57 protein-coding genes and 2 pseudogenes (1 of these 59 cut by a window edge) are annotated in these 56557 nt (G+C 64.6%); 28 read left to right on the plus strand and 31 right to left on the minus strand.

Features of this window, described 5'->3' with window-relative positions:
• Window positions 1–86: 86 nt before the first annotated feature.
• On the plus strand, window positions 87–404 hold the full coding sequence (locus LWC34_RS43150) for a hypothetical protein (protein WP_233731098.1): 318 nt from the start codon (window positions 87–89) through the stop codon (window positions 402–404).
• A gap of 347 nt (window positions 405–751) precedes the next feature.
• Window positions 752–2551: a recombinase family protein gene (locus tag LWC34_RS43155; protein WP_284051880.1), complete on the plus strand. Its 1800-nt coding sequence runs from the start codon at window positions 752–754 to the stop codon at window positions 2549–2551.
• A gap of 246 nt (window positions 2552–2797) precedes the next feature.
• On the opposite strand, the gene LWC34_RS43160 is transcribed toward LWC34_RS43155, so the two are convergent.
• Together LWC34_RS43160 and LWC34_RS57425 are read right to left on the minus strand one after the other, a co-directional pair.
• Window positions 2798–3529 (minus strand): DUF7873 family protein, encoded by a 732-nt coding sequence (locus tag LWC34_RS43160; RefSeq protein ID WP_233731100.1) that lies wholly within the window; start codon window positions 3527–3529, stop codon window positions 2798–2800.
• A gap of 48 nt (window positions 3530–3577) precedes the next feature.
• Complete coding sequence (locus LWC34_RS57425; RefSeq protein ID WP_284051881.1) at window positions 3578–3709, minus strand: hypothetical protein; 132 nt, start codon at window positions 3707–3709, stop codon at window positions 3578–3580.
• Between the two features lie 148 nt (window positions 3710–3857).
• Here LWC34_RS57425 and LWC34_RS43165 point away from each other — a divergent pair, with 148 nt between their 5' ends.
• The gene (locus LWC34_RS43165) at window positions 3858–4685 is read left to right on the plus strand and encodes an urea carboxylase-associated family protein (protein ID WP_233731101.1); all 828 of its coding nucleotides are present in this window, start codon (window positions 3858–3860) and stop codon (window positions 4683–4685) included.
• On the opposite strand, the gene LWC34_RS43170 is transcribed toward LWC34_RS43165, so the two are convergent.
• Window positions 4662–5255 carry a TetR/AcrR family transcriptional regulator gene (locus tag LWC34_RS43170; protein ID WP_233731102.1) on the minus strand — a complete coding sequence of 198 codons (594 nt, stop codon included), beginning with the start codon at window positions 5253–5255 and terminating at the stop codon, window positions 4662–4664. The two genes, LWC34_RS43165 and LWC34_RS43170, sit on opposite strands and share 24 nt — an antisense overlap.
• 185 nt (window positions 5256–5440) lie before the next feature.
• Between LWC34_RS43170 and LWC34_RS43175 the strand changes: the two genes are divergently transcribed.
• Window positions 5441–6202, plus strand: coding sequence for an MBL fold metallo-hydrolase (locus LWC34_RS43175; protein WP_233731103.1), 762 nt, complete (start codon window positions 5441–5443; stop codon window positions 6200–6202).
• Between the two features lie 263 nt (window positions 6203–6465).
• Complete coding sequence (locus LWC34_RS43180) at window positions 6466–6672, plus strand: hypothetical protein (protein ID WP_233731104.1); 207 nt, start codon at window positions 6466–6468, stop codon at window positions 6670–6672.
• Window positions 6673–6715: 43 nt separating this feature from the next.
• On the opposite strand, the gene LWC34_RS43185 is transcribed toward LWC34_RS43180, so the two are convergent.
• A complete protein-coding gene (locus LWC34_RS43185; protein WP_233731105.1) occupies window positions 6716–7474 on the minus strand; it encodes a TetR/AcrR family transcriptional regulator in 759 nt (252 codons plus the stop codon).
• A 125-nt stretch (window positions 7475–7599) separates the two neighbouring features.
• Between LWC34_RS43185 and LWC34_RS43190 the strand changes: the two genes are divergently transcribed.
• On the plus strand, window positions 7600–8019 hold the full coding sequence (locus LWC34_RS43190) for a YciI family protein (protein WP_233731106.1): 420 nt from the start codon (window positions 7600–7602) through the stop codon (window positions 8017–8019).
• Window positions 8020–8289: 270 nt separating this feature from the next.
• Here LWC34_RS43190 and LWC34_RS43195 read toward each other — a convergent pair whose 3' ends face one another.
• Entirely contained in the window at window positions 8290–8535 is a 246-nt protein-coding gene (locus LWC34_RS43195) for a DUF2630 family protein (RefSeq protein WP_233731107.1), read from the minus strand.
• Between the two features lie 88 nt (window positions 8536–8623).
• Between LWC34_RS43195 and LWC34_RS43200 the strand changes: the two genes are divergently transcribed.
• The 4 genes from LWC34_RS43200 (at window position 8624) to LWC34_RS43215 (ending at window position 13688) form a co-directional block, all read left to right on the plus strand.
• Complete coding sequence (locus LWC34_RS43200) at window positions 8624–9871, plus strand: cytochrome P450 (protein ID WP_233731108.1); 1248 nt, start codon at window positions 8624–8626, stop codon at window positions 9869–9871.
• Window positions 9872–10238: 367 nt separating this feature from the next.
• A complete protein-coding gene (locus LWC34_RS43205; RefSeq protein WP_233731109.1) occupies window positions 10239–11909 on the plus strand; it encodes an SdrD B-like domain-containing protein in 1671 nt (556 codons plus the stop codon).
• A 68-nt stretch (window positions 11910–11977) separates the two neighbouring features.
• Window positions 11978–12658, plus strand: coding sequence for a SanA/YdcF family protein (locus LWC34_RS43210; protein WP_233731110.1), 681 nt, complete (start codon window positions 11978–11980; stop codon window positions 12656–12658).
• A 34-nt stretch (window positions 12659–12692) separates the two neighbouring features.
• Window positions 12693–13688 (plus strand): neutral zinc metallopeptidase, encoded by a 996-nt coding sequence (locus tag LWC34_RS43215; RefSeq protein WP_233731111.1) that lies wholly within the window; start codon window positions 12693–12695, stop codon window positions 13686–13688.
• On the opposite strand, the gene LWC34_RS43220 is transcribed toward LWC34_RS43215, so the two are convergent.
• A complete protein-coding gene (locus LWC34_RS43220; protein ID WP_233731112.1) occupies window positions 13681–15696 on the minus strand; it encodes a prolyl oligopeptidase family serine peptidase in 2016 nt (671 codons plus the stop codon). The genes LWC34_RS43215 and LWC34_RS43220 overlap by 8 nt on opposite strands.
• A gap of 12 nt (window positions 15697–15708) precedes the next feature.
• The gene (locus tag LWC34_RS43225) at window positions 15709–16761 is read right to left on the minus strand and encodes a DUF2293 domain-containing protein (RefSeq protein WP_233731113.1); all 1053 of its coding nucleotides are present in this window, start codon (window positions 16759–16761) and stop codon (window positions 15709–15711) included.
• 49 nt (window positions 16762–16810) lie between these two features.
• On the opposite strand from LWC34_RS43225, the gene LWC34_RS43230 reads away from it, so the two are divergent.
• Together LWC34_RS43230 and LWC34_RS43235 are read left to right on the plus strand one after the other, a co-directional pair.
• Window positions 16811–17287: a GNAT family N-acetyltransferase gene (locus tag LWC34_RS43230; protein WP_233731114.1), complete on the plus strand. Its 477-nt coding sequence runs from the start codon at window positions 16811–16813 to the stop codon at window positions 17285–17287.
• 92 nt (window positions 17288–17379) lie between these two features.
• A complete protein-coding gene (locus LWC34_RS43235; RefSeq protein ID WP_233731115.1) occupies window positions 17380–17811 on the plus strand; it encodes a CBS domain-containing protein in 432 nt (143 codons plus the stop codon).
• Here the strand turns inward: LWC34_RS43235 and LWC34_RS43240 are convergent.
• The gene (locus LWC34_RS43240; protein ID WP_233731116.1) at window positions 17808–18599 is read right to left on the minus strand and encodes an arylamine N-acetyltransferase family protein; all 792 of its coding nucleotides are present in this window, start codon (window positions 18597–18599) and stop codon (window positions 17808–17810) included. The genes LWC34_RS43235 and LWC34_RS43240 overlap by 4 nt on opposite strands.
• Window positions 18596–20113, minus strand: a complete 1518-nt coding sequence (locus LWC34_RS43245) for a mucoidy inhibitor MuiA family protein (protein WP_233731117.1) — start codon at window positions 20111–20113, stop codon at window positions 18596–18598. The genes LWC34_RS43240 and LWC34_RS43245 overlap by 4 nt, the downstream gene beginning before the upstream one ends.
• A gap of 80 nt (window positions 20114–20193) precedes the next feature.
• Here LWC34_RS43245 and LWC34_RS43250 point away from each other — a divergent pair, with 80 nt between their 5' ends.
• From LWC34_RS43250 to LWC34_RS43265, 4 genes are all read left to right on the plus strand, one after another.
• The gene (locus LWC34_RS43250; protein WP_233731118.1) at window positions 20194–21186 is read left to right on the plus strand and encodes a GGDEF domain-containing protein; all 993 of its coding nucleotides are present in this window, start codon (window positions 20194–20196) and stop codon (window positions 21184–21186) included.
• Window positions 21187–21336: 150 nt separating this feature from the next.
• A complete protein-coding gene (locus LWC34_RS43255) occupies window positions 21337–21747 on the plus strand; it encodes a TrmH family RNA methyltransferase (RefSeq protein ID WP_284051912.1) in 411 nt (136 codons plus the stop codon).
• 13 nt (window positions 21748–21760) lie between these two features.
• Window positions 21761–22180, plus strand: coding sequence for a hypothetical protein (locus tag LWC34_RS43260; protein WP_233731120.1), 420 nt, complete (start codon window positions 21761–21763; stop codon window positions 22178–22180).
• Between the two features lie 9 nt (window positions 22181–22189).
• Entirely contained in the window at window positions 22190–22795 is a 606-nt protein-coding gene (locus LWC34_RS43265) for a hypothetical protein (RefSeq protein WP_233731121.1), read from the plus strand.
• On the opposite strand, the gene LWC34_RS43270 is transcribed toward LWC34_RS43265, so the two are convergent.
• Window positions 22781–23269 carry a DUF4279 domain-containing protein gene (locus tag LWC34_RS43270; protein WP_233731122.1) on the minus strand — a complete coding sequence of 163 codons (489 nt, stop codon included), beginning with the start codon at window positions 23267–23269 and terminating at the stop codon, window positions 22781–22783. The two genes, LWC34_RS43265 and LWC34_RS43270, sit on opposite strands and share 15 nt — an antisense overlap.
• Before the next feature lie 185 nt (window positions 23270–23454).
• On the opposite strand from LWC34_RS43270, the gene LWC34_RS43275 reads away from it, so the two are divergent.
• Window positions 23455–23871, plus strand: a complete 417-nt coding sequence (locus LWC34_RS43275) for an SMI1/KNR4 family protein (RefSeq protein ID WP_233731123.1) — start codon at window positions 23455–23457, stop codon at window positions 23869–23871.
• Window positions 23872–23878: 7 nt separating this feature from the next.
• A complete protein-coding gene (locus tag LWC34_RS43280; protein WP_233731124.1) occupies window positions 23879–24280 on the plus strand; it encodes a hypothetical protein in 402 nt (133 codons plus the stop codon).
• Here LWC34_RS43280 and LWC34_RS43285 read toward each other — a convergent pair.
• Window positions 24277–24952 (minus strand): annotated as a pseudogene (locus LWC34_RS43285) (lysophospholipid acyltransferase family protein). The gene LWC34_RS43280 and the pseudogene LWC34_RS43285 sit on opposite strands and share 4 nt — an antisense overlap.
• A 161-nt stretch (window positions 24953–25113) precedes the next feature.
• Between LWC34_RS43285 and LWC34_RS43290 the strand changes: the two are divergent.
• Window positions 25114–25209: a DUF4259 domain-containing protein gene (locus tag LWC34_RS43290; protein WP_233731125.1), complete on the plus strand. Its 96-nt coding sequence runs from the start codon at window positions 25114–25116 to the stop codon at window positions 25207–25209.
• 148 nt (window positions 25210–25357) lie between these two features.
• Here the strand turns inward: LWC34_RS43290 and LWC34_RS43295 are convergent, their stop codons facing one another.
• The 9 genes from LWC34_RS43295 to add form a co-directional block, all read right to left on the minus strand.
• On the minus strand, window positions 25358–25666 hold the full coding sequence (locus LWC34_RS43295; RefSeq protein WP_233731126.1) for a hypothetical protein: 309 nt from the start codon (window positions 25664–25666) through the stop codon (window positions 25358–25360).
• 75 nt (window positions 25667–25741) lie between these two features.
• Window positions 25742–26374: an FHA domain-containing protein gene (locus LWC34_RS43300; protein ID WP_233731127.1), complete on the minus strand. Its 633-nt coding sequence runs from the start codon at window positions 26372–26374 to the stop codon at window positions 25742–25744.
• Window positions 26374–27669, minus strand: a complete 1296-nt coding sequence (locus LWC34_RS43305) for a vWA domain-containing protein (RefSeq protein ID WP_233731128.1) — start codon at window positions 27667–27669, stop codon at window positions 26374–26376. Before LWC34_RS43305 ends, LWC34_RS43300 begins: the two co-directional genes overlap by 1 nt.
• On the minus strand, window positions 27666–28646 hold the full coding sequence (locus tag LWC34_RS43310) for a PP2C family protein-serine/threonine phosphatase (protein ID WP_233731129.1): 981 nt from the start codon (window positions 28644–28646) through the stop codon (window positions 27666–27668). The genes LWC34_RS43305 and LWC34_RS43310 overlap by 4 nt, the downstream gene beginning before the upstream one ends.
• Window positions 28647–28661: 15 nt before the next feature.
• Window positions 28662–30875, minus strand: a complete 2214-nt coding sequence (locus LWC34_RS43315) for a serine/threonine-protein kinase (RefSeq protein WP_233731130.1) — start codon at window positions 30873–30875, stop codon at window positions 28662–28664.
• On the minus strand, window positions 30872–32086 hold the full coding sequence (locus LWC34_RS43320; protein WP_233731131.1) for a hypothetical protein: 1215 nt from the start codon (window positions 32084–32086) through the stop codon (window positions 30872–30874). Before LWC34_RS43320 ends, LWC34_RS43315 begins: the two co-directional genes overlap by 4 nt.
• Window positions 32087–32092: 6 nt before the next feature.
• Complete coding sequence (locus LWC34_RS43325; RefSeq protein WP_233731132.1) at window positions 32093–33064, minus strand: glutamate ABC transporter substrate-binding protein; 972 nt, start codon at window positions 33062–33064, stop codon at window positions 32093–32095.
• On the minus strand, window positions 33061–34371 hold the full coding sequence (locus LWC34_RS43330) for a GlnX family signal transduction membrane protein (protein WP_233731133.1): 1311 nt from the start codon (window positions 34369–34371) through the stop codon (window positions 33061–33063). Before LWC34_RS43330 ends, LWC34_RS43325 begins: the two co-directional genes overlap by 4 nt.
• A gap of 144 nt (window positions 34372–34515) precedes the next feature.
• Window positions 34516–35517, minus strand: a complete 1002-nt coding sequence (gene add / locus LWC34_RS43335) for an adenosine deaminase (RefSeq protein WP_233731134.1) — start codon at window positions 35515–35517, stop codon at window positions 34516–34518.
• Between the two features lie 165 nt (window positions 35518–35682).
• On the opposite strand from add, the gene LWC34_RS43340 reads away from it, so the two are divergent.
• From LWC34_RS43340 to LWC34_RS43350, 3 genes are all read left to right on the plus strand, one after another.
• Complete coding sequence (locus LWC34_RS43340; RefSeq protein ID WP_233731135.1) at window positions 35683–37041, plus strand: MFS transporter; 1359 nt, start codon at window positions 35683–35685, stop codon at window positions 37039–37041.
• 29 nt (window positions 37042–37070) lie between these two features.
• Entirely contained in the window at window positions 37071–38876 is a 1806-nt protein-coding gene (locus LWC34_RS43345; RefSeq protein WP_233731136.1) for a Xaa-Pro dipeptidyl-peptidase, read from the plus strand.
• A gap of 110 nt (window positions 38877–38986) precedes the next feature.
• Complete coding sequence (locus LWC34_RS43350) at window positions 38987–39676, plus strand: PP2C family protein-serine/threonine phosphatase (protein WP_233731137.1); 690 nt, start codon at window positions 38987–38989, stop codon at window positions 39674–39676.
• Between the two features lie 47 nt (window positions 39677–39723).
• Here the strand turns inward: LWC34_RS43350 and LWC34_RS43355 are convergent, their stop codons facing one another.
• The 4 genes from LWC34_RS43355 to LWC34_RS43370 form a co-directional block, all read right to left on the minus strand.
• The gene (locus LWC34_RS43355; RefSeq protein WP_233731138.1) at window positions 39724–40527 is read right to left on the minus strand and encodes an alpha/beta fold hydrolase; all 804 of its coding nucleotides are present in this window, start codon (window positions 40525–40527) and stop codon (window positions 39724–39726) included.
• A 122-nt stretch (window positions 40528–40649) separates the two neighbouring features.
• Window positions 40650–42026, minus strand: a complete 1377-nt coding sequence (locus LWC34_RS43360) for a glycoside hydrolase family 27 protein (RefSeq protein ID WP_233731139.1) — start codon at window positions 42024–42026, stop codon at window positions 40650–40652.
• An 11-nt stretch (window positions 42027–42037) separates the two neighbouring features.
• Window positions 42038–44212, minus strand: a complete 2175-nt coding sequence (locus LWC34_RS43365; protein ID WP_233731140.1) for an alpha-galactosidase — start codon at window positions 44210–44212, stop codon at window positions 42038–42040.
• A 19-nt stretch (window positions 44213–44231) separates the two neighbouring features.
• Window positions 44232–45395, minus strand: a complete 1164-nt coding sequence (locus LWC34_RS43370) for an ROK family transcriptional regulator (RefSeq protein WP_233731141.1) — start codon at window positions 45393–45395, stop codon at window positions 44232–44234.
• Window positions 45396–45475: 80 nt separating this feature from the next.
• Between LWC34_RS43370 and LWC34_RS43375 the strand changes: the two genes are divergently transcribed.
• The 4 genes from LWC34_RS43375 to LWC34_RS43390 all read left to right on the plus strand — a co-directional run bounded on the left by LWC34_RS43375 (window position 45476) and on the right by LWC34_RS43390 (window position 50344).
• The gene (locus LWC34_RS43375) at window positions 45476–47545 is read left to right on the plus strand and encodes an alpha-galactosidase (protein ID WP_233731142.1); all 2070 of its coding nucleotides are present in this window, start codon (window positions 45476–45478) and stop codon (window positions 47543–47545) included.
• Between the two features lie 516 nt (window positions 47546–48061).
• Window positions 48062–49129: a DUF4192 domain-containing protein gene (locus LWC34_RS43380; RefSeq protein WP_233731143.1), complete on the plus strand. Its 1068-nt coding sequence runs from the start codon at window positions 48062–48064 to the stop codon at window positions 49127–49129.
• A gap of 297 nt (window positions 49130–49426) precedes the next feature.
• Window positions 49427–49813, plus strand: coding sequence for a hypothetical protein (locus LWC34_RS43385; protein ID WP_233731144.1), 387 nt, complete (start codon window positions 49427–49429; stop codon window positions 49811–49813).
• A 72-nt stretch (window positions 49814–49885) separates the two neighbouring features.
• Entirely contained in the window at window positions 49886–50344 is a 459-nt protein-coding gene (locus LWC34_RS43390) for a nuclear transport factor 2 family protein (protein ID WP_233731145.1), read from the plus strand.
• Window positions 50345–50426: 82 nt separating this feature from the next.
• Here the strand turns inward: LWC34_RS43390 and LWC34_RS59130 are convergent.
• The 5 genes and pseudogenes from LWC34_RS59130 to LWC34_RS43410 form a co-directional block, all read right to left on the minus strand.
• Window positions 50427–50552, minus strand: a pseudogene (locus LWC34_RS59130) (hypothetical protein); the annotation flags it as partial.
• Window positions 50553–50781: 229 nt separating this feature from the next.
• On the minus strand, window positions 50782–51309 hold the full coding sequence (locus LWC34_RS43395; protein WP_233731146.1) for a hypothetical protein: 528 nt from the start codon (window positions 51307–51309) through the stop codon (window positions 50782–50784).
• 156 nt (window positions 51310–51465) lie between these two features.
• Window positions 51466–52422 (minus strand): UDP-glucose 4-epimerase GalE, encoded by a 957-nt coding sequence (gene galE / locus LWC34_RS43400; protein ID WP_233731147.1) that lies wholly within the window; start codon window positions 52420–52422, stop codon window positions 51466–51468.
• 18 nt (window positions 52423–52440) lie between these two features.
• Window positions 52441–53598 (minus strand): galactokinase, encoded by a 1158-nt coding sequence (gene galK, locus LWC34_RS43405; RefSeq protein ID WP_233731148.1) that lies wholly within the window; start codon window positions 53596–53598, stop codon window positions 52441–52443.
• Window positions 53595–54290: an iron-dependent transcriptional repressor DtxR gene (locus tag LWC34_RS43410; protein WP_233731149.1), complete on the minus strand. Its 696-nt coding sequence runs from the start codon at window positions 54288–54290 to the stop codon at window positions 53595–53597. The genes galK and LWC34_RS43410 overlap by 4 nt, the downstream gene beginning before the upstream one ends.
• A gap of 100 nt (window positions 54291–54390) precedes the next feature.
• Between LWC34_RS43410 and LWC34_RS43415 the strand changes: the two genes are divergently transcribed.
• Window positions 54391–54930, plus strand: a complete 540-nt coding sequence (locus LWC34_RS43415) for a sulfurtransferase (protein ID WP_308200219.1) — start codon at window positions 54391–54393, stop codon at window positions 54928–54930.
• On the opposite strand, the gene LWC34_RS43420 is transcribed toward LWC34_RS43415, so the two are convergent.
• Window positions 54911–55788 (minus strand): IS5 family transposase gene (locus LWC34_RS43420; protein WP_233723324.1). Its coding sequence is split into 2 segments (ribosomal slippage): window positions 54911–55447 and window positions 55450–55788, totalling 876 coding nucleotides; the frame shifts between segments, so codons are not numbered across the junction. The two genes, LWC34_RS43415 and LWC34_RS43420, sit on opposite strands and share 20 nt — an antisense overlap.
• Window positions 55789–55790: 2 nt before the next feature.
• On the opposite strand from LWC34_RS43420, the gene LWC34_RS43425 reads away from it, so the two are divergent.
• On the plus strand, window positions 55791–56171 hold the full coding sequence (locus tag LWC34_RS43425) for a sulfurtransferase (protein ID WP_372496827.1): 381 nt from the start codon (window positions 55791–55793) through the stop codon (window positions 56169–56171).
• 172 nt (window positions 56172–56343) lie between these two features.
• Here the strand turns inward: LWC34_RS43425 and LWC34_RS43430 are convergent, their stop codons facing one another.
• Window positions 56344–56557, minus strand: the 3' portion of a protein-coding gene (locus LWC34_RS43430) for a hypothetical protein (protein ID WP_233731150.1). Its footprint extends 398 nt past the window's final position; only the last 214 of its 612 coding nucleotides appear in the window; its start codon lies beyond the right edge, outside the window; the stop codon is at window positions 56344–56346.

Consider the following 56557-nt stretch of genomic DNA (forward strand, 5'->3'; position numbering starts at 1 on the left):
GTCCTCGGTGGCCTGTGGCTGCTCACCTCTGATCCGCACAACGCGGACATGGGCAGCCACACCACACCGAGGAAGGGGTTTCCGTCATGACGGAGCCACGCAACGGTGGCGTGAAGACGCTGGGCATCAAGTTGCCCGACGCACTCCACGCCCAGTTCACGCTCGTCGCCCAGCTCGACGGCATCAACCTGGGAGATGCCGCCCTGCGAGCGGTCGAGCACTACGTCCAAGCCAAGCGAAGCGAACCCGACTTCGCCGAGCGTGCCCGCAAGGCACTGGAGGACATCGAGCGCGAGGCCGCCGCCAGGCGAGGCGCTATCGAGGGACTGTTCGGCGGTGGCGAGATCGCCACACCGAGCAAGCCCACCAGTACCCGCAGCCGCAAGGCCAGTGCTGAGGGATAGCACCCACCTGGCAGCACTCCACCTCGAAGGGCGACGGGTAGCACTCATTTCTGCTACCCGTCGCCACATTCCCCAAGCTCAAGAGCTGCAAAAACCACAGCACGAGCGCAACAGAGTAAGGCCATCCTGTATTCGCCGAGGACAGGCTTTCCTTTCTTGTCGCAAAAGAATGTCACTGCAAGAATAACAGGAGGAAAAATGAATGCCGTCATCAAAACCCGAATGGGAGGTGCGCGTCCATGGGCAACAGCTTGCCAACGTCGATGTTGACCTAATGGCACAAATCGTCGTCATACTAGGGCGCGAAATGATGACAAACGCAAACAAAACTGAGGAAGGAGAAAACGATGAACCAGACAACCCTTAATTCTGCCTTAGCTACGACGGTGCGAGGACCGCGCAAGCGGGCGGTGCTCTACCTCCGCGTGTCCACTATGGGGCAAGTGCTGACCGACTACGACCCTGAGGGCAACTCGATCCCTGCTCAGCGGACGGCAGGCAGGCGCAAGGCCGACTCGCTCGGCGCGGATGTCGTCCGCGAGTTCGTTGAGCCGGGGCGCTCGGCTACCAACATCGAGAAGCGTCCAAAGTTTCAAGAGATGATCGCCTGGGTTAAGACTCAGAAGGACATCGACTATGTAATCGTCTACCACTTCAATCGGGTCTTCCGAAATAGCGTCGATGCGGGGATGACAAAACGCGACCTCAAGAAGGTCGGCACACGGGTCGTCTCCACCATCCTCGACATGGGCGAAAGCCCTGAGAGTGCGATGGTCGAAGCCATCATCCACGCAGTAGACCAGTACCAGTCGGAGGCAAGCGGCGCAGACATTAAGTACAAGATGAGTCAGAAGGCAAAGAACGGCGGCACAATCGGTCCGACCCCGCTTGGCTACCTCAATGTCCGTGAACCCAAGCCCGAAGGTGGCGAGATTCGCACGGTCGCCATCGACCCGGAGCGCGGTCCGCTCATCCTCAAGGGCATCGACCTCTTTGCTACTGGCCAGTACACCGCAGAGGAAGCCTTAGAGCGGATCAACACCGCAGGGCTGCGCACGCGGCCGACCCGACGCACCCCCGCCAAGCCGTTGTCGCTCAGCCAGTTCTACGAAATCCTGACCGACCGCTACTACTGCGGCTTCGTCGAGTATGAGGGCGACGAGTACGCTGGCCGGCACCAGGCGCTCATCACCGAGGAAACCTACGACCGTGTTCAGCGCGTGCTTGCGCTGCGTGGCGGCGGAGGCACCCGCCAGCGCCGACACCACCATTGGCTGAAAGGCCTCCTCTGGTGTCACCGCTGCGGCGCGCGACTCGTGCTCATCCCCGGCAAGGGCAATGGCGGCACTTACTTCTACTTCCTGTGTCGAGGGCGCCAGAAGCACCTGTGTGACCTGCCGTACCTCGCCGTCGCCAAGATCGAGGCTGCTGTAGATACGCACCTCGGCACGGTGCGGCTGCGCGACGACTTCCAGGCCGCGGTACGCCGCCAGCTCGATGACGCCCTCCTCTTGGAGCAAGGCCACCTCAGCAGCCTCAAGAAGCGCATGAACGCCCGGCTGGACGAGCTGGAGACCAAGGAAGACGGCTTGCTCGACCTGCTGGACGACCCCGAGTGGCCCAGGGAGAAGATCAAGAAGAAGCTTGCCGACCTCGAACGCGAGCGGAACGAGATCCAGGGCCAGCTCGCCGACACCGCCAGCAAGCTGGACGAAGGGCAACAGTTCTTCTCGGCCGCCCTCGCGCTACTGGCCGACCCGCAAGCCTTCTTCCGACGAGGCAGCGACGCTGTGAAGCGAGCTATGACCAAAGTCATCTTTTCTAAGCTTCACATCGACGCCGAGAAGGTCGCTGGGCACGACCTCACCGAGGGCATCAAGGGCCTAGTCGAGGCGGGAGCAGTGACCCGAGGGGGCGATCTGACCAGCGCAAACGACGAAAGCGGCTCCACCCTCAGTGAGGATGGAGCCGCTTTCGATCTTGCTACCGACGCTGACCTACTTGCCGTGGTTCTTGCGGACCACGGTTCAAGTAAGACCGCGATGGTGGGCCAGGCTGGAGTTGAACCAGCAACTCAGGTGCACTCGTCCGTTCCTGGTCGATCTGGCGATCGACGGCAGAATACTGAAACTGGAGCGATAGTTTGAGTTTCGTGGCGAGCGTCCGGCGCCTCTACCAGTTGGGCTACCGGCCCGTCTTCGGGGGTTTGGGGGTCGTCCCCCCAACATCATGACGGACGACCCGGCGAAGGTGCGAAGCACTGAGCAGGGTCCTCCTGAGGACGTAGGCCGGGGAGGATTCGAACCTCCACCTCCGGATCTCTGATCAAACTGACTTTTCAGCCTCAGCTTGCGCTCCTGGCGCGGCACCGACTCTAGCGGATCACCCGTGGCTCACGCGAACAGATATCCGAAGACCTTCTCGCCGGTCTTCTGCTGCGTGATCTCCGTGTTGTTCGCCTCTTCGCGCGCGAACTTCACCGCCTGCTGCAATTTTTCCACTCGCTCGACCAGTTCGTTGATTCGTTTCGCGGGCATGGCGCCGGAGAACTTCACGGTCTTCCAGTAGCCGACGGTCACGTCCTCGTAGTACACCTCGACCTGCGCCGGGTGCTTCTCGGTCGCCTCCGCCTTCACGTGGTTGCGCGGAATCTTCTTGGTACGCACGGTTTGTACCGGCTCGGTCGCCCAGCAGTCGGCGGACGCGTCGTAGTCCCACGACTCGGCGGCGTCGAGGGTCGGCAGCTTGCGAATGAACGTCAGCAGGTCGACAAGCTGCTTCTCCAAGAAGAGCAGATAGCTGACCGGGACGCCGGTGAGCAGCGTCTCGCCGTCGATTTTCACGTCGGCTTTGGCCGTGCAGTTCGACCAGTCCTTTGTCGCGGTCACGTCGAACAACCGGGTGAGGATCTCGCCAGTCTTGCGCAGCGTCTCCTCGGCTTTGACCTGAACCTTGGTTGATTCCGGCGGCAGCTGCTCGCCTTCCTCGTCCTTCGGCCGGTAGGTCCGCGAAATACCGGACAGCAGCCCGGCCTTCTGCAGTGCGTGGTGCGCGTCGGTCAGTTCCTGGAAGGAACGGGTCTTGATGCCCTTTTCGACCGCGACGATCTGATTGAGCTTGGTCACTGTGAAAACCTTGTCATGATTGGGAAAGCTGAAATTACGGCAAGGCTATCAACGCTCGGCAACCAGTTTTGGCGCGCTGGGATCGTTGTTGTCGACGACGATGTCGGCGTAGGCGATCGGGTCGGCGATTGCGCGATAGTGCGCCTGCCACGCTCGCCCGGACGACCTTCCTGCCGACACGCGCCGATCTCAGCGGCCATGGTTGTTTTCCGGCCGCGTCGGGGCCGTCTATCGCGACCCTGATGACTTCGGGGGAGGTGATCCGTTGAATGATCCGGTCGAATACAGGCATCCTGCCAGAGCCTAGTCCCTTGACGATGGAGCGCACATGGGTTTTCCACCTGCCGCTTACCAACCGAAGCCTGGCAGTGTCATCGACGTCGATCGTGCTTTCTACGACCGGCTCGCGACCGGGCCGCGGGATCTGGTCGACGAGTTCGTGATCCCGATCCGTTCGGGGCGTGCGTGGGAAGTGCCAGCGGGCCTGCTGTGCCGATTGATCATCACGCCCGCTGGGCCGCAGGTCGGCGATCTGAACGTATGGAACAGGCACAATCCGCGTGAACGGCTGTGGGCGGCGCGGTCGCGTCAGCTGCAGAGCGCCCATGTGTCCACATACGACCGGCTTTGGTCGACGTTGCCTTATCTGCGGCCATTGCTGACGATTACGAAGGACACGCTCGAATCCTATGGTGTGGACGAGGAAGGCGGGCGGGTGCACGACTTGCTCGGGTCACGTTGTGATCCGTACGTCAACCGGATCCTGACTGACGAGGATTTCGATTTCCACTGCCATTCCAACCTTGTCCGCGCGGTCCTGCCGTTTGGGCTGACCGAGTTCGATGTGCACGATGTGCTGAATGTCTTTCAGTGCACCGGGTTGAACGACGAGGACGAGTACTTCATGAAGGCTTCGCCCGCGAAGCCTGGGGATTTCTTCGAGTTCTTCGCTGAGCAGGATCTTTTGTGCGCGCTGTCCACATGTCCGGCCGGTGATCTTTCGGTTCCTTTGTGGGGGCCGGACGCGCGGGATGCGCTCGAGGTCTGTCGTCCGATCGCGGTTGAGGTTTATCGGCCCGATCCCGGACTCACGGAGGATTGGCGGCCGCCGGTCAGCTCTAAATATCAAGGGCTACACGGAATCCGGCTGCCCTAGCGTCCTGCGGACCGCGCGCCTAGCGTGGGTGATGGCTGCTTGATCGCCGTGCAGCTGCAGCGCCTGGTTGAGGCCCGGTCCAAATGAGACGATCTCGAACACGGCTTGGTCCGCGTCGATGTCCAGCTGCGCGCGGTGGATTTCCGCGCGCAGAAAGGACCGCCAGTCGCGCCAGGATTTCAGCACCGCGTCATGTACTTCGCCTTCGCGGCCATCGAACTCTGTTGCCGCGGCCGTGAGCAGGCAGCCGCCGGGTAGTCCGGTGTCCGCCAGGTAGTCGAACCAGTTGTCGCACAACGCAAGCAGTCGTTCCAGGCCAGCTGGGTGACGCATCGCTGGTTCGATCACTCGTTCCTGGAACTCGGCGATCACGTGGTGCACGGCGGCGAGTTGAAGCGTTTGCTTGGTGCTGAAGTGGTTGAGCACACCGGATTTGCTCATCGCCAACTCGGTGGCGAGCCTGCCGATGGTCACGCCTTCGAGGCCGTCGAGCGAGGCGATGTCCATCGCGGTGGACAGGATCGAGTCCTTGGTGTGCTGGGCTTCGGCGGCTGAGCGGCGGGGCGACATGCCGCCGACTCTACTTTAGCGATCGACAGGTCGCTATAAAGTGTTATAGAGTCCGATCGATCGGTCTCTAAAAGGCGAGAAATTTTTGGAGTGGGTGCAAGGAGCTTGCGGACCGACTTGGTGCAGGGAAGTTGGGAACTGGACTGGCAGCGGCAAGTTTCGAGACGGACCAGGCAGGTGGAAAGTTGAGAGTACGCAGACTCGGCTGGGCGGGACTTGAAGTCGAATCCGGCGGATCGACCTTGGTGATCGACTTTGTCACCGGAGCTGAACCGGTGCGGTCGGCGCTACCGGAAGGCGCGCTCTTGCCTGCACGGGCAGGAGCTCTCGCGGCCTTGTGCACGCATCTGCACAGCGATCACGCGGATCCGGCCGCGATCGAGGAAGTCCTGGCCGATGGGGGAGTCGTCTTACGGCCTCGTGAAGTCGACAGCGCGTGGACCGTGCAGGCGGAGATGTACTTCGCCGCGCGTTCGCTCACCGTTCGAGTCATGCGGGACTGGGAATGTGTGACGGTCGGACCGTTCGACATCACCGCGGTGCCGTCGGTGGATGGACTCGGTGACCCTCAGGTGAACTGGGTGGTCGCGGCGGGCGGGAAGCGGGTTTTTCACGGCGGCGACACCGTTTTTCATGGGTACTGGTGGGAGATCGCCGAACGCTGTGGCCCGCTGGATGCCGCTTTCCTGCCGATCAACGGTGCCGCGGTGAATTTTCCGCACAGGCAGCCTGCGAGCCCGTTGCCTGCGGTGCTCACGCCGGGGCAAGCCGTCGTGGCTGGGATGATTCTCGGTGCGCGGCAAGTGGTTCCGATTCACTACGGCATCGAGGGGCAGCCTGCGTACGTGGAGGTCGATGATCCGATTGGGAACCTCCATATGGCCGCCAAGCGGTATGGCGTCGACGTCTTGGTAGTCGAGCCAGGCGTTCCGGTTCAGCTCGGTTGAGTGTGAACCCCTTATAGAGCAATGGAATTGAGGAACCTTGCGAGGGTGGTGCGTGGGAACTGCCTTTGTGGCCGCAAGAAAAGCGCAAGCGAGGCTACCTATGTTGTGAAGGCTCAACGGGAGTCGAGAGGGGATGGGCAACCAATGCGTTCAGGTATCAGGGGGAGGGCTCTGACTGTCGCTTCGTCGGTGGCATTGGCCGTCGGGGTGCTGTCCGTGGGCACGCCTGCTTCGCGGCCGCCTCGGGATGCAGCACCGGTACGATGATCACGCCGCCATCGGTGCGGCACAACACCGGCATGGCGAAGTGCCGGGTGCTCACTGGGGGATCGCAGGTTCGGGCCGTCGTCCACTGCGGTAGTACCGCGTTTCCGCCGCACTACGGCCCATGGGTTTCGGCGGCCAACACGTGGTCCAAGTACAACTGCGGCGGCAGCGATGCCGTGCGCGTTGGCTATCAGACCCGATAGTAACCAAGCCTTCTGGCCAGGTGAGTACCTGGCCAGAAGGCGGTCAGGCGGGCCTTCGGTCTGCCTCCGGATGTACACCCGCGGAAGCGCGCTGGTTGATCAGTGCTTCGAGGCCGTCGAGATAACGGCGCACACCGAACTCGCGGCCGTTGTCGCGTGACGCGCCGGTCACGCTCGATGTCGCCGCTGTCAACGCGGGGAAGCGATCGCCGTAGCGATACAGCAATTCCTGCATCAACGGCGTGACCTTCTTGTCCGAGTCCCAGGGTTGAGTGCCTGCCGTTGACATCGACTGCGTGTTTCGGATCAGGCCGAAGAGGATGAACACCGCGTCGAGCTGTTCTGTACCGGTCAGGCCCGTGTCGGACAACGCGCTCACTGCCGACTCGATCCAGCCGAGCTCGCGTGGGCCGATCGGGCGGTCACCGAGTGTGGCCCATGGCAACCATGGGTGCTGGTGCCACACGACCGCGAGCTGACGGGTGAACTCGTTGAGCCTTCCGCGCCAGCCGCCTGACACTTCGTACAGGTCGGGTGGGTCGCCGACAGCCAGTTCGATCATGACCGCGAGCAGATCGGACTTGCCGGACACGTATCGGTAGAGCGCCATCTTGGTGAACTCGAGCTCGCTCGCCACCCGCTGCATCGAGACTGCGGCGAGGCCTTCGCTGTCCGCGATACCCATCGCGACCCGTGCGATGCGTTCGACGCTCAATGTGGGCTTCGGGCCGCGACTCGGCGGCTCTTTCAGGCCCCACAGCAATTCGACGACGCCGGTCTGGTCACCGAAGACGTGTTCCACGCCACCCGCTTTCCTAGGACATAGTGGGGCTTGTCGACACTTTGAAACTGTGTCTAGCATACGCAGCGTCCAGTGGACACAGTTTACGCCTGGTCAACATTTTAACTGGTGGGAGCGGTCACGCGATGAAGTTCATGGTCATGATCAGGGCGACAGAGGACATGGAGAACGGGGTCATGCCGAGCGCGCAGGCGCTCACCGAGATGACCGACTTCAACGAGAAGCTGGTCAAGGCCGGGATCATGATCGGCGGCGACGGCCTGCACCCGAGCTCCAACGGCGCCAGGGTGACCTTCGACGGCACGAAGACCACCGTCATCGACGGCCCGTTCGCCGAGGCGAAGGAGCTCATCGCGGGCTACTGGATCTGGGAGGTCGGCTCGCTGCAAGAGGCCATCGAGTGGGTCAAGCAGGTGCCCAACACCGACGGCGGGCACGGCGAGATCGAGATCCGGCAGATCTTCGAGGCTGAGGACTTCGGCGACGAGTTCACTCCGGAAGCCCGCGCGAAGGACGCAGCGCTGCGAGCACGCGCCGGAGAGTAGGCCCGCGCGACGGATGCTGCGCTCCGGGCGCTGCGGTGAGGCAAGGCCGCGGATGTGGCACTGTGGGCATGCACCGGAAGATCACGGATGCGGGCCAGCGTTGGCGGCTATGGCCGCGTCAATGGCGGGTTACCGCAGGCGGGCGGGTAAGGACCGAAAAGCCTCGTGAGTTGGTTATCAAGCCGCAAACCCGGATAACCGGCCGGGCGAAATTTTCATGGCCCCTGGATGGCGCTGTCCAGGGACCACCGTCCACTCATGGGGTTTTTCTCACTGCAGGTAGCCCTCGACTTGCTGGGTCGGGCGGGCTTGGGCGTCGTCTGGGTTCTCGCCTGCTCCGCTGCGCGCGCGGCGCTGGCGTAGCAGGTCCCAGCACTGGTCAAGGGATTCTTCCAGCGCCTTCAGCTTGGCGTGCTCCTCGTCGGAGTCGATCTCGCCTGCCACGCTGCGGGTGCGCAGTTCGTGTTCTTGATCAACCAGGGTACGGATCTGGCTGAGGATTTCGCGTTCGTTCACAACTTGAGATTAACCAGGTCACCCGGCTCCCGCTTCTCAGCAAGGTTGTCCTAGCCTCATTGCTGTGGGGAGTCTCCGCTCGCGCGTCATGACGTGGTTCGCACGCATCTACCTGAGCCGTGCCCGGAAAAAGGGGTTCGACCTCGGCAAGATGCCCATTCCTGAGCCCGCGTTGATGCCGTTGAAGCGCAACGGCCTCGATCCGGTGCCCGATCTCGGGCAGATGCGCAAGGACACCCCGATCGGCAAAGTGCCCATGCCTTTCGGAGTGAACTTGTGGTTGGTCAGCGGTTACGAAGAAGCAAAGGCCGTACTGAGCAACACCAAGGCATTCAGCAATGACTACGCCCACCTGATGGGCACCGGCGCGACCAGCGTCCAGCAGAGCCCCGGCGGCCTCGGCTTCGCTGACCCGCCCGTGCACACGCGGTTGCGCAAGCTGCTCACGCCGGAATTCACCATGCGCCGCCTTGCCCGGCTCACCCCGGGAATCAAGGCGATCATCGAGGGCTGCCTCGACAACATGGACAAGGCCGCCGGGCCGGTCGACCTCGTCGCCGAGTTCGCGCTGCCGATCCCGTCGCTGGTGATCTGCGAGCTGTTGGGCGTGCCGTACGACGACCGCGACGACTTCCAGCGCCTCGCGATGACCCGCTTCGACTTGTTCAGCGGCGCGGACGCGTCACTCGGCGCGATCTCCGAGTCGCTGGAGTACCTCCTCGGAGTGGTTCGCAAGCAGCGCGAAGACCCGGGCGACGGCCTGCTCGGCATGATCATCAAAGAGCACGGCGACGAGATCGACGACCTGGAACTGGCCGGGCTGGCCGACGGCGTGCTCACCGGCGGGTTCGAGACCACAGCGAGCATGCTCGCTCTCGGCGCGCTGGTGTTGTTGCAGGATGAGGAAACCTTCAAGCTCGTCCACGACAACGACGACGCCATCAACAAGTTCGTCGAGGAGATCCTGCGGTACCTGACGGTCGTGCAGGTCGCGTTCCCGCGCTTCGCCCGCGAGGAGATCGAAGTCGCCGGTGTGACCATCGGCAAGGGCGACGTGGTCATCGCTTCGTTGAGCGGTGCCAACCGGGATGACGCGCTCGGTGACGGCTTGGAAACCGTGAATCCGCACCGGGATCCGACTTCGCACCTCGCCTTCGGCTACGGCGTGCACCGGTGCATTGGCGCGGAGCTGGCGAAGATGGAGCTGCGGGCCGCGTATCCCGCGCTGGTGCGCCGATTCCCGAAGATGCGGCTGGCCAAGTCCGCTGACGAACTGGAGTTCCGCAAGGTTTCGATCGTTTACGGCGTCGACGCGCTTCCGGTGTTGCTCAAATAGCGCAGCGTCGTGTGGCCTCGCTCCCTTTCGCCTTGCTGGGAGATCAAATTGTTCCTGACGGTGACGCCGGAACGCTACGAAGACTGGTTGTCTTTGGGCGTTTCGGTCGGTGCCGTCAGGGACGATTTGAGCCCCAGCAAGGCCAAGGGAGCGGGGTCACACGACGCTAAGTAACATTTTTGCCGCAAAGGGTGCAGGCGGTTGCGTGGCCCGATAGGTTTTGGGTCAGCAGCTTCTCATGCATTTTTCACCAAGGTGTCACACCCGGGTTGGTTCGCACGGACGTCGGGGGGCGTTGAGCGCCCCGGGGTGACCCCGACAACGGGGGTGTTCCTTGTACACGCGTCGACTCAGACACACAGCCGCGGTGGCTGTCACTGGGTTGCTCATTCTCGGCTCTCCACCGGCCTTCGCCGACCCGACGGACGAACCGTCAGGTTCGGTGTCGCCTTCCGCGAGTCCGACGTCGCCGGAGGCGGGACAGCCGAAGGACACGAAGTCAGACGAGCCGACGGCGAAACCGGCGGAGCCTGCCGAAGCACCGGACCTTGAGCTGGCGGAGCTGAAGCTGAAGGAGCCGACCGTCAAGTACCCCGTCGGCGCCGAGTTCGTCCTCACAGGCAAGATCAACAACCGCGGTAAGGCCGAAGCCACCGAGGTGAAGGGCGAGCTCGCGGCGACGGGCGACGCGAAGATCGAGGTCACCAAGCGGACGGGCCTCGACCCCGGTCTGAAGCTGGCCCCGCAGTCGACGAAGGACTTCGAACTCACGGTCAAGTTCACGCAAGCGATCAAAGCCACTGAAAAGCTGACGCTCACCCTGTCGGCGCTGGGCGACACCAATACCGCCAACGACAAGCGAACTGTCGATGTCGTGGTGTCACATGAGACAGGCACGCTCACCGGGCGCTTCTTCTTGGACCAGGACGGCAACGGGAAGTACGACGCTGGAGACGAAGGCGTCTCCGGCGTGGTTTTGAAGCTGGGCGGCCCACAGAACAACTCGGTTGAGGTGACAACCGGCCCTGGCGGTGCGTTCAGCCGCGATGACCTGCCTGTTGGCAAGTACACAGTGGCAGCGCCGCCGTTGGCTGACGGATGGGTGACCGCGCCCAAACAAGTCGACCTCACCAAGACCGGCGCCGATGTCCAACTTTTCGCGACTCGGCCGTTGAGTGAAGTGCTCAAGGTGACCGCGAAGTTCAACGAGGGGCCATACCAGGCGCGCGACAAGGCCAATTTGACGATCACCCTGGTCAACGGTAAGAACGACTCGCTTCGGGTCGTCGCGAACTGTGAGGACACCAGCGCCCCGGGCGTAGACCCCGACGAGCCTTCGGTCACCGACTCGCACCTCGAGGGCTCGAGGGATCCCAAACGCTGGGGCAAGCTGGTGCGTTCAGAGGGTGGTGTCGAGGTCAAGGCGGGAGAGACCAAGACAGTCTCGGTCGAGGGAAGCGTGCCGCTCAGGTCATACGACCGAGGTGTCGTGCACATCTACTGTGCGTTCGAGGCGATCGGCCAGTTCGAGGAAGGCGCCCCCAAGGTCTTGACGCTGGCCAAGGTGGCCGCGCTGAAAGGCTACGGCAGCGGTTACGTCTTCGAGGACCGCGACGGCGACGGCAAGCCCCAAGGTGAGGGCATCAAGGGACTCGGCGTCTCGTTGGTCGATCCGTTCAACGGCAATGTCGTCGCGACGACGACAACCAAGGACGATGGCAGCTACAAGGTCGAGAACGTCGAATCCGGCTGGTACATCCCGGTCTTCAAAGGCCCGTGGAAGTCCAACGTGTTCCTCGTCGTGGCCGCTGATGGGTTTGGCGAACGCACCCTGATTCCAGTGGTGCCGGGGCCCGCGCCTGGGGACGGCAACGAGCCCGCACCGATGCCCAAGGCTCCGCCTGGCAACAACAACTCGGGCACGACGCCGCTGGCCAAGACTGGCGCCAATGTCATCGGATTGACGATCGGCGGCCTTGCCGTGCTTCTCGTTGGGATCGGCGCGGTGGTGTTCACGAGGAAACGGCGCCGTAGCTGAGGTAGCTTTTTCGCCCGTCTGGCAAGGCCTTTCGGCGCTTGCCAGACGGGTTCTGGTTACATGGGGTCATGGACAAGCGGCGCTGGCGGCGCCATGCTCTCCGGTTCGGGCTGATCACCGTGGGCGTGCTCGCTGTGGCCATCGGTGGCAGCCTGATCTGGTCTTATTCCGCTTCGGCCAGCCATCGGTTCGATGTGGTGGATGCGCCGAGTGCTCCGGTTGCGATCGTGCTCGGGGCCAGGATCCGGGATGAGCGTCCGTTGCCGTTCCTGGCTGGGCGGCTGGATGCGACCGTTGATCTGGTCAAGGCTGGCAAGGTCAAAGCTGTACTCGTGTCCGGTGCGGCTGGGGGCACGTCTGGCGACGAGACCAAGGCGATGGCCGCGTACCTTGCCGCGCGGGGTGTGGACCCCAGGATGATCGTGGTCGATCCATTTGGCCTTGATACGTACGACACATGCGCTCGTGCGATTCAGGTCTACGGCATTGATCGCGCGTTGGTGGTCACGCAGTCCTATCATCTGCCGCGGACCGTCGCGTTGTGTCGCTCGCTGGGGATGCAGGCCGACGGCGTCGCTGCTACCTGCGACTGTTCTGTTTTCAGCCTCGTTCCCAACGGGGCCCGGGAGTGGCTGGCGACGGTCGCTGCCGTTCCTGAGGCGATCTGGCATCGCGCTCCGGCCGTACTGTCCACTCCGGACGCGACGGTGCGTGACCTGGTCGGGGCACAGTCATCGGGCACCAGGTAGTGGCATGATTACTCAGGACAACTGAGGGGGAGAGATGACTGAGGACGAGCGTCCGCCGCCCGCGGACGCGAAACCGCCTGAGTCAATGTGGGAACCGTTGCCGCGGCCGGAGACCATCCAGGGTGTCGGCCAGCGACGCAACTCGCCGCTGGCTTTGATCGCTGTGCTCGGTCTCGTACTCATGGTGGTGCTGGCGATTGGCGCGCCCGGCAGGCTCAAGTTCACCACCGAGGTCGCCGGAACCCCGTTACCCGGTCCGACCGTGGGCAACAAACCGAACGCGGCGCAGGCGCCCACCACCAGCGCGCCGACGACCAGCAAGTCGAACAAGCCGCGCTGGCAGGAACTCACCGAGGCCAACACGCTGCTGGCCCCCGGCATGCAACTGCCGCAGGTCACGTGCAAGCTGCCTGCGTTCGGGCGCTCGGCCGACCAGTTGCGGGCCTACTACCAGGCCATGATCGGCTGCCTCGACGAGGCGTGGAAGCCATTGCTGACCCAGTCCGATCACGTCTTCGAGTCGCCGAAGCTCAACGTCGACGAGGAGCCGAAGAGCACCTGCGGCACCCCGACCAGGCAGGAGGCCGTCGCCTTCTATTGCCCGAGGGACAAGGGAATCTTCATGCCCCGCAACCGGGTCACCGAGTCCATGGGCAGCAACCAGGGCGGCCACATCATGGTCCTCGCGCACGAGTATGGCCACCACGTGCAGGCCATGAGCGGCATCAACCACGGGATGGGCCTGAAAATGATCGGCCTTGCCGAGGACTCGCCGGAGTACTTGGAACTGACCCGCAGGATGGAGCTGCAGGCCGACTGCTTCTCCGGGATGTTCATCGGCGCCGCCGGTGGGCGTGGCTCGATCACCAAGGCGCTGAGCAACTCCGCGTCCTCGGCGTTCCGCAGTTCGGTCGCGGACAAGACGCACGGCAGCGTCAAACATCAGATCCAGTGGGGCACAGCCGGTGTGAAGAACAACAACACCGCGTCCTGCAACACCTGGCTGGCCCCGTCCGGCGAAGTCAGCTGAGTTTCTCCCAGAGGAACTCGAACACCAGTCCCCACTTGAAAGCCAGCTGCTCGTTGTCGGCGGCCGCGCCGTGGCCGCCTTCGATGTTCTCGTAATAGCGCACGTCGTGGCCGTGTTCGCGCATGCGAGCGACCATCTTGCGGGCGTGCCCCGGATGCACCCGATCGTCCCTTGTGGACGTCGCGAACAGCACCGGCGGGTACTTCGCGTCCGCCTTGACGTTCTGGTACGGCGAGTACGGCTCGATGTAGGCCCATTCCTCGGGCTTACGCGGATCGCCGTACTCCGCCATCCAGGAGGCGCCGGCCAGCAGCTCGTGGTACCGCTTCATGTCCAGCAACGGAACCTGGCACACGATCGCGCCGAACAGCTGCGGGTAGCGGGTCAGCATGACGCCCATCAGCAGACCGCCGTTGCTGCCGCCCTGAATGCCAAGCCGGTCCGGCGTTGTGATGCCGCGGTCGATCAGATCCTGCGCCACCGCGGCGAAATCCTCGTACACCAGGTGCCGGTTCTCTTTCACCGCCTGGAAATGCCAGTCCGGGCCGTACTCGCCGCCGCCGCGAAGGTTGGCCACGACATACGTTCCGCCGCGCGCCAACCACGCCCGGCCAACGTGCCCGAGGTAGCTGGGCGTCAACGAGACCTCGAACCCGCCGTACCCGGACAGCAGGGTCGGCCGCGCGGCCGGATCGTCCTTGCCCACCACGAAATACGGGATCTTGGTGCCGTCAGCCGAGGTCGCGAAGTGCTGGCGGACCTCGATCCCGGACGCGTCGAACCGGGCAGGCGCCTGCTTGAGGATCTCTGGCTCCCCGTCGACCGTGCCACGCCGCAGCGTCGCGGGTTCGGTGTAGCCACTGGAGTTCATGAAGTACTCGTCGCTGACGTCCGGATCGGTGTCGGTGATCTCGGACAGCGCACCCGCGGGCACACCGGCCAAAGGCGCGCGCTGCCAGCCGTCCGGGCCGGGCGTGAGCACCTCGATACGGCTCTGCACGTCGTGCAGGGTGTTGATGATGACGTGGTTCTTCGTCCACGTGTGGTAGGTCAGCGAAGTGTGCGCGTCCGGCTCGAACAGCACGTCGAATTCCCGTGCACCGGCAAGGAAATCATCGAACTTGGTGGCCAGCAGGGTGCCCGCGGGATAGGCCGCGTCGCCGACGGTCCACGCTGAGCGCAGCGTGATCAGCAGCCACTCGCGCTCGACGCCCATCTCGGCGTCGTCCGGGATCTCGATGCGGATCAGGTCACCGGATTCGCCGCGCAGAAAGCGTTCCGAGCGGTAGAAGTCGATGTTGCGGCCGACGAAATCGCGTTCGTAGCCGGGAGTCGGGTCGTGTGTGGCGTAGACCGACACGTCCTCGGGCTTGCCCTCGAACACCGTGACGGCTTCGGACAACGGCGTGCCGCGGCGCCATTCCTTGACAATGCGGGGATATCCGGACGAGGTCATCGAGTCGGGGCCGAAGTCCGTGCCCACGTACACCCGGTCGGCGTCGATCCAGCGCAGGAAGCTCTTGGCCTCCGGCAGTTCGAAACCGCCAGGCACGAACTCGCGCGTCGCCAGGTCGAACTCACGGACCACGGCGGCATCCGCGCCACCACGGGACAAGTTCACCAGCGCGAGGCGATACTCCGGACGCAGTACGGCGGCGCCGTCCCACACCCAGTTCTCGCTTTCGCTTTCGCCCAACGCATCAACGTCGAGCAATAGTTCCCAGTCGGGTTCGGCGAGCCGGTACTGATCGAGCGTGGTCCGGCGCCACAACCCACGCGGGTTCTCGGGCGTCTGCCAGAAGTTGTAGAGGTACTCACCGCGGCGGCGGATGTACGGGATCCGGTCGTCGGCGTCGAACACCGCGCGGATCTCGTCGCGCAGCTCGGCGAACCGGGCGCTGCCGGTCAGCTCGGCGACCGTCTCCGCGTTGCGCTCGCGGACCCACGCCATCGCGTCGTCCGCGGTCACCTCTTCCAGCCAGAGGTAGGGGTCGTCGTGCTCGCTCATGAACCCAGTGTGTCAGTCACCCCGCCAGGATGCGAGGACCGAATCGATCTTGGACCGGATAGTGTCCCTGGCCGCGTCACGGTCCACTCCGGACATCAGCAATTCGTCGTACTCGGTGTCCTCGTGGCGAATCGATGCCACCACCGCCCGCGTCATCGCTTCCTCGTCCAACGCCCGCCCGGCCGCCGAGCGCCCGACACGCCCGCTGCCACGTAGCCCGGTGTGCCGCGCGATCGCCTCGGCGCGGTCCGGCGGGCAATGCGGAAACAGTGTGCCGATCAACTCGGCCATTTTCGCGATCAGCACGACGTCTTCGTTCGCCCGGCGTTCCCGGTCGCGTTCACGTCGGCGCAGGCGGACCTCCTCGTCCGCCAGGCACGACTGTTCTGCCTGTTCCAGCGCGGATTCCTCGACCAGGATGCCGCGTCGCTGGTATCGCTTGCGGCGCGAGTCGAACTCGACGACCACCGCGGACAGGCCGCTGGCCTTCTTCGCGCGGCGGGTGATCGTGGCGTTGCCGGACGGCACCAGGATCAGGTGATCCATGTCCGCGCACGTCAGGCAGAGCGGGCCGGTGTTGTCCATGATCAGGTACGGGCCGGTGTCCTTGCAGCCGACGCAGGTCCAGTCCTTCTGCGGGATGACCACGACCAGATCGGGCGCGGTGTTCTGCTTGCGTGTCAGGGTTTCCCGCCGTTTGTCGGATAGCTCCGGCGATGTCCAGTGCATCCGGTACGCCCGTTCGGCCGATTCGTCCTGCCGCTGCGTGAATCGCAGCGGCCTGCGCCCGCGATTGGTTGACACGTAAGTGCTTTCGCCGACCGTCAGGCCCTTCGCGGTGGCCCAGCGCTCAAGGATCTCCCGTGCGTCGGTGAGTTTGTCCGGGCCGACGGCCGCGATCGCTTCGAGCGTGTCGACCTGTTCACGTTCCCAGCGCTCGATCTTGTGCAGCCAGCCGAGCCGGTGGAACACCGCGATCGGCGTGACGATCTTCGACTCGGCCAGTTGCTGCTCGGCCGCGGCGGCGACGCGGCGCTCCAGCTTCGAACGCGGCTCAAAATCCATCGTGTGCGGCTCCATAACGGCGGTAGCGTGCCGTCCCATGGTCCCAGCCGTGCGCACCGCGTCAGCCGCCGACTTGCCTACGCTCGGCGACATCGAACGCGCCGCCGACCGGGTTTTCGAAGCGGTCGGGATCGTGTTCCCGCCGGGCGGAACGGTCGTCGACACGGTGACTGATCCAGCGGACGTGCTGGTCGCAGGCGATCCGCCGGTGGCCTTCGCGTACGTCGGGCCGCTTGACGGGCATCTGCACCTGCATCAGATCGCCGTTGACCCGGCATACGCGCGGCAAGGCCTGGGAACCGCGCTCATGCAGGCCGTCATCGCTCGCGCGGGCGCTCGTGGCGTCACGCTGACCACATTCGCCGATGTGCCCTGGAACGGTCCGTGGTATGCCAAGCTTGGCTTCACTGTTCTCGCCGAACCCGGCCCTGAGCTGGCAGAACTCGTCCACGAGGAGCGGCTTGGCGGCCTCAACGCGCTGGGCGAGCGTTGGGTGATGTACCGGCCATCACGCATTCGAACATAACGGACACATTCCGTGATCTGTTGCTGATCACGTCCGACCGCCTAACCTGCTTGTTAGCAGGGTCACACCGGTGGTTGGGATGGAGGCACCTGATGCGGATCGCGGACCTGTTGCGTAGCAAAGGTTCTACCGTGGCGACGGCCGAACCGGGCACGCCGGTCAGAGAGCTGCTCGCGGCGCTAGCCGAGCACAATATCGGTGCGATGGTCGTCCTCGCCGCTGACGAGAGCGTGGCAGGCATCGTCTCGGAACGTGACGTCGTGCGCCGGTTGAACGACCGGGGCGCCGAACTCCTCGACGCGGCGGTCGTGGAAATCATGAGTACCGAGGTGTTCACGTGCGCACCCGACGACTCGGTCGACAGCCTCAGTGTGCTGATGACCGAGCGCCGGATCCGGCACGTGCCTGTGGTGCGCGACGGCAGGCTTGTCGGCATCGTCAGCATCGGTGACGTGGTCAAGAGCCGGATCAAGAAGCTGGAAGAAGACCAGCAGCAGCTCGAGGCCTACATCACCCAGGGTTAGATTTTTTTGATCACCTGGTCACGTTCGGCATCGGTCAGCTCGATGCCGAACGTGGCAGGCAATTCGCCGAGGATCTCGGCCGCGGTCAGCGTGCGCTTCTCGGTCTCACCGCTCGGCCGCGCCTTGACAAGCTCGTTCCCGACCAGAGCCGTGCGGAACTCCGGGCCGGTGCGCTGCGCGATGAGGCGCGCGGTCCAGTGCGAACCTGGCGCCCGCGCGGAGTAGAAATTGCTCATCTCGTAGTCGGCGAGGTACTGCCGCTCGGTGGTGAAGCCGTAGTAGCTGACCCATTCGCCCGCAGTCAACGACTGCAGCACCCACTGTTCCTCGATGCGCGTCAGCCGGAACGTCCACGCGCCCTGCCGCATCGTGCCTTCCTCGAACGGCATCGGTTCGAGCAGACCCCCGCCACCCCAGCCGACGTCGGTCAGCCACTGCCGCCCGTCCACCTCGGCCACCGCCATCATGTGCGTGCGGCCCCGCATCGGCCCGCCGCGCTGGCTGAGCCGTGGCCGGGCAAGCAGCCGCTGCACGGGAATGCCTAGCCGGTCAAGGGCTGCCGTGTAGAGCAGGTTGTGCTCGAAGCAGTAGCCACCGCGCTCGCGGCCGACGAGTTTCGCCTGCAGGCTCGGGATGTCCAGCTTGGGCACGTCACCGAGGAACACCTCGATGTTCTCGAACGGGATGCTGGCCACGTGGCCGGCGTGCACGGATTTCAGGGTCGGCTCGGCCACGCCGATCCGGCTCAGGTACGCATCGAGGTCGAGCTCTTCGGTTCCCCAGGTCATTCGCGCCATCCCTGTAGTTCCACGCCGCGCGTCACCTCGACCCGGAAGGCGACGCGGATGTCGGCGGTCTTACCGGGTTCCAGGGCCAGCTCCCAGGTCAGCTCACCGAGGTCGGTGCGCTTACCGGGTTCCGGCTTGCAGCTGACGTCCTTCACCGTGATCCCGTCGTCCCGCGACACCGGGATTTGGTCAAGAACAGTGACTTTTGTCGGACGCTTACTGTAATTGCCGACGGTGATCAGGTATTCCGCGTCCCTGCGCTTGGTGCGGCCGGTCACAGCCTTGCTGGCGCTCTGCTGGACGAGCTTGCGTTCGACCCGGATCTGGTCGTCGATGCCCAGGTTGAGCTCGATCTCCTCGCCGGTCGACCAGAAATCCAGCGTGGTCGTGCCGACGAACTGGCCCTCGTGGAAGATCGACACAGCGCCTGGCAGCAGCGTGTGCTCCGAGGTGTTCACGGCGGTGGCGCGGATGTAGGCCTCCAAGGTCTGGCTCGGCGCCGTGATGTGGTCGATTCGGGCATTGACGGCCTCGGCGTGGACCGTCGCGCGGTGGGAGGTGCCGTCCGATGGCACGGCCACAGGCCTCGTCGGGCGGTAGATCGCCGCGGTTGTGGTGTGTTCGACGGCCATCACGGCGTCCACCGCGCCCGGTGCGCCGTAGACCGCTTGTTCAGCCGCCATCATCATCGGTACAGGTGCTGCGGGCGGCCTCACGCGGTCCAAGTACCACGGTTCAAGCTCGGGGATGTCCACGGAGACCGCGGGCCGCGCGGTCGACAGCGCGAGCTCGCACTGGGGCCAGTCCTCGCCGCTGAACTGAGTGATTTCGGCGTACCAGGAGATCCAGAGGGACTCGCCGTCGAGCCTGATGTCGTAGCTGGACGTCCAGGATGCCTCGTTGACCACGTAGGACAGTTCAATGTCGACAGTCGTATTGTCGGCTGCTTCCAGTTCGACGCGCGCGGCCTGCTGGTCGGGCGTCTGATGTGTCCGCAGCGCGGCGAGTTCCCGGCTGACCGCGTCCAACTCCTCTTGGATGCTGACCCGTTGCTGGGCCAGTTCCCGTTTGCGGGCAAGCACGTCGGCGAGCTGGTTGCCGATGGAGTCGGTAAGGTCGGCGATCCGATCCGGCTGGATTTCGCCTTTGGCCAGGGCTTTCGCGAACGTGCCACCGGCCCGTCGGCGCAGCCCGGTCAGCAGTTCGATCCGGCTGTCCTCGACGGCGACCGTGTCGGTCAGTTCCTGCAGCCCGTTGGTCAGTCCGCGGAGTTTTCCCTCTAGTTCAACGACTTTGGCATCGTCTGACCGCGGTTTGTGTGCTGTGGTGAGCGAAACTCCGACGACCCTGGCTTCGCCGTGGCAGCGAACGCGGACGGAGTCCCGTTGCATGCTGAGCGGCAACCCGTTGATCTCGATCGGCTCGTTGTTGGCGAGTGTGACCGTGGCTCGCCGCGTCACCCGCGCCTGCCCGGGGTACACGGTCACTGCCACGATCGGTGCTTGCACGGTCACCCTCGCGAGATTACCGCCATTCATGTACGTAATCGCGTTTCGAGGCGCCTGATCGGGGGTGAGCCATTAAGCTCGCGACGATGTCAGACACCCCGTACTCGCAGACGAGCGCGGCCCGGATAGGTGGCCTGCTGCTGGTCATCGGTGGTGGGCTGGCGCTGGTGTTGTGTGTCGGGGTTCCTGGGTTCGTGCACGGCTACACGACGCCAACGGCATTCGTGGCTTGTATCGCTGTGGTGATCGGATTGTTCTGCGTGCTGAACCCGCGGCGGATCCCGCATTGGTTCGTGTGCGGCCTAGGGCCGTTGGGCACGGTGCTCATAGCGATGTCGTCGATCCTCACCCGCACGACCACCGACGGCAGTGAGCTGCTTTACCTGTGGCCCGTGCTGTTCAGTGCCTACTTCCTGTCGTGGCGCAATGCGCTGTTCAACGTGGTGTTGATTGCGGTCAGCTACCCGCCCATCGCGATCTCGATCTTGGGTGTCGCGGGCATAACGCCGTCCGTGTACATGGTCGGCACGGCCGTTGTGACGCTTGTGGTGACTGCGAGCCTGCGTCGCCAGGTGAACCGGTTGGTTTCATCGATCGCGCTGGAGGCGCGTACGGACAAGCTCACGGATCTTCCCAATCGGCGATCGTGGGATGACCGGTTCGCGGATCATGTCTCGCGTGCGGCGCCCATGTGTTTGTTGATGATCGACCTTGACTTCTTCAAGCGGCTGAATGACACGCAGGGGCATGCGGCGGGGGACTCGGCGCTCGCGTTTGTCGCTGGCGTGTTGCGAGCACAGACCCGACCAACGGATGTGCTTGCCCGCATCGGCGGCGAGGAATTCGGCGCGGCACTGAGAGATTGCGCCCTCGCCGACGGTTTGCGACGCGCGGAACAGATCCGCAGTGCTGTGGAGAGCGAGTCCACGCTGACAGTCAGTGTCGGTGTCGCCGCGCTGCACATTGATGCGACAACGGATCGCGCTTTGATGGCGGCCGCGGATGGCGCGCTGTACTCGGCCAAGCGGTCAGGGCGCAACGCCGTGCGCGCTGTTTCCGTTGACACGCCTACGTCTTGAGCGAAATACTGTGTGGGTGATTAAGGAGCATCCCGCGAATCGCGGATGAGCGCCCAGATGTGGGTGCGGACAGCCACGGAGATCCGTCGGCAACGCCGCCGCAAAGCCCATTCTTGCTGGAACCACCTGATCATCGCGCCCTTATGGCCCATGCACGGCGTCAACCTGGGGACTTTGCTGCGGACGTGTGATGCTGTTGGTGCGTGTATGGCAGTTCCGCGTCTGCCGTGGGTTCCTGCGGCTTTGCAGACCGGGAATACGCTGCGGCAGCCTTCGTGCGTGCACTGGGTCAAGGGACCGGTTCGGTGGCTTCGGGATCAGCGCGAGTCTTCAGACATCGTTGGGGTGGAGTTGACCGACGAGTCCATCCGCTTGGCATCCTTGCCACCGGCTCGCCGCCGGACAGTTGTCGTCCTTGGCCACGAACGCACCGGGATTCCGCCTGAGGCAACAGAACTACTGGACGTGGCCGTGGAGATTCCCATGGTCGGCACGGGCGTGAGCTTGAACGTGGCGGTCGCTGGATCCCTTGTGGCGTATAAACTCGCGGGTCTGGTCTGACACAATGTCTCGGGTGCGTTCAGTTGAAGATGCCGTGCCGCTGGCGCGAAGCTTGCTCGGCCAGTCGATTCCTTCTGTAGAGGAGTTGTTCGAGGCTGTGCGGGCGTACGCCCAGCTTGAGTTCGCGGCGGATGATGACGGCTTCTTGCTTCAGTACTGCGCTGGCAGCTGGAACGATCCGCCGGTGTTCGAGGCCGGTTTCACCCGCCAGTTCGACGACGACAAGGGCCTGCTCCAGATCGACCTGATGTACGGCTATGCCGTGGACGCCGAGCTGAAGTCGTTGTGCGGGAACGGTGAATGGTGGTTTCGAGGCTATGGCGTGCCGTTCGACTCTTGGCTTTCGTCAGCACGGGACCATGAGATTTGGGAGGTTCTGCGTACTCGAAGTCCTACCGGGTTCGCCGTGTCGCAGGACCGGCCAGGGTGCTGAGGAAATCGGATGCTGTCGCGTGGGCCGTCTGCCACTCTGCTGCGAGTGGAGGATGCCGCGAACAAGGACGTGATTGTCCGGTTGACCGCTGATGAAGCGCTTGTCTTGTCCGACTGGCTGTATCGCCTCGGGGAAGAGGGCGGGATCGACGACGACGCCATCTGGCGGGTTGTCGGAACGCTGGAGACGAGCGTGGCTGCGATCTTCGGGCGCGACTACTACGCGCAGCTGGCCGATGCGAGATTGCGAATCCTCAAGGCGCCGCGCAAAACAGTTGTCGGCTGGCTGAAGCTGGAGAACCTGAAGGGGTTCCTGATCGTACTGTCGAACATTGTCAGCTATCGGTTCGACGATTTCGACTGGGGCGCTTTCGAAGCAGGCCTTGAACCCGCCGCCGACGATGAATGGTTCACATATCCCTTGGTGGGAAACGTGACCCTCGAAGTCGCGATCTCACGAGACATCGAGGAAGACCACGTCACCATCCGGGTTGACGTCCCACCAGGAGCTGAACGGCTCATCGGGCAGATCGAGACGGCGTGGATGATCTTCACCCACTTCACCGTGTCACCCGACGTCATGTACTTCCAAGCTTGTTCTTTAACCTGCCACTGAGGGACTTGTGGCTGGGTTCTCGTCATTCTCGTCGCTCAGGTCGTATTCGTCGACGTCCAAAGTGGTTCGGGTAGAGCTCAGGAACTGGAGTATCAGTGGCGACAGGCTCCAGCCCAGTGGGCGTGGTTGCCCCAGCATCGGCAAGGAGCCGTCGGGCGGAGCTTGGACGCCTTCCTCGTGGTGGAAGTAGCGCACGACCTCCATGACCGGGCTGACGTCGGGGTCGGTGACGAGAGTGACCAGCCTGGGATGAACTGGGCTCAACCGATCGACGAGGTGCTGGATTTGGTCATCGACGCTCTCGGTGCTCCGACGAACGATCTTCCAAGCGTGACAGCGGGGCACACGATGCTCGGGGTGTCGACTGCCCATCACCATGACCTCGTCCGGCTGCATGAGAAGCCGGTTGGTGATGTCTTTTGCAGACATGGTGGTGCTCTTGAGCGCGAAGTAGCAGTACTGCAAAGTCCGCATGCGGCCATTCTTGACCGGCACGGTCATCGAGCGCCAACGAGATTCAGGTCTGCCCGTAGGAACCCGGTTGATCATGGGCTGCGGTGATCAGTGTGCATGATCCCGATCGGGAGGCGGCGTTCGGGGAGTTAGTCAGGTTCCGCCGTGTCAGACCGGCTGGGCAGATGCGTTGTTCGAGCTTGCCGATGCGGTGCTGTGCACCGACGGTCCGGTACGGTCAACTCCGAGATCGGAGAAGCCCGTTCCCACGGACAAGCGGTATAAAACTGCCGCAGCGGTACGTCGACCTTCTGTATGTCCGCAATGGCGGGACACCGGTGCGGCCGCGTTGTCCGACCAATTTTGAGACGTCGTGGGCTCCGGATCACTTTGAAATCAGCGCGATTCTCGGTATCGGCGGGTCGCCGGGACTTGAGAACAGCGCGTACATGATCGCCGAGTGGGAGTATCCGGACATCGGCTTGGTCATCTGCTCTACGCCATCCGGTGGGCATGACACGGTGATGCTCGATCGCTCCGGGGCCGTGGTCTACATCGACGAGGACCGGGTGCCCAGGCAGGCCGCGCGTTCCATTGAGGAGTTCGTCGCCATGCTGTACTGATCCGACTGTGGCGTACGAGTTGACGTTCTACTGCCAAACTGCGTTGGATGAGCCCGAGGTGACTCTGGCAAAGCTGTTCCGGCAGATGGCGAAGGGCGGGACGCGGGTTCAGGTTTTCGGGCGGGGATTCGCGGAAGGCACCATGAATGCTGGACTTCACCTCGAATCCGACCCTCCCGCGAAGGCCATCGTGGTTGAAATCAGCAACGATCCCGAAATCGCCACGGAGGTCCTGGCCGAGGATCCTACTGGGCGGGTGAAGTACGCCAACACGATCGTCAGGCTCAGCGGGACAGGCATCAACTGGGTGCTTGTGCGTGCGATATGGCTGGCAATCGAGGCTTTGTGGCCCACGGTTGCCTACGACGAGGTCGATGGATTCGATATCACCGTGAACATGGTGAGCTAGCGGGTGTCGCGGGCCGCGGCTTCTTCAGGCGTCGGCGCCGTACCGCCGAGGTGTGCGGGGAGCCACCACGGATCGGACTGCGGTGTCTCCGGGTAGTCGTTGGACTTGGTCGAGCAAGGCGCTCATGCGGGCACGCAGGTCCTGGGTGAGGACGTCCTGGTCGTCATCGAGGGTTGGGTAGAAGGGGTCTCCCGCGCGGATCAGGATCGGGACGTGTCGCTGGGTGAGGTTCTTCGGGCGGCCCTTCGTCCAGAGGCGCTGGCTGCCCCAGACCGTCATGGGGATGACAGGCACGCCTGCCTCCGCGGCCATTCGTACCGCGCCGCTTTTGATGCCCTTCACTGTGAACGACTGGCTGATGGTCGCCTCGGGGAACACGCCTACTACCTCACCGGCGCGCAGGGCCGCTACGGCTTGCTGGTACGAGGCTTGGCCTGCGTCTCGGTCGACCGCGATGTGGTGCATGCCACGCATAAGTGGACCGGCGATACGGTTGGCGAAGATCTCGTGCTTGGCCATGAACCGGGTTTTGCGCTTCGCCGGTAAGCCTGCCAGGCCGCAGAAAATGAAGTCGAGGTAGCTGACGTGCGTGCACGCGAGCACCGCGCCACCTCGGGCCGGGATGTGTTCGCTGCCCTGCATGTCCAGCCGCAGATCAAGCACGCGGAACATGGTCTTGGCGGCCAGGATGACGGGCGGGTACACGAGCTCCACGGGCCCTCATTTCGTCGAGTGTTGTCCGTTTCGCACGGATACTCATTCCCATACTCCCAGTCCGAACACCCCAGGGTGCTGTGGCGCTCAGCACGTTCACCGGCCCCTAGGGTGACGGCATGAGCGCATCCGGGGTGGGGCCGTTCGACAACGACCACGCGATGGACTTGGTCGACGATTCGGGTCTTGTTCGCGCTTTCCCGCGTGACGGCTGAAGATTCCGAGGCTTATCTGCTGTGGCACGACGCCGGCGCCGGTGATCGATGGCTAGCCGAGGTACAGCACCTGCTGGATGAAACGATCGAGATCTTACAAGGTACGCCGCCAGGCCAACCCCTAACCTGACGGCTTCTTCAAACGGGGTCAGTCGCGGACGGCGGCTACTTCCGAGGCACTGCGCGCGGTGCACGTTTGGACCCACAGTTCGTAGCCGCCCAGCGCACGTGAGCAGTTCCACTTGGTCCAGCGGCCTGCTTGCGCGCCACTGCTACCGGCCCAGTCACAGCTTCGCTTGGTGCTGAAGCCTTCTTCCTGTTTCTTGGCCGGTGTGCAGCCCTGGACCGTGGCTTCAGCCGCGCATGCTTCGGCCGCGGACACCGTTTGCATGGTCACCAATGATCCGGCGGCGACGGCTGTCAGGACCGCGCCGCGGATCAGAACTCGAATACCCATGCCCGCGAGTCTCGCATGATCTTGAACGAACCTGTTGCGGGATAACTCACAACAGGCATACCTGCAGAATTCTTCTCAGTCCGCGTGCAGGGTGATCGTCGTCCATGCTCCGATGTGGACACGGTCCCCGTCGGTCAATGTCCTTGGCGTGTTGGGTTTCAGCATGTCCCTGCGGTAGTTCAGGGTTGTTCCGTTGGCTGAGTTGATGTCCACGATCGCCCAGCCGCCATCCGCTTCCGCCACAAGCAATGCGTGCAGCCTTGACACGCCTGGGTCTTCCGGTGGACCGGTCAGGTCGATGTCCGGCTGGATTCCGCGCGTCGCGCTCCGGCGGCCAATGCTCACTTGCTCGCCACGCAGTTCGAAATGCCGGTCTGGGCAGTACGGCGGGAACATGATCGAGTCCGCGTCCGGGCCGCCGTCGGCTTTCACGCTCTCGTAGTACTTCCGGTCGGCCGACACCACCACCGACCAGGTACGAACGCCACCGTTGGCCACCGGCTCGGGCGCGGGAGATTGAGGCGTGGCAAGGGAATCCGCGCCACAGTCCTCGCAGAAGCGGTCGTCCAACGGAGCCCCGCAGGACGGGCACTCCCGAGTCTGCGCAGGCTCAGGTGGCGCCACCGCGGGAGCTGGTGAAGCCTCGGCCAGGCCGCAGATCTCACAGAAGCCGTCTTCGCCCCACGAATGTTCACACGTCGTGGACATCAGTCCTCCCCGGACTTTCTGCCGACGCGCTTGGTCACCTGCGATCTGCTTTCCAGTGTCATCGCGTCGACCGCGGCCACCTCGCGCTTGAGCCGAATCGTGCCGTGCACGGGATCCACCACGTCCACTACCTTTGCCAGCAGCTTCGCGGTGTCCTCGTGGCCCGACTCGTGCGCCAGTTTCACCGCGCGGCCGAGCTTCGCTGTCGCCGTCTCGATCTGGCCAGCTCGTTGCGCTTCAAGGCCTTCCTCGATCACCGACGCCAGCTCTGCCTGTCCGGTGTAGTGAGCGACCTCCGGGTTGATCTTCGTTGACAGCGCCGTGTCATCCGTCCACACCGCGAGGACCTGGCCCTTGCCGAGCACGTCACCGGCAGCGGAGACCAAGCTGACTCGGCCTGCCAGCATCTTGTCGCCGATGTTCGCCGGGTTCACCTGGATGCACACGTGATAGTCACGGCTTTCCGAGCCCCACGCGCCCGTCGGGTAGTCGCCGCTGCGAGGCGCCGTTTCGACCCGGCGGCCGGTCAGGTCGGTCAGGGTCGGCTCGACTTGCTTGACGAACTTCACCGTGGCGCCTTGTGGCGTCCACAACCGGAGTGACACGTCCGCGATCTCCTTGCCCATCGCGTTCGACGTCATCGCCTGGAAGTCCGCTTCGAGATCGGACGGCTCCGCCACGATGTCCACCGTGCCGAGCAGGGCCGTCGAGATCTTCCTGAGTTCCTTGACTTCCCAGTCCGTTCCGACGCCACGGCAGTCGCACACGAAGTTGCCAGTGACCGTTTCCAGGATTCGTTCCAGTTTCGCCGGACGCTCGTGCACGTTCTGGCCGTCGGTGAGCAGGATCGCGTGCCGCAACGGGTTCTGCTGGGTCGCGAACAGTTCACGGGCCAGCAGCAGCCATTCGCCCATCGCGGTTCCGCCGTCCGCGCGCAGGGCGTTCACCGCGCGCTTCGCTTCGTTGCGCGACACCGTTGTCGCCGGGCGCATGCCGAGCCGTGGCGGGTACACCAAGTCGGCCCGTTCGGAGCCGGACACCACCGCGAAGTTCACGCCGTCGCGCAACGCGTCGATTGCCGCGTTGGTCGCGACTTTCGCCGCGGCCAGCTTGGTCGGCGGATGCTGCATCGAACCCGAGGTGTCGATGATGATCACTTCGGCGGCCTCAGCGTCCGGAGGCGCTGTTACTGCCGAGGGACTGCCCGAAGCCGTGACCGTCACGATCGCGTTGACCTCAGCCGCTCCCTGCGGCAGATACTCGTTTTGATATACCTCGATCTGAAAATCCGTCACGGCAATCTCCCCTCCCAAGGAACAACCACAACGGTGATGTTGTCGTGCCCGCCAAGCTCATTGGCGATACTGGTCAACTCGGCCGCGACTTTCAATGGTTCCGCGTCAGAAACCTTGGCCGCCAACGACTCCGCGTCCGGCAAGTAGTTCCACAGGCCGTCACTGCACACGATCAGCCTGCCCGGCGCCTCCGGCGTGAGCACCGTGACGTGCGGCGGCGCGGCCTCGGCATCGGCGCCGACCCAGCGGGCCAGCGCGTGCGCGTTCAGGCTCGCCGACGCTTCTGCTTCATCCATCCCGGCCGCGACCAGTTGCGCGACCAACGTGTCATCCGTGGTCAGCCTGCGGGAGGGCACATCGGGGGAGGAGGACACCCAATATGCCCTGCTGTCACCGATCCAGCCCACCGTGATCTCGGTCGGTGTCACGATCGCCGACACGAACGTGCACGAAGGCGCTGTCTCTGGGGAGTTCGGCCGGGCCAGTTCGCCGACTGCCGAATACGCCGCCGCGCCACCGTCTTCCGTCGCCGAACGCGGGGAAGCGCCGGACAACAGTGAGTCCACAATGGACTCCAGGGCCGCGTCGACCGCGGTCTGGGACGCCGAATCCGCCCGTTCGGTCGAACCGACACCGTCACACAGCACCGCGACCACCGTTTGCGGCGAACCCAAGGGACCGACCACGCCGAAGGCTATGGAGTCCTCGTTACGCGCACGAGCCCTGCCGCGGTCGCTGACCCCGGCCACCAGTTCGAGGTCGTACTCCATTCGGTCTCTGCCGGTTGGCTGCGCACGGCCGCACGTCTCGCAGAACCCGTCGGCCGCCACTTCGCAACCGCAGCCGACGCACCCGGCATCGCCGACGCGGCCGATCGGCCCGCCGGCTGGGGTCCTGCGCAACTGAAGGCTGCCGCCGCAGTTCTCGCAGTAGCGGTCGGTGGCCTCGGCGGGCTCTCCGCAGTCAGGGCAAGTCACGTGCTGTTCTCCCGCTCAGATCCAGGTCTTCGGCCGGATCCGGTTGGCGTGGTCGACCAGTTCGATGCGTTCCCGGCGGGTTGCGGCTTGCCGGGCCAAGGTCCGATACCACTTCTCCAGGCCGCGCCGGAGATCCTCGTCGACCAGCCGGCATCCCAACACCGTTCCAGATGCTCCCTTCGGCCAGCCACTGACCCATGCGTAAGCCGATTCCAGCAGGTCACGGGATGCGTGGGCGCGCCGGGCGTCGTCGAGCTCCAACCCGGCGAGCTGAGCGCCCGCGACCACGAGATCGTGCTCGGTCAGCCCGTCGGCGCGGGAGATCCCGGTTCGCGCCTTGATCGCCGCCAGTTGCGCGGCCAGGTAGTGACTCGATGTGTCCGGCACGGAATTCAAGACGTCCACAGCCTCATGTCGTTGCCCCTTGGCCAGCAACGCCCGCGCGAGGCCGAACGCGGCGCTGATGTAGGAGCGGTCGGTGCGCCACACGATCCGGTAGTACCGGTCAGCATCGGGCATGTCCCCTGACGCCTCGGCACACGCCGCGATCGCCAGTTTAGGCGCTGCCTCACCAGGAAGGATGTCGTACACGGTCTCGAACGACATCCGCGCCTGCGCGGCGTTGCGCGCGGCCAACGCGGCAAGGCCGCGGTGCCACGGCAAGCGCCAGTCGCTCGGCTCGCATTTGGCGGAATTCAACGTCTTCTTGGCCGCCGTGTCGTCACCGATCTCGATGTACGCCCGCGCCAGCCGCAGTTTCACCTCCACGCTCTGCATCGGCGCGGTCTTCAGCTCGTTGATCAGCTCCTCGGTGCTGTCGGTGGCGATTCCGGCAAGGAACGCGGCGCCGGGGTCCGACGCGTCGATCCGCGGGATCGGCAGCGCCATCGCGATTTCGGACACGTCAGGCGTCTTGTTCACGCCGAAACTGCGGCGTTCGGCCGTGAACTCGACCGAGATCCCTGGCCGGGGCTGGCCGTCCTCGGTCGCGGCCACCTCACGGAACACGCCCTCCAGCTGGTCGCGCATCTCCTCAGCAGACCCGAAACGCTGTGCCGGATCGTTGTGCGTGGCACGCAGAAGCAGCCGGTAGTACGACTCGAATTCCGCCAGCAGAGGCTGTTCCGCCGTGCCAGGCAGCGAAGTCTTGTACGTGGCATGGAAATCGAACGGGAAGGTCATCACGGCCAGCGCGCGCCCGACCGTGTACACGTCGGTCAGCGGGGACGGGAGTTCCTTGCCCACCTCGGGTGCCTGATATCCGACCGTGCCGTAGATCGGGCTGTCCTCGTCATCGACGTGCCGCACCGCGCCGAGGTCGATCAGCTTGAGCTGCTCTTCGACCTGGATCACGTTGTCCGGCTTGAAATCGCAGTACACCAGGCCGATCCCGTGCAGATAGCCCAACGCGGGCAGGATCTCGAGCATGTACGCGATCGCCTGGGTCAGCGGCAGGCACGCGGTCTGGTCACCGGCCGTACGCAGCTGCTTGATCATGTCCTTGATGGACTCGCCGCCGACGTACTCCATCACGATGTAGCCGGTGGTGCTCTCGCCGTGCTGGTGCTCGACGAAGTTGAAGATCCGCACGATGTTCGGGTGCTCGACCTGCGCGAGGAACCGGCGTTCGGCCATCGCCGCGGCCATCGCGTCGGCGTCACCGGTGTCCAGCAGACCTTTCAGCACAACCCAGCGGTCGGCGACGGCATGGTCGAGCGCGAGGTAGATCCAGCCGAGGCCACCGTGCGCGATGCAGCCGAGTACCTCGTACTGCCCGGCGACCACGTCACCGGCCGTGAGCTTGGGCGTGAAGTCGAAGTGGTGCCCGCATTTCGCGCAGAACCCGCTGACCCGGCCTGCCTTGCCTTCCCTGCCACGGCCGACCTTGGCGCCACACTTGCTGCAGAACCGTTTGTTCTCAGGGACTTCCGGGTTCTCCAGTACCGCTTCCCGTGGATCCCGTTTCGGCACAATGGGAACTTCGACGATGCCGCGGCCCAACAGACCCCGCCGGGTCGAACGGGTCGAGCCGCGACGCGAGCGGGACGTCGGGCCGCTGCCGCTGGAAGTGGGCGCGCTCCACCCGGTCGGCCTGCTGCCTGACGAGGTCCGTACCGAGGAGGAAGCCGTCGCGGCTGTCCCGGGAGACGGCGCTTCCAGGCCGCAGGTGTCGCAGAATCCGTCCTCGTCTATCGACCCGTCGCAGCCCGAGCGCGGACAATTGGTCATGAGCCGCTCCTCTTGTCCTGCAATGCTTGCTGGTACCGGTTGACCGCGCGGGTCGCGGCGGGCAGGTCGCACGGCGACGTGTACAGCACGCCGTGGGCAACTCGATGCAGCTCGGCGAGGTGGAGATCTTCGGCGTGGCCGAGGCGATTCGCCTTGGCCCGGTACGCCTCCAGCCTGCCGCGCAGCTCCAGTCGTCGATCCAGCAGGCCGGTGCCCAGCCGCAACTGCGTGCGGGCTTCGGCAAGGGCGCTTGTCGCGTCGCCTTCCAGGCCTTCAAGACTGGCCGCGAGTTCACGCCATTGCCCGGCACGCCATAGCTCTGGCAACTCCACGAGCCGTGCACGCAAAGGCGCGACGGCCTCGGTGAGTCGCGGCAACCCAGGGGAGGCGATCTTCTGCATGACGGTGGCGTATGCGACCCGCGCCTCCTCGAACGCGACGCTGACCTCGCCGAGCAACGCCTCGATACGGGCCATCCAGTCGTCGAACGTGTCCTTTGCTGAGGCGAGGCGGTTCAACCGGGCCTTGGTCTCCGCCAGCTCCCTCGCCAGCCGGTCCGGAGCGGTGAGGGCCGAATTGCTGGCGTCTGACGCCGCGAGGGTGGCCTTCACGGCATCCAGGGCCATCGGGTCGCTGAGGGCGAGTTCCCGGATCTGGGCCAGTTCCGCCTCGACCTTCGCCAGCGCGGGCTCGTCCACGCCGAGTGACGCGGCCAGCGCGGCCACCGAGCGCAGCTCCATCTCCAACGGGTCGAGTTGCTGGATCGTGGTGTTCCACGCGGTGTCGGCGGCGGCGAGCACTTCCGTGATCGCCTTGTAGGAAGCCTTCATCCGGTCGACGAGCTCGGCCAACGTGATGCTCTCGGTCACGATCGCCGGGCCGGTCAGGCTGCGTTGCTCGATCGGCAGCTGCTGCGCGTTCAGCTCGACCACCGGCGCGGTCAGCAATGTCGTCAACGAGCCAAGGTCACGACGGTCCATCATGTCCTTGGCCAGCTCGACCATCCGGCGGTGCTGGTTGAACTGCTCCCACAGCACGGTCATCGCCGCACACGCCTCGGCCCAACGCTGTTTCGTCAACCCGGTCAGGGTTGCGTTGCGCAGCAGCTGATGACCGCTGTGGCTGTCCATCGCGACCAGGGCGTCCGCCATCCGGTCGCTTTCGGAACTGAGCCGCTGCAGTGCGCGGTCCGCCTCCTCATGGATGAACACGGCCGCTCAATCCTTGTACCGGGGTACCGGCGGAGCGGGCGGCGGACCGGGGATCAGGTCGTCGAGCCAACGGCTGTACGAGGTGCGCCACGTGCCGTTGGCGCGGATCTGTTCGAGCACACCGTTGACGAACCGGACGAAATCCACGTTGTCCTTGGGAATGGCCATGCCGTACGGCTCGGCGGCCATCGACGGGCCGACCACCTCGGTGAACCGGTCCTGCGCGGCCATCCCGGCCAGGATCACGTCGTCCGTGGACATCGCGTCGACCTGGCCCTGCTGCAGCATCACCAGGCAGTCGGTCCAGTCCGACACCGACACCGCGATCGGCTTGGCAGGCGAATTGGCGATGTTGCGCAGCGAAGTCGACCCGCGCGACGCGCAGACTCGTTTGCCTGACAGCGAATCGATGCCGGTGAAGCCCGAGTTCTTCTTCACGAGCACCTGTTGCTGTGCCTCGTAGTACACCGCCGAGAAGTTCACGTCGACCAGCCGGTCACACGTGATCGACATCGTGCGCACCACGATGTCCACGTCGCCGCTCTTGAGCATTGGGATCCGCTGGTCGGACGTGACCGCGCGGAGCTGGATCGCGTTCGGGTCGCCGAACAACGCGGCCGCGATGGCGCGGGCCATGTCGATGTCGAAACCCTGGATCTCGCCGGTGAACGGATCACGGAAACCCATGTGATACGTGTTCTGGTCAACGCCGACGATCAGCTTCCCGCGCGCGACGATCTTGGCCATCGTCGAGTCGGCGGGCATGCTGCCCGGCGCGGGCATCGGGTTCAACGGCCGCGAACTCGCCAGCTTGTCGCCGCATTCCCGCACAGCGGCCGACGGCGGCGCGGTCACGTCGGCGGCGTTCGCGGGCTTCGGGATCGTCGCGCTGACAGTGGGAATCGTGGTCGTGGTCGTCGCGGACGTACAGCCAGCCAACGCCACGACGGTTGCCGCCAACACCAGTGCGAGTCTCATCTGTACTCCTTCAGGCGCTGCCAGATCCCCGCTGTTGCCCCGACTGCGACGACGATGGCCAGCAGCGACACCACCACAACTGTGCCACCCAACGCGCCGCTTGCGTCTGCCACGCGAGCGTTGAACGCGGCCCGCGTCCGGTCGATCGCCTCCCGTAGGTCCGCGTCGAGGTTGTCGAACGCCGTGCCAGAGCCTTCAGGGACAGCCGCGATCGCCAGCCTTACCGCAGCCGTGTAGTTCCCGCCGTCGTCCTGTTTGCGGATTTCGTCGTGCGCCTTGGCCCACGCCTGGCTGTTCGCGCGGGCGGAGTTGATTTCCCCGCTGACCGCGCCATCGGTCGCTTTGGCGCTGGCTTCGTTGATCAGCCCGGCCAGTTTGGTGCTGACCTGGACGTAGTCGTCCTGGTAGACCTTGCCGGTGCCGCGGGCGACCAGCGTCAGCGTCTCGTCCGCCCTGGCCTGCAGTGTCGCGATCCTGGCCCTGGCAAGCACGTCGACCTGTGAGGACCCTTCGACCCGGCTGTCGTCCACGCTGGAGATCACGCTGAACGTCGCGATGGACACCCACAGCAGCGAGATCACCGCGGCACCAGTGGCAGCGATCAGCCCGATGTTGAACACCCGATTCGTCCGGCGCCGCACGTACACCTGCGCGACGACCAGCACGGCCAGCACCGACAGGCCGAGCAGCAGTTCGGCGATCGGGAACCCGCCCGCGCGGTCCTGGTCGGCGGACACGCGGGAGACTTCGGCGTCGTAGAGTTGTTGCGCCGCAGGCAAAAGCTGCGTCCGCATCAGGTTTGACGCCTCCCGCTGGTACGCGATCCCCAGCGGCAAGCCTTGCCGGTTGTTCACCCGCGCGGTCTCGACCAAGCCGGTGTAGACGGGCAGCTGGCCGGACAACGTGGCCAGCGGGCTGTTCGCGGCCGTCACATCGCTTGTCTCGCGGGCCGCGACAGCAATCGCGAGGGCGTTGCTGGCCTGCGCGATGTCCTGCTCGAAGCGGGTACGCACGCCCGCCGGTTCGAGACCGCCCGCCAGGAACGCCCCGCTCGCGGTGGCATCCGCGTCCGACAGGCTCCGGTAGATCTCCTGTGCGGCCACGCTCAGCGGGCCGCTGCGGCTGGCCAGGTCCTCCAGCGCCTGCGCGCGGCGCTGCACGCTGATCGCGCTGAACACGCCCGCGGTCACGCCGACGACGATCAGCAGCAAGGCGAGCGCTCCGAGCACGCCTGGTGTTGTCCTGGCCAGATCGGTGACCTGGCGTAACGGTCCGTTCTTCAACGCTCGATGGCTGGTGATCGTCATCCAGGGTCACCCGTGAACATGCCGCGACCACACCCCTCGCTACCCGGTTAACGCCCCGTTGCCGGTGATGATCCCCACAGTAACCCGAGGTGTGAACGGATGAGCTCAGATCGCAGCAACACCGGTGCGGTGATGTGATCCGGCCTAGACCACCAGCAGGGCGTTGATCTCGGAAAACAGGGTATTTTTCAGCTCATCTGGGGCGTAGGAAGCCGCTACGGCGGTGCTCGCCAGTTCGGCCAACTGGGTGCGGTCGTAGTTGAACACCTCGTGACAGAGCAGGTACTCGTCGTTGAGGGTCGTGTGGAACATGCCGGGATCATCGGTTCCCAGGACGACCGGCACGCCCGCCGCGACGAGCTTGGGCAGGGGATGGTTCTCGATCGCGTCAACAGCTTTGGTGCGGATGTTGGACGTCGGGTTCACTTCCAGCGGGATCTGGTGCTCGGCTAGGAAGTTGACCAGCCGGATGTCCTTGATCGCGCTGATGCCGTGGCCAATGCGTTCGGCGTGCAGCTCGTTGATGGCTCCCCAGATCGTCTGCGGCCCGGTCGTCTCGCCCGCGTGCGGCAGGCAGCGCAGCCCGTTGTCCGCGGCGACCGCGAACTGCTCACGGAACCATTCCCGCGGAACGCCGATCTCCGGTCCGCCAAGCCCTAGGCCGACAGTGCCTTGCGGGCGGTGCTTGAGCACCCAGTCGAGGGTCACCGGACCGGCTTCTTTGCCCAGGTTGCCGTCGATGTCGAAGACCCAGGCGAATTCGACATTGTGCTGTTGCCGCGCCAGTTCGCGGGCTTTGTTGAGCGTCTCGGTCAGCTCGTCCGGCTCGATCCGCTTCAAATGAGCCGTCGGCGTGACCGTGACCTCGGAATAACGGATGTTGCTCGCGGCCTGGTCCTTCGCCAGACCCAGCAACAACGCGAGCACGTCCTCGCCGGTCTGGACCAGCGAGTCGACCTTGACGTAGTTGTCGATGAAGTGCGCGAAGTCGCTGAACTCGTAGAAGTCACGCAGTGCTTGCTCTTCTGTCGGCACGCCGTGGCCGGGGTGACGACGGGCGAGCTCGAGGACCGTTGGGATGGAAGCGGAGCCAACCAAGTGGACGTGCAGCTCGACCTTGGGCAGCGCGGAGACGAAGTCCTTCATGGGAAAATCCTTGTGATAGCCGGAAAATGGACACACGTGTGCTGCGGACGTGTGTCACCTATGGAGCGAGGTCACCCCGCTCGTGGTCTTCTCCGTACAAGGGAAATTCCGACATGCGCCCAGCATAGGGTTGACGTCAACCCTGATCGGGACTGAGATGCCATAATGGACTCACAGGGGCAGCCATTCGGGGACGTCACGTGGCGCAAGGCAGCTCGAAGGCTGGTGCCTTATCTAGGGTTGCTGTACTTCATCAACTATCTGGACCGGGTGAACATCGGCTTCGCCGGACCGGCCGGGTTGTCCAAGGAACTCGCGATGTCCGCGACCGCCTTCGGCTTCGCGTCCGGCATCTTCTTCATCGGCTATCTGCTGCTCGAGGTACCGAGCAACCTGGCACTGCACAAGTTCGGCGCGCGCCGCTGGATCGCCCGGATCATGATCAGCTGGGGCGTGATCGCGACCGCGATCGCTTTCGTGCCGAACGTGACCGTGCTTGTCATCCTGCGGTTCCTGCTGGGTGTGGCTGAGGCGGGCTTCTTCCCTGGCATCATCCTGTACCTCACATACTGGTTCCCGGCTCGCTACCGCGCCCGGATGGTCGCGTGGTTCATGGTCGCCATCCCGGTCTCCAGCGCGATCGGCGCGACCATCTCCGCGTTGCTGATCCGGCACGGCGATGGGGTTTTCGGCCTTGCCGGGTGGCGGTTCATGTTCCTCGTCGAGGGCATCCCCGCGGTCCTGCTGGCGTTCGTGACGTGGTTCTTCCTCACCGACCGGCCGACCGAGGCCAAGTGGCTCACGCCTGCCGAAGGCAAGTGGATGCAGGACCAGCTCGACGCCGAGCGGGCCAAAACCGAGTCGCAACACCACTGGCCGCTGCGCAAAGCACTGACACACGGCCGGATCATCGGGCTCGCGTTCGTCTACTTCGGAAACGTGTACGGCCTCTACGCGCTCGGGTTCTTCCTGCCAAGCATCATCGCCGGGTTCCAGCAGCAGTTCGGCACCACGTTCTCGATTGTCGAACGTGGACTCATCACGGCGGTTCCGTATGTCTTCGGCGCGATTGCGATGGTCTTCTGGGCACGACATGGCGACCGGACTGGCGAGCGTGTGTGGCACGTGGCTCTGCCGATGATCGTCGGTGGCGTCGCGATCCCGGTCGCGTTGTATCTCGGTAGCCCGTTCGCCGTCATGATCGCGGTGACCGTCACGGCGATCGGGATCTGCTGCGCGCTGCCCACGTTCTGGGCGCTGCCTTCCACGTTCTTGGCAGGGACCGCGGCCGCTGGCGGAATCGCGCTGATCAACTCGCTTGGCAACGTGAGCGGGTTCGTGGCGCCGTATGTCACGGGTGGTCTGGAGGACCTGACTGGGTCGCAGCGGGCAGGCCTCTGGGTGGTCGGTGGCGTGATGATCGCGGGTGCCTTGCTGGCGATCGCTTTGAAGGCCGCACCAGCCAAGAATGCGACTTCTGGCGCCTTGACTGACGACTCCGAGGCAGTGAAGGGTTCACAATGAACCTGCTCCACTGACCCTTGGGGGTTGTCTTGCGGCGCGTACTGAGCGTGCTGGCAGCGGTTGCCGTCGCACTACCTGTCATTCCGGCGGCCGCGTCGGCGGCTCAGGAGCCTGTTTTCAAGGACGGCCAAGCACAGCCGGTGTTCGATCCGACTGACGTCGTCCGCGAGAAGCTGTGGGTGACCGCCCCGGTCGACAGCGACCGGGACGGCAAAGACGACGTGGTGTACACGGAGGTGGTCAGACCGAGAGCCACCGAACAGGGGCTGAAAGTCCCTGTCGTGTACCAGATCTCGCCGTACTTCGCGGGCTTCAACGACGTCCCGAACCACGGCGTGGACGTCGAGCTGCACTCGCCAACGTGGCCATGGCAGAAGCGGGACCGCGCGGCGGATGAGGCACGCGTCGCTACCGCGTTCGGCGGCCCGAGGCCGGACATCACCTCACGCTACGAGCAGTACCTCCTCGCACGTGGATACGCCGTCGTGTACGCGGAGTCGTTGGGCACCGGTCACTCGACCGGGTGCCCGACTTCCGGTGGCAGCAACGAGACCATCGGCGCGAAGTCCGTTGTGGACTGGTTGAACGGCAGGGCCGAGGCGAAGGACGCGTCCGGCGCTCCGGTCAGTGCCAAGTGGACGACCGGAAGCGTCGGCATGATGGGCGTTTCCTACAACGGAACCCTGCCGAACGCGGTCGCGTCGACCGGTGTGCGTGGCCTTGACGCGATCGTGCCGATCGCCGCGATCTCCAGCTGGTACGACTACTACCGCCAGGACGGCTTGGTCGTCGCGCCCGGCGGGTACCAGGGCGAGGACCTTGACGTACTGGTCAAGTTCGTCTACACCAGGGCCGACCAGGAGATCTGCAAGCCGATCATCGACGAGATCTTCCGCAAGCAGGACCGCGTCACCGGTGACTACAGCGCGTTCTGGCACGAGCGCAACTACCTCAAGGACGTGCACAAGGTCCGGGCGGCGACCCTTGTCGTGCACGGCTTGAACGACTGGAACGTCAAGGGCCTGAACGCCGAACAGTGGTACGAGGCGATCAAGAAGGTCGGCGTGCCGCACAAGATCTGGTGGCATCAGAGCGGCCACAGCGACCCGCTCAGCCTGCGTCGCGACGAGTGGCTGACCACGTTGAACCGCTGGTTCACCCGGTATCTGTTCAAGCAGCACAACGGTGTGGAGAAGGAACCGCGCGCGACCATCCAGCGTGAGGACAAGACCTGGGTCGACGAGGCCGAATGGCCCGCACCTGGCACGAAGGACGCCTCGCTGTACCTCGGCGCCGGTGGCACCGCCCGCGGCACGCTTGGCACGTCGCCGACCCATCGCCAGGGCGTCGAGTCGCTCACCGACGACGCGACCCAGAAGGCGCAGGACCTCGTCGACGCCGCCAGCTCGCCGAACCGTCTTTCGTATTCGACTGGCGTGACTAGCAAGGACGTCCGGCTGTCCGGGCGAGGCAAGGTGGACCTGCGGGCTTCGTTCAGCCGTCCGGCCGCGAACATCACCGCGTTGCTGGTCGACCGGGCGCCCGACGGCAAGAGCAAGATCGTCTCGCGAGGCTGGACCGACCCGCAGAACCGGCTCAGCGAGTGGGTGACGTTGCCGGTCACGCCGGGCCGGGAGTACTCGATCGAGGTGCGGTTCGAGCCGAAGGACTATGTCTTCGCGGCCGGTCACAAGATCGAGTTCGTGCTGCTGTCGAGTGACTTCGATTACACCTTGCGGCCGAAACCGGGCGCGGGGATCTCCATCGACGTCGACAAAACAGTCGTTGACCTGCCGATTGTCGGTGGAAAGGGAGCGCTGCGGTACGCGTTGTAGATGTTCTTAGTCGCGGGCATGCCTCGCGCTCAGCTGATGTTCAGCTCACCAGGGGACCCTTGACGGCATGCGGCTGTCGGGGGCCGCTTGGCAGAGGTGGAGGGCGCGACATGCTGCGCAACGAGGTGATCAGCTGGGACACCGCCAGCCGGCAGGGCGGCAGGCAGTTCAACGCGGACGCGGTCGGCGCGTCCAGGGACGGCGAGAGCGTCGTTTTCGCTCTCGCCGACGGCATCGGCGACTCGATCTGGGCAGGTGAGGCCGCCAGGGTGGCCTCAGGCGTAGCGGCCCGCACGTCAACGGCGGCGGGCCCGGTCGAAGCGGTCCTCGCGGCACAGCGGGCCCTTGAGGCCCTCAACACGGGCGCCGACGCGGTGCTCGTGGTCGCGATGCCCTACGCCAACGGCTACCAGGTCGCTTGGGTCGGAGATGCCCGTGCATACGTGTGGGACGGCGTCTCGCTCGAGCAGGTGACGTCCGACCAGACGATGGCCGAGTACTTCCGGCTGCACGACTCGGTACCCACGCCCCGGATGGAGCACGTGGTGACCAACTCGCTGCGGACGACGTCCGAGGAACGGATCGGCCGCGCGACCGTGACCAATTTTCAGAGCTTGTTGCTGTCCAGCGACGGCGTGCACAAGGTCGTCTCGCCGCAGACCATTCAGGCGGTGATGGCCGAAGAGGGCACGACCACATTGTCGCGTGTGTCCACTTTGGTGGAAACTGCGATGGTGCTCGGCGGCAAGGACAACGCCACCGCGCTGCTCATCAGCACGCAAACCCTCGTGAGTGGTTAGGCGTGTTCTAACGCTGCTAACCACTCACGACGGTTTACCTGGGGTTTTCAGCAGGCGCTGAGCCATTCCAGGGCTTCGCGTGCGCGGTCCAGTACCGAGATGTGGCCGTCACCAGGGCTTAGTCGTAGTTCTGCCGTCGCGCATCGGGTTTTGAGCCACTTGCTGTGGGTGGCGGGGACCATCCGGTCGTCGTCGCCGTGAATCAGCAGCATCGGGGCTGTGATCTGGTTCGGGTCGCAGCCCCAAGGCGTGACATAGGCGAGGTCGTCGTCGATCAGGCCTTCGGGCCCAGCATCGATCGCGGGTCCCACGACGTCGTTGACCCATTTCTGGGAACCTTCCAACGCGGCGTAGTCCGCGGCAGTGAAGACCTCGGGATTGAATTCGGCCGTCGCCGCGTGCTTTTCCTTGGCTGCCCGCCCGGCCGTGGCAGCTTTGAGTGAGCCGATGTCCGCCATCCCGCCGAACCAGTCAAGTCCTTGTGCGTCAAAGGGTGCGACCGAGGCCATGGCCGCGACGGCGATCACGCGATCCTGCAGCAGGGCGCCACAGGCAATGGCGTGCGAGCCGCCGCCCGAATGACCCATGACTGCGAACTCGTTGATTCCCAAGGCATCGGCGACCGCTTTTGTCAGCTCCGCTGCCGACCCGACGGTCCGGCCGGGCACAGGAGTTGAGGTGCCGTAGGAAGGCCGGTCGTAGGAAACCCAGCGGATGCCTGGGGTCTGGAATGGCGGAGGCGTCCCGAGATTGGGAGTTCCGTGGTGCCAGAACACCGTGCGAGGTGCTGGCCCGGAGTCGTAGATGTGAAGCACTTGCCCGTTGGGCAGTTCCAGATTCCTGTCGATCACTAGCTCAGGATATGGAAACGCCGGTATGCGCGGGGGTGCAGGCTGGCCGCGCATACCGGCGTTGGCTTATGCCGTGAAGGCCACCTTGACGGCGTTGAAGGCCCCTAAGTAGGCCCTCACGGTTACCAGACCTTCAGCAACTTCGTGCCGTGCGGCGCGATCGTGGCCTCGAAGCCGTCCCGCTGCTTGCCGAGGTACTTGTCGGCCCAGACGTCCCGCACGTTCTTGCGGCCGTCGAAACCGAAGTCCTTCCAGTTCGCCCGGACGGTCTTGGCCTCGTTGCCGAGGTTGAACAGTGCGACGGTGTACGAGCCGTCCTTGTTGCGTGCCCACCAGACCGGCTGGTCGGTGTTCGGGTCGACCGGCTTGGCCGGGCGGCCCTGCTGGTTGAGTGCGAGCACCTCGCGGTTGGTCAGCAGCTTCACGCCGAGGGCGTCCAGTTTGGTCACATCGTCGCCGACGTACAGCGGGGAGGACGTGATTGCCCAGAACGTCATGTAGCTGTAGCGCTCGTCCGGCGTCAGACCGTCCATCTCACCGTTGCCGACGTTGAGCGTGTCAAGATCGTGCCAGCCACCGGGGCCAGAGTGCTGGATCCACGGCGGCAGGTCCTTCCACCGGTCGTTGACCGAGCTCTCCCACGTCACCAAGGTGTTGCAGTAGCACTCGACATCGGTGTCGATCCGCCAGCCGTTCGAGGACTTCTTCCAGTCCTCGATGTAGTTGATGTCGATCGACCACGAGATCTCGATGTGTACCTGGCGGCGGGTCTTGTCGAACGCCTTGCGGTACGCGGCGATCTCGTCACGGTTGTCGTACTGCGGGCCGCTCTTCCACGAGCCGGGGCCGACGCCGTCGATCTTCAGGAAGTCGTAGCCCCAGTCGGCGAACATCGTCGCGATCGAGTCGATGTACTTCTGCGCGCACGGATTCGAGAAGTCGATCTTGTACGAGCTGTCCCAGCCGTTGGTCGTCCGCTTGTCCGGGAAGATCAGGTCGTGCGTGCTGCAGCCGGGCGCGTCCTTGACCGGGAAGTCGCCGTCGTCGACGACACCCTTGGCAAGGCCGACCGGGATGTAGATACCGGCCTTGAGGCCCTTCTTGTGGATGTAGTCGGCCATCCACTTCATGCCACGCGGGAAGCGCTCCTTGTTCGGCGTCGGACGGCCGTACTCGTCGTAGCCGAACTTCCAGCTCCAGTCGGCCCACCAACCGGCGTCCATGTTGATGTAGTCGTAGCCGAAGGGCCTGAGCTTCGAGGCGACCGCGTCGGTCTGCTTGATGACGTTGGCCTCGTTGAGCCAGCTGTAGTCACCCTTGGGGTTGAGCCCAGGGTACTTGCTGGCCTGCATGCTCCAGCTGCTCCAGCCCATGTAGGGCTTTTCGGCCAGCTTGTCACGGCCGTAGCCCCGCTCGACGTCGGTCGACGCCGACGCGGGAACCGTGACGGTGAGCGCGAGCGCCGCACCGAGCAGGTAGGTGAGTGGTCTTCTGAGCATTGGCCCTTTCCCTACGAGTTGATCCGGAAGATGACCGCGTCCTCGCTCGGCACGGTGATCTCGGTGCGGCCACGAGAGGTGAACGTCTTGCCAGACCACAACTCCGTGAAGGTGCTGCGGTGCCGCAGGCCGATCCGCTCGGGGTCGATCTGGAACTTGCGTGAACCGGTCTTGTCGAAGTTGAACACGGCGAGGTGCGTGTCATTGCCGTTGTGCAGCACGTACATGTTGTTGGCCTTGAAGCCGGTGTCCCCTTCGACCGGACGGAACGTACGGCCGATCTTCGCGATTTCGTTGATACGCGGGTTGTTCAGGAACTTCTCGGCGCGGCGCTTGAGCTCCGGGTCGCCGTTCGCGCTGAAATCGTCGCTGATCAGATACACGCCCGTGATCACAGCCGAGGTGACCCTGGCGCGGTTGTAGTTCTCCGGCCAGATCCGCGGCTGAGCCGGGTTCGTGCCGTCGAACAGCAGCGCCTTGTTGTCCTTGTCGTAGTAGTAGTTGCCGAACTGGATGTGGTCGCCGTCGTTGTACTCGTAGACCTCGTCGAGCCACCAGCCGTAGGTCACCGAGTTCAGCAGGTTCTCGGTGCTCTTCTGGTACAGGTCCGGCTTTTCCTCGTGCCAGTTGTTCATCGAGCCGTGCACGTCACACGAGATCCGGCGGGCGTTTCCGTACTGGCCCATGAAAAGCGGCGAGATCGCCAGGTCGATGAACGTGTCCTTGCCCGCCCAGTCCACGACCTTCTGCATACCCTGGTGGAAGGCCTGCAGTCCGGTCTGGACACTCGGGTCGAACCAGCTGTCGGACTCGATCATGCCGTGCGTGAAGAAGTCCATCTTCACGTAGCGCACGCCCAGCTCACGGAACTTCGTCAACGCCAACCGGGACCGGTTGAGCACGCCGGGGTTGGTCGGGTCCAGCGCCCAGCCGCCGTTGAGCAGGATCGGCTGACCGTTGGCCTTCAACGCCATCTGGCGCAACGTCTGGTTCGGGCAGCCGTCGCACAGCGCGGTCCCGCCGATCTGGTTGTCGATGCCTTCCTTCCAGAAGTTGGTGAACGGCTGGAAGTACAGCGCGGGCTCCTGGCCGTTGGCCTTGACGTGCGCGACGTAGTCCTCGACTTTTTTCCAGCTGGTGCCGGGGCTTTCGAACTGCCACTGCGGGTCGAGCATGGCGTCCCAGTACGAGTCGATGCCAACGTACGGCTTGGTCTCGCCCTTGAACCCTTGCAACTTCTCGGCGATGAAGTCGCTGGTCTCGTTCATCAGCGCGGGGTTGGCGACCGTCGAACCCAAGCCGCCCCACGAGTTGTAGCCGAACGGCGTGCCCTTGTCCCAGGTGCGGGTGCCGGTGACCTTGGCGTTCGCGCGGCCGAAGGTCTCCATGCCGGTGCGCCAGTCGTCGAAGTAGCCGACCATCATCCGCGGCGAGGTCACCGTCGTGCCGGAAACCGGCCTGTGCGGCAAGGATTCCCGGCGGTGCTGGTACTTGTTGTCGGCCGTGCCGTAGTCGTACTGGTAGTCCGTCAGACCTGCCGTGACCTCGAGCCGGTCGAGCTTGCCTTTCCGGCCCTGCGCGGTGATGCCGGACTTCCAGGTGTCGTGGTCGATCGAGCCGAACACGAACCCGTGCCTGCTGGTGTCGTCGAAGACCGTGGTCACTTCGAAGCTGCGCTGCTTCGGCGTGACGTCGTTGATGGGTTTGGATTCGTAACGGACCCACGCGTCGTTGTCGACCGGGACCAGGAGCATCCTGCGGTCGCCATTCGTCCCGATGTCCACGCCGCCGGGGGAGTCGACCACGATTGGGCTGATCTTGTTCGTGCTCAGTGTCGCGCCGGACGACAGCTCGACCTGGACGAAGAAGTGGTCCGGGCCGTCGAACGTGAACTTCTGCTTGAACGTGGGCAAGCCGTAGCGCTCACACGTGACCACGTTCGACCGGTACCGGCAGCCGTTGCGGTAGTCCTTTGTGGAGACCGTCCTGCCGCCGAGTTGCACCTCGCTGGCGAAATCCTTGATCCGCTTCGCACCACGCCAGTAGACGTCCGCTGTGCCCTTGTTCGTCTGGTAGACGACGCGCACGCCGCCCTGGCCGAACGAGGCCGTCGAACTGGCCTCGGCCGGGCTGACCAGCCCTGCCACCAACAGCAGGGATAACCCGGCTACAACACGTCTCTTCATTGAGGCGCCCTGTCTTTCTCTAGGAGATGACCAACGTCCGCACGGCGGCGATGGCCGCCGCGCCACGTGCCCACTCCTCGAACGGCAGCGGGCGGAGAATGAGTTCGCAGTGCGCCGCGGCGCCGAATGCCTGCGTTGCGAAGGTATCCCTGATCTCGTCGGCGAACAGGTCATACGCGTCCAGCCCTTCACCGGAGACGATGATCCGTTCCGGGCCGACCAAGTTTGCCATCGAGGCAAGACCACGGCCGATCGCGACGCCTGCCCTGGCAAAGACTCGCCTCAGCGCCACGTCACCGAGCCTGGCGCCGGTGACGACCTCTTCCATGGTCAGCGCGGGCTCGCCAGTCGTCATCCTGGCGGCTGCCACGATCGCGTCGGTTGAGGCGATCGCCTCGACGCAGCCGGTGGCGCCGCAGTGGCATAACGGTCCGTCGCCGAAGACCGGGATATGGCCGATCTCGCCGGCGACACCATGTGATCCGGTCACTACGCCGCCGTTGACCACGAGCCCGCAGCCGATTCCGGTTCCGAGCGTGACCAGGGCGAACGAGTCGGCGCCGACGCCGTTGCCGAACCAGCGTTCGGCCACCGTGATCGCTTTGACGTCGTTGTCGACCGTGATCTCCAGGTCGATCTTCTCGGCCAACAGCTCAGCAAGGGGAACGTCACGCCAGTGTAGGAAAGGGGAGTAGCGGACAAAGCCTTCGTCCCGGTCCACGTCACCGGCGACGGTGACACCGACGCAATGGGTGCGCTGTTTGTACGCCTTGGATTCGGCCAGCAGGTCGGTGACCATTTCCGAAACACCGTCAACCACCGCGTCGACTTTCCGTGACGGCAGCTGGTGGAATTTCGTGACCAGGATCTGCGACCGCAGATCCGTGACCACTCCGATCAATTCCCGGTCGGTGATCTTGACGCCGAGGAAGAACTCGCGGTCGGTACGCAGGTCCAGCGGGCTGGCCGGGCGTCCGACGCCGCCTTGCTCCGAGTCCAGCTCAACCAGGTAGCCGGCCTCGATCAGAGGCCGTGACGCCTTCGTGACCGCCGCTGACGACAGGCCCGTGCGGCGTGCCACGTCCACTCGCGACACCGGGCCCTGGGTGAGGACCGTGGTGAACACGGTGGCCGCCGCCGGACTGGTGACCGGCGCCCGCCCACTCTGGCGTCGTGGCGTCATGCTTCGGTAGCGTAGGTTTTATAAATTAACTTCGTCAAGAAACTAATTCGTCCCACGTAGGAAACGCGAGGTCCACAGGCATGGCTGAAGTGATCTTCGATGCCGACGAGCGGCTCTGGCTGTTGACGACGGCGACCACCTCGTACGCCGTGCGGCTCGACTCCTCGGACGCGCCTCGGCACGTGTACTGGGGTCCCGCGCTGACCATCGGCCAGGCCGCGACGGTCCGTGTCCCGGTGCTGTCGAAGATCAGCAGCGTCGACGGCGTGACCGACGAAGAACTCGTGGTCGAAGGCGGATCCCGGTTCGACGCGCCCTCACTGCAGGTGAAGTTCGCGGACGGCACGCGTGCCTTCGAGTGGAAGTACGTCGACCACACGGTCGACGACGGGCACCTCGCGATCCGTTTCACCGACCGCCACTACCCGCTGGAAGTCGTGCTGCACTACTGGATCGGCGCGGGCACGGACGTGATCGAACGCTGGACCACGTTGCGCCACACGGGTTCCGAGGACCCGATCACGTTGCTGCGGACGGATTCCGCCTCATGGTTCCTGCCGTACCGTGAGGACTACCAGGTCACTCACACAACCGGTGGCTGGTCCGCGGAATTCCAGCTGCACAGCACGCCAGTGCCCTTCGGCGAAACCGTGTTCACAAGCCGCCGTGGCACATCCAGTCACCAGGCCAACCCGTTCCTCTTCGTCCACTCCGGAGACGAAGTGTGGAGCGGTGCCCTGGCGTGGAGCGGCTCGTGGCGAATCACGTTGCGCAGTACGGCACAGGGACACACCAGCTTCACCGGAGGCTTCGGCCACGAAGGCCTGTCATGGCGCCTGAACCCAGGCGAAGAATGGGAAACCCCAGTATTCGCAGGCCTTTACGCGGCCGACGGCCTGGAGGCTTCATCTCGGCGCTGGCACGCCTATGTGCGCAACCACGTGTTGCCGCATTCGGATGAGACCCGTCCGATCATCTACAACTCCTGGGAAGCAACCGAGTTCGACGTCAACTCGGAAAACCAGCAGAACCTGGCGGCGCGGGCGGCGGAGCTGGGCTGCGAGCTGTTCGTGATGGACGACGGCTGGTTCGGCGGACGTCTGCACGACTCGGCAGGTCTCGGTGACTGGACCGTGAATCAGGACAAGTTCCCCGGAGGTCTGAACCCGCTGATCGCAGAGGTGCACAGGCTCGGAATGCGCTTCGGCCTGTGGGTGGAGCCGGAAATGGTGAACCCGGACAGCGATCTCTACCGCCAGCACCCAGACTGGGTGATGCACATGGAAAACCGCACACGGACAACGATGCGAAACCAGCTCGTGCTGAACTTCGCGCGGACGGACGTGGCGGAGTGGGCGCACAAGTGGCTGGACCAACTGCTGGGCCAGCACGAAATCGACTTCCTGAAATGGGACATGAACAGGTCCTTCAGCGAAGCAGGCTGGCCAGCGGAAGCAGACCAAGACAGGCTGTGGATAGACCACGTCCGGCACGTCTACGCGATCATCGACAGGTTGCGCGCGGATCACCCCGGGGTGCGAATCGAAGCCTGCTCAGGCGGAGGCGGCCGAGTCGACCTGGGAATGCTCGCCCGAACAGACCAAGCATGGATCTCGGACAACACGGACGCGCTGGACCGAATCGCCATCCAACGCGGATACAGCACGCTATACCCGGCACGGACGATGTCAGCATGGGTGACGGACAGCCCGAACCCATTCACCGGCCGAGTGGTGCCGCTGGCCTTCCGATTCCACGTGGCAATGGCCGGAGTCCTTGGTATCGGAGGAAACCTGCTCAACTGGTCGGCCGAGGACCTGGCCGAAGCCACAGAGCTGTTGGCCCAATACAAGGAAATCCGACACGTCGTGCAACACGGCGTGCAGTACCAGCTGTCGGCAGGGCCGGTGACGGGCGTGCAATACGTCCTGGGCAACGAGGTCGTCGTCCTGTTGTGGCGGCCAACCGTGAGCTTCGGCAAGCCGCAACTCCCAGTCCGCCTAAAGGCACTGGACCCAGCAGCCCGATACCGCGCAGGCTCACTTGAGATAGACGGAGCCGTACTACTGCACCACGGCTTCGAACCCACGCTGCCACTAGGCGACTACGCCAGCACAATGCTGCACTTCACGGCGGTCACGCCTTCCTGATCACCACCCCACCGCGGCGCGAGGTTGTTCCGTCAGTCCACTCAGGACTGACGGGACAACCTTGCCCGCGGTGACTTTGTTCATCAGCCCGCTTGTGCAAAGTTTCTCCGTCGAGGCATGCCTAGCATCAGGCCACACTCCTGCCGAACTCGTCGCGGGTCGTAGCAAAGGGCCTACGCCCGCGAGATTATCCATCAATCGCCGAACCAGCCGAAGCCAAACCCGCCCGGCCGCAGCGCGAGTTCCGCCCACGGAAACATAAAGTCTGGCAGGAAACATCCACCTGGCGCATCAAATCGATGTCCAGCAGCCGTACCTCCTCCGAACACTGTTCAAGCCCGTGGTCCCTCTCCAGGCGAGCCCTCCTTCATCAAGCCAGCGGCAGGGTACACGAAATCCCCAACCCCGCCACCCAGTGAAGATCAACATAAACCACTTGTCCACAACCCCCATCTGTCCACAGCGGCCAACCCCGCCCACTGCCACCGCCACCCAAAAAACCGGCAAAGTCGAACTATGCAAACAAAGCAGCGACCCCTCATACCAATCAGGGACACCGGCGAACTGATCGCCGCCGTGCCCTACCTGCTTGGCTTCCGGCCAGCCGAATCCGTAGTGGTGTGCGTGTACTCGGGTACCGCCCGTGCCCAAGTCACAGCATGTCTCCGCGCCGACGTGCCGTCGCCAGAGCTCTACCACGCGCTGGCCATGCAACTCAGAGACCCGATCCTGCGGGCCAATTCCTGTGGCGTGTCAGTGGTTGTCGTCTGTGATGGCGAGGCGAGGCCGGAAGAACCCTTGCCGCACAGTCGACTCGTCGACATCATTGGCGTTGTCTTCGCGGCGTCCGGTGTTATGGTGCACCACGCGTTCTGGGTTCCTGAGATCAAAGCGAACCTCATGTGGTGGTGCTACATGCACGTCGACTGCAACGGCTCCATTCCCGATCCGAGCTCCTCCATGCTCGCGGCCGCTGCAGCCGCCGTCGGCGTGGTGACCTATGACAGCAAAGAAGAACTCCGTGCGACCTTGGAACCAGCAGATCGTTCGCCGCTCCCGCAACGAGCCGAACGCATCAAAGCCGCGTTGGAGCTGAACCAGAACGAAGCCCGCAGCAGACAACTGATCGACGAACTGGTGGCAGAGGCACGGGAGGGAACATGGACCCTCGGTGAGGACCGACTCGTCGAATTGGGTGTGGCGTTCAGCAATTTCCGCGTCCGCGACGGATGTATGCGTCCCGAGGTCACCAGCATCGGCCACCCCATCGAACAACTATGGACCGAGATCACCCGGGCGCTACCGGCGCCCTATCGCGCGGAACCAGCCTGTCTGCTTGCCCTCACAGCGTTTCTCCGTGGTGACGGAGTCCTCGCTGGGGTGGCGGTCGACGTCGCATTGCAGGCCAATGCCGATCACACATTCGCCAACCTGATGCGTTCGTCCATGGATTGCGGACTCCCGCCAGCCATGGTGGCCCAGGCTGTAGCGGACGCGTTCGCTGGTCCACCACCCGACGAGACAGCAGTCGAAAACCCGCCCATCTGCGGGAATCCCATCAATACCGAGCGGGAGTTCCAGTGACTTGTCCCCATGGTTCGCCGAGCTTCAGGGCGCTCCAACTTGCCAAGCATGATTCTTGGTTGAGCAATCACCCTGGAGTCGAGAAGCGGGTATTCCGCGCCTTCATTCGCACGTCAAACCGCGCGGAGGCGAGACGCTCCGCACCACACACGGCGACACAGTTCGCGGGCAGTTCCAGCGCAGCGGTCGCCAGGTACAGGCGCCTATGTTCGCCTTGCCCGGAAGACAACCTGTCCGGCGAAAACTTCGATCCGCCAAACACCCGTTCCCCGCACAGAGTCACTAGGCTCCCTGGGCATGGCGGTGCTGAAGTGGATCGCTGTCGTCCTTTGCGTCGTGCAGGGCTCTTACATGCTCATCGACGGTACGAGAGCTCTCGTGACCGGCAGTTACATCACGCCCAGCTCCGGTGATCACACAGGCCAACTCGGCCCATGGGCCCGACTCGTCGCCCGCGTAGGCATCAACCCAGAGTCCGTCGGCATGAAGTCAACCTTCGTGGTGCTCGGCCTGGCATGGCTCGCCGCAGCTGTCGGGCTAGCCTTCGAAGCCACATGGTCGTGGACCGCAGCGCTCATAGTGGCAATCGCGAGCGTCTGGTACTTGGTGCCAGGCACAGTGATCAGCGTGATCACACTGGTCCTGCTCGTAGCCACACCGCTGCGCTCAATCGGCCGGTCCTGACCGGCATCGATCACCCACAAATCCAACTCGCCCCAGTCGTCACCCGGCGTCCGACTGCGAGAGGAAACCCTTGTGTCTCAACCGTATACGCCACGAGAGCTAGTCTCGCGACTGATCGACCTCTTCGCCGAGGGACGCTTCGCGGACGTGCCCAACTTCTACGCCCAAGACTGCGAGCTCGAAATACGGTTCGCATTACCCACAGCGCAGGTAGTGCGCGGCCGCGACGGCATCCGGGCCATGGTGAACGCCGTGGATCCCAGCGCCTACCCCAAAATGGCCGTGTCAGACCTCGTCATCCACGAAACCAAGGACCCAGAGGTCATCATCGCAGAATGGGACTACACAGGCACAGCCCCGGACGGCACACCATTCCGCAACGGCAACATCATCGTCGTCCGCGTACGTGACGGCAAAGTCGTCCATTCCCGCGACTACCACAACCACATCGCCCGAGCGGCCGCTGTCGGAAGGCTGCCAAACCTCCTGTCCTCCCTCAACCCCAACCCGAGCAGACAGACCGAACACTGATTTCCCCGTACCCGCAGCGCGTGCAGTGGAGCAGTAGAGCTTGCCCTACCGAGTACTCGGCCGCCTCCGGGCTCGGTGATGCCTATCTTCGGTCGATCAGGTCCTGGTGCTTCCAGCGATACAAACAGGACTGCGCCACGCCCAGCGACGCGGTCACCTCAAGCACCGACCGGCTCGATGAGATCAGGTCCAGAGCACGCCGCCGAAACTCCGGCGGATAAGGCTTCGGTACGACGAACGATCTCCCTCAGCATGATCATCGAACCGTATCTCTCTCAACGTCCGCGCCCGTCAAACGGCGGCAACATCAGTCAAAACGGGGCAACTCCAGGGCCGAGCTGGATCCTCCCCGAACAAGAGGAGGCCAACAGCATCACCATCGCGCCCAACGCCGCCCCCGATACGCGCGCGTGGTTCGCTGGAACGGTGTCGAGACCTTACGGGATCGGATCGGCTGGTGTCGGCCCCGCTGTCCACATAGGTCCGTAGGTCGCGACGAAGTACTGCGCGCTCTCGCGAACTTCGGGGTTGCTGCTCTCTTCGGCTTGGCGGACGACCTGTTCGAGCAGGGACCATGCCTGCAGCCGTGCGGCGAGGCTGGCCAAGTACCAGTAGTCGTCGTCCTCGGCTGCGGCCAGTTCCGTGAGGAACAGCGGCTCGAGGACTGGCAGGAGACGGTCGAGAGGAACATGGGCGATGGCGTCTTGAGCGGCTCGCAACCATCGATGCGACATTGCCAAGGGCATCAGCTCGGGGAGCAGGGATGTGGTGTCGTGGTTGAAGCTTGAGAGGAAGTCAAGTGCGGTTCCCTGGTGCCAAGCCCCGGCCGCCGGGCTGAGCGCGGTTCGAAGGATTGCGGTTTTGTCTGTGGCTTGCTGATAGAACTCAGCTTGGCGGCGGTGCATTTCCCGCTTGGTGCCGACGAAGGCGTCCCACAGCTCTTGGTCGGAAGGTGACGTGCTCACGAGTACTCCAGGGGATCGAGGGTGACCATGCAATGCGATGCCTGGAGATGCGAGGGGCCGTCATCGCGGCGCTGCTCGGGTTCTTCGGTCGCGGGGGCCTGATATGCGAAAGGCGCCCGCGTTCACCAGGAACGGGACGCCGTGCGCAGACTCTGATCAGCCGCGGGACTGGGTGAAGGTCCAGGCGTCCTCGACGATCGTGGTGATGTCGGCTCGTTCGGGCTTCCAGCCGAGTTCGGTGCGGGCGCGTTCGCTTGAGGCGACGAGCACCGCGGGGTCACCGGCGCGTCGGGGGGCGACCTTCGCGGGGATCGCGTGGCCCGTTGCCTGCCTGCAGGCCTCGATGACCTGCAGGACGGAGAAACCGGTGCCGTTGCCGAGGTTGTAGATGGCGTGCTTGCCCTCGGTCGCGTTCTCGATCGCCAGCAGGTGCGCGTCCGCCAGGTCCGTGACGTGGATGTAGTCGCGGATGCAGGTGCCGTCCTCGGTCGGCCAGTCGTCGCCGAAGATCTGGATGTGCTCACGCTGCCCGGTCGCGACCTGCAAGACCAGCGGGATCAGGTGGGTCTCGGTGGCGTGCCGCTCGCCGTAGCGGCCCTGGGCGCCCGCCACGTTGAAGTACCGCAGGCTGACCGCGGCCAGGCCGTGGGCTGCCGCGTACGAGGTGATCATGTGGTCGACGGCCAGCTTGGTCGCGCCGTAGGTGTTCGTCGGGCGGGTGGGCGCGGTCTCCGGGATGGGGACCTCGTCCGGTTCGCCGTACACCGCGGCCGTGGAGGAGAAGACCAGGCGTGGGGTGCCGTGCTCACGCATGGCGTCCAGCAGGCGCAGCGTGGTCACCACGTTGCCGTGCCAGTACTTCGCCGGGTCCTGCATGGACTCGCCGACCAGGGACTTCGCCGCGAAGTGCAGCACACCGTCGAAGCCTTCGCCAAGTACCGTGCTCGCCACGTCGGCGAAGTCGGCCTGGATCAGCCGACAGCCCTCGGGCACGGCGTCCGCGTGCCCGGTCGACAGGTCGTCGACCACGACGACCTCATGGCCTGCCTCGACGAGCCGCGCGGAGCAGTTGCTTCCGACGTACCCAGCACCGCCCGTGACGAGCAGCTTCACTGGCGAGTCCCCTTTCGATCAACGATCCTGGCCGGCGCCCGCTGAGGGCACTCCGGTGAACATCCGTGGCGCGGTGAACGACCGCTCGGCGAAGGCAGCGGTGACCGCGGCCTCGACCTCGGCGCGGGCGTCGCCACGAACCAGCGCGATCGCCGACCCACCGAAGCCGCCGCCGATCATCCTGGCACCCAGGGCACCGGCAGCTTCAGCCGCCTCCGCCGCCACGTCCAGCTCGTCGCACGACACTCGATAGTCGTCGCGCAGGCTGGCGTGCGACGCGCTGAGCAGCGGGCCGATCTCCCCGTACTTGTCCTGCTTGAGCAGGGCCACGGTCTGCAGCACCCGCTCGTTCTCGGTCACCACGTGCTTGACGAGCGGCCGTAGCTCCTCGGGGAGCTTGGCGAGCGCCGCGTCGAGCTCATCCAGCGCGATGTCACGCAGGGCCGGGATGCCCAGGATCTTGGCGGCCTCCTCGCAGCCACGGCGCCGTGCGCCGTAGCCGGACTCGGTGTGCGAGTGGCTCGCCCGGGTGTCGATGACGAGCACCTCGAGGCCGTGCCGGGACGCGTCGAACGGGACCTGCTCAGCCTCCCCAGAGCGCACATCGAGGAAGAGCACGTGCGCCTCGGTGCAGTTCAACGACGCCGTCTGATCCAGCAGACCCGTTGGCGCGCCAACGAAGTCGTTCTCGGCTTGCTGGATCCACTTGGCGATGTCGCTGTTGGACTGTCGCGAACCCGCCAAACCCAGCAGTGCCAAGGCAGTCGCGCACTCAAGCGAATGCGACGAAGACAGGCCAGCGCCCGCGGGCACGTCACCCGCGATCACCAGATCGGCGCCGCCGGTGCTGCCCTGCTCGCGAAGCACCCACGCGACACCGGAGGGGTACGCGGGCCAGCCGGAGATCGCGCCGGGCACCAGATCGGAGATCCGGGCCGGGTCTGCGGTCTCGGCGCGGCCGCGGTCGTGCAGCGTGGACACCGTGATCGTGTCGTCGTCACGAGCGGACGCGGCGACAGCGGTGCGGTACGGGATGGCGAAGGGCAGCACGAAGCCGTCGTTGTAGTCGGTGTGCTCGCCGATGAGGTTCACGCGGCCAGGCGCCGACCACACACCGGCCGGAGACCGGCCATGCAGTCGTTCGAACGCCTCGGCCGCCCGTGCGGCCTGGCTCACTCGGACCGCACCAATACCGCGTGCAGCACCGACGGCTCCAGCTGGACGGAGTTGCCCGCGCCGCTGACCTCGATCAGGTTGCCATCGCCCTTGGACGGACCGACGTTGACGGTCTGACCGGGAAGCAGACCGACCGACTTCAGCTCGGCCATCAGGTCGGGATCCATCTGCACGTGCTCGGCGATCCGGCGGATGACGACCTTGCCGCCGCCGCGGCGGGCGACCTCGTCGATCCGGATCAGTTCGGCCTCGGCAGGCGGTGCTGGCTCGCCGTCGCCCAGCTTGTCCAAGCCGGGGATCGGGTTGCCGTACGGCGAGGTGGTCGGGTTGCCGAGCAGCTTGACCAGCTTGCGCTCGACCGCCTCGCTCATCACGTGCTCCCAGCGGCATGCCTCGCTGTGCACGTGTTCCCATTCGAGGCCGATCACGTCGACGAGCAGCCGCTCGGCCAGCCGGTGCTTGCGCATCACGGCGATCGCCAGGTCACGGCCGTGATCGGTCAGTTCGAGGTGACGATCGTCGGCGACAACGAGCAGTCCGTCGCGTTCCATCCGGCCGACCGTCTGGCTCACTGTCGGGCCGCTCTGCCCGAGCCGTTCCGCGATTCGCGCGCGGAGTGGCACCACACCTTCTTCTTCGAGTTCGTAGATGGTGCGTAGGTACATCTCTGTGGTGTCGATGAGCTCGTTCACGCCGCTACCCCTTCGTCGGCGTCCATGGTAGTCGCACCCTCTGACAGTTCTTGTGCCTGTCACGTGGCCGTCACCGGCTGTCGCAGGCGAGGCTGGCGGAGTGCGCGCACTTGTCTCCACTTCGGAACTGGCCGACTTGCTGAATGATTCCCGGCCGCCGGTGCTGCTGGATGTCCGCTGGATGCCGGGCGGTCCGTCCGGCCGGGTGTCCTACGTGGCCGGACACCTGCCGGGCGCGGTGTTCCTCGATCTGGACGCCGACCTCGCGGCACTGCCTGGAAAATGCGGCCGCCACCCGCTGCCCAAGCCGGAAGACCTGGAGGAAGTCCTGCGTGCGGCAGGTGTGAACAGCGATTCGGCCGTGGTCGTCTACGACGGCGGAAACGGCTCGGTAGCAGCCAGAGCCTGGTGGCTGCTTCGCTGGGCGGGTCACTCGAACGTGGCGGTGCTGGACGGAGGTTACGCGGCGTGGGAACAAGAAGGCCGCCCGTTGACCACGGAAGTCCCGCAGCCGAAACGGGGTGACATCGATGTCACCCCGGGGGCAATGCCCACAGTGGACGCGGATGAAGCGGCAGACCTCGCCAAGAACGGCGTACTACTAGGGTCTGTTTCGAAAGTCATGGGAGCCACTCGTTGATCGCTGCGATGGTGACCGTGGTTTCGTAGCGAACGGCGAGCTTGTCGTATCTGGTGGCGACGGCTCGGTTTCGTTTGAGACGGTTGATCCCGCACTCGACAGCGTGCCGTTGCTTGTAGATCTCCTTGTCGAATGCGGGTGGTCGTCCTCCGTGTGAGCCCTTGTTCTTGCGGTTGCGGACCTGGTCGGCCTTGTCCGGGATGGTGCAGCGGATACCGCGCCTGCGCAGGTAGGCGCGGTTGGCGCGGGACCCGTAGGCTTTGTCGCCGAGCACCCGATTCGGGCGGCAGCGCGGCCGACCGCGATCCCGCCGGGGTACCCGGATACGGTCGAGCACCACCTGAAACTGGGGCGAGTCACCTCGCTGGCCAGCGGTGATCACGATTGATAAGGGCTTTTGTCCCTGCTCGACCGCCAGGTGAGTCTTGGTCGTCAACCCGCCTCGGGAGCGCCCCAGCCCGTGATCGGCCGGTTCGACCTCGACCCCGCCCGGAGACTCCTTCTGGAGATCCCCTTTTGACGCGCACCAGCCGCGTGCTGGTGCGCACGAGCCACCGTGGAGTCCACGCTGACATCCCAGGTGATCAGGCCCGCAGCGTCCGCGTCCGCCTGCAACGCGACCAGAATCCTCTTCCACGTGCCATCCCGTTGCCACCGCCGGAACAAGCCATACACCGTCTCCCACGGGCCGTAACGCTCCGGCAGATCCCGCCACGGCACACCGGTTCGAACCCGAAACCGGATCCCGTCAATAAGCTTCCGCTTCGCATGCTTCGGCGGCCTGCCAGGCTTCTTGCCCCTGGGCAGCAAGGGTTCCAGCTTCGCCCACTGCTCGTTGGTCAGATCACCACGCCCCACGAATCAAGATCATCTCAAACCTTGATCAACTTGTGAAACAGGCCCTAGATGCCCGCGCGCCGGAACGGTATCGAGGTGAAACCGAACCGATCGACCCACGCCCCGGACACATTCCAGGAGCAGTGAACGCGCCATTCACCGGCCACATAAACCAGGAAGGCCGTTGGCTCTCGGCAGGCGAATTGGCGGACCGGTTCCGATCGCTGGGTGTGCATGAGGCAGCGGAGATCGGCGCCTACTGCGGCTCGGGGGTCACGGCTTCATCGGTGGTGCTGGCGCTGGAGGTGGCAGGGGTGACCGATCCGGAGAACCCGGCGGCGCTCTACCCAGGTTCATGGTCGGAATGGTCTTCGGATCCGGACCGGCCTGCCGAGAAGGGGTAGTACGTGCTTGGCGCACGTGACTGAGATCCGCTGATGGCGATGGCTGAGGGGAAGCTGCCTGAATTGGGCTGCTCCTTGGCCGTGGCCGGAGCGCTGGTCGAGATCCGCTAGTGGCCGTGGCTGCTTGGGAAGGTGGCCGGATCGGCTTGGTGCTTCGCCGAGCTCTACTGCCTCAGCTGTTGTCGGGGAGCTTGCTGAAGACGTGCTTCGCGAGCTTCTCGACCGTCGCGCAGATCGGTTCGGTTGGGCCGTTCAGCACGAGGCTGACCCACAGCACGCGGTACTTCACCGCCTGCTGGTCGGTCAGCGCTATCCGGAGGTCGCACGTGGTGTCGACGGTGCTGAGCCGGTGCGCGGTGTTGCCTTCGAAGGTCGTTGCCTCGGTG

Source organism: Kibdelosporangium philippinense (assembly GCF_021390435.2).
Taxonomy (GTDB): domain Bacteria; phylum Actinomycetota; class Actinomycetes; order Mycobacteriales; family Pseudonocardiaceae; genus Kibdelosporangium; species Kibdelosporangium philippinense.

Excerpts from the sequence above, each read along its gene's own strand:
- LWC34_RS43350 (WP_233731137.1), top strand. The coding sequence starts at position 38,987 with ATGCTGCGCAACGAGGTGATCAGCTGGGACACCGCCAGCCGGCAGGGC.
- LWC34_RS43380 (WP_233731143.1), top strand. The coding sequence starts at position 48,062 with ATGCAAACAAAGCAGCGACCCCTCATACCAATCAGGGACACCGGCGAA.
- LWC34_RS43150 (WP_233731098.1), top strand. The coding sequence starts at position 87 with ATGACGGAGCCACGCAACGGTGGCGTGAAGACGCTGGGCATCAAGTTG.
- LWC34_RS43210 (WP_233731110.1), top strand. The coding sequence starts at position 11,978 with ATGGACAAGCGGCGCTGGCGGCGCCATGCTCTCCGGTTCGGGCTGATC.
- LWC34_RS43295 (WP_233731126.1), bottom strand. The coding sequence starts at position 25,666 with ATGGGTATTCGAGTTCTGATCCGCGGCGCGGTCCTGACAGCCGTCGCC.
- LWC34_RS43220 (WP_233731112.1), bottom strand. The coding sequence starts at position 15,696 with ATGAGCGAGCACGACGACCCCTACCTCTGGCTGGAAGAGGTGACCGCG.
- LWC34_RS43340 (WP_233731135.1), top strand. The coding sequence starts at position 35,683 with ATGGACTCACAGGGGCAGCCATTCGGGGACGTCACGTGGCGCAAGGCA.
- LWC34_RS43155 (WP_284051880.1), top strand. The coding sequence starts at position 752 with ATGAACCAGACAACCCTTAATTCTGCCTTAGCTACGACGGTGCGAGGA.
- LWC34_RS43165 (WP_233731101.1), top strand. The coding sequence starts at position 3,858 with ATGGGTTTTCCACCTGCCGCTTACCAACCGAAGCCTGGCAGTGTCATC.
- LWC34_RS43315 (WP_233731130.1), bottom strand. The coding sequence starts at position 30,875 with ATGACCAATTGTCCGCGCTCGGGCTGCGACGGGTCGATAGACGAGGAC.
- LWC34_RS43360 (WP_233731139.1), bottom strand. The coding sequence starts at position 42,026 with ATGCTCAGAAGACCACTCACCTACCTGCTCGGTGCGGCGCTCGCGCTC.
- LWC34_RS43325 (WP_233731132.1), bottom strand. The coding sequence starts at position 33,064 with ATGAGACTCGCACTGGTGTTGGCGGCAACCGTCGTGGCGTTGGCTGGC.
- LWC34_RS43270 (WP_233731122.1), bottom strand. The coding sequence starts at position 23,269 with ATGCGGACTTTGCAGTACTGCTACTTCGCGCTCAAGAGCACCACCATG.
- LWC34_RS43330 (WP_233731133.1), bottom strand. The coding sequence starts at position 34,371 with ATGACGATCACCAGCCATCGAGCGTTGAAGAACGGACCGTTACGCCAG.
- LWC34_RS43235 (WP_233731115.1), top strand. The coding sequence starts at position 17,380 with ATGCGGATCGCGGACCTGTTGCGTAGCAAAGGTTCTACCGTGGCGACG.
- LWC34_RS43370 (WP_233731141.1), bottom strand. The coding sequence starts at position 45,395 with ATGACGCCACGACGCCAGAGTGGGCGGGCGCCGGTCACCAGTCCGGCG.
- LWC34_RS43385 (WP_233731144.1), top strand. The coding sequence starts at position 49,427 with ATGGCGGTGCTGAAGTGGATCGCTGTCGTCCTTTGCGTCGTGCAGGGC.
- LWC34_RS43250 (WP_233731118.1), top strand. The coding sequence starts at position 20,194 with ATGTCAGACACCCCGTACTCGCAGACGAGCGCGGCCCGGATAGGTGGC.
- LWC34_RS43265 (WP_233731121.1), top strand. The coding sequence starts at position 22,190 with ATGCTGTCGCGTGGGCCGTCTGCCACTCTGCTGCGAGTGGAGGATGCC.
- LWC34_RS43170 (WP_233731102.1), bottom strand. The coding sequence starts at position 5,255 with ATGTCGCCCCGCCGCTCAGCCGCCGAAGCCCAGCACACCAAGGACTCG.
- LWC34_RS43300 (WP_233731127.1), bottom strand. The coding sequence starts at position 26,374 with ATGTCCACGACGTGTGAACATTCGTGGGGCGAAGACGGCTTCTGTGAG.
- LWC34_RS43290 (WP_233731125.1), top strand. The coding sequence starts at position 25,114 with ATGAGCGCATCCGGGGTGGGGCCGTTCGACAACGACCACGCGATGGAC.
- LWC34_RS43275 (WP_233731123.1), top strand. The coding sequence starts at position 23,455 with ATGCGGTGCTGTGCACCGACGGTCCGGTACGGTCAACTCCGAGATCGG.
- LWC34_RS43240 (WP_233731116.1), bottom strand. The coding sequence starts at position 18,599 with ATGACCTGGGGAACCGAAGAGCTCGACCTCGATGCGTACCTGAGCCGG.
- LWC34_RS43375 (WP_233731142.1), top strand. The coding sequence starts at position 45,476 with ATGGCTGAAGTGATCTTCGATGCCGACGAGCGGCTCTGGCTGTTGACG.
- LWC34_RS43200 (WP_233731108.1), top strand. The coding sequence starts at position 8,624 with ATGACGTGGTTCGCACGCATCTACCTGAGCCGTGCCCGGAAAAAGGGG.
- LWC34_RS43225 (WP_233731113.1), bottom strand. The coding sequence starts at position 16,761 with ATGGATTTTGAGCCGCGTTCGAAGCTGGAGCGCCGCGTCGCCGCCGCG.
- LWC34_RS43180 (WP_233731104.1), top strand. The coding sequence starts at position 6,466 with ATGATCACGCCGCCATCGGTGCGGCACAACACCGGCATGGCGAAGTGC.
- LWC34_RS43365 (WP_233731140.1), bottom strand. The coding sequence starts at position 44,212 with ATGAAGAGACGTGTTGTAGCCGGGTTATCCCTGCTGTTGGTGGCAGGG.
- LWC34_RS43255 (WP_284051912.1), top strand. The coding sequence starts at position 21,337 with ATGCACGGCGTCAACCTGGGGACTTTGCTGCGGACGTGTGATGCTGTT.
- add (WP_233731134.1), bottom strand. The coding sequence starts at position 35,517 with ATGAAGGACTTCGTCTCCGCGCTGCCCAAGGTCGAGCTGCACGTCCAC.
- LWC34_RS43190 (WP_233731106.1), top strand. The coding sequence starts at position 7,600 with ATGAAGTTCATGGTCATGATCAGGGCGACAGAGGACATGGAGAACGGG.
- LWC34_RS43215 (WP_233731111.1), top strand. The coding sequence starts at position 12,693 with ATGACTGAGGACGAGCGTCCGCCGCCCGCGGACGCGAAACCGCCTGAG.